Origin of the sequence: Deinococcus indicus (assembly GCF_002198095.1) — a bacterium.
Taxonomy (GTDB): domain Bacteria; phylum Deinococcota; class Deinococci; order Deinococcales; family Deinococcaceae; genus Deinococcus; species Deinococcus caeni.
In genome coordinates this window covers 1-57,671 of sequence record NZ_NHMK01000005.1, presented here as the reverse complement: position 1 = coordinate 57,671, position 57,671 = coordinate 1, and the positions used below count along the sequence as shown (strand labels likewise).

Annotated in this window: 48 protein-coding genes and 1 tRNA gene (1 of these 49 running past the window's edge); 15 read left to right on the top strand and 34 right to left on the bottom strand. The window is 69.2% G+C overall.

The window, feature by feature from the left end; translation table 11 throughout:
• Positions 1-206, top strand: partial view of an IS1 family transposase gene (locus CBQ26_RS01430; RefSeq protein ID WP_143341908.1) — the final stretch only. The gene continues 211 nt to the left of window position 1, outside the view; the window shows 206 of its 417 coding nt (coding positions 212-417); the start codon falls outside the window, past its left edge; the stop codon is at positions 204-206.
• 177 nt (positions 207-383) lie between these two features.
• Here the strand turns inward: CBQ26_RS01430 and CBQ26_RS01425 are convergent, their stop codons facing one another.
• From CBQ26_RS01425 to CBQ26_RS01300, 26 genes are all read right to left on the bottom strand, one after another.
• Positions 384-926, bottom strand: coding sequence for a macro domain-containing protein (locus CBQ26_RS01425; protein ID WP_088246825.1), 543 nt, complete (start codon positions 924-926; stop codon positions 384-386).
• A gap of 10 nt (positions 927-936) precedes the next feature.
• Entirely contained in the window at positions 937-1,644 is a 708-nt protein-coding gene (gene gmk, locus CBQ26_RS01420; protein ID WP_088246824.1) for a guanylate kinase, read from the bottom strand.
• A 74-nt stretch (positions 1,645-1,718) separates the two neighbouring features.
• A complete protein-coding gene (locus CBQ26_RS01415) occupies positions 1,719-2,144 on the bottom strand; it encodes a hypothetical protein (protein ID WP_088246823.1) in 426 nt (141 codons plus the stop codon).
• Between the two features lie 446 nt (positions 2,145-2,590).
• A complete protein-coding gene (locus CBQ26_RS01410; RefSeq protein ID WP_229844385.1) occupies positions 2,591-3,088 on the bottom strand; it encodes a DUF427 domain-containing protein in 498 nt (165 codons plus the stop codon).
• 89 nt (positions 3,089-3,177) lie between these two features.
• Entirely contained in the window at positions 3,178-5,310 is a 2,133-nt protein-coding gene (locus CBQ26_RS01405) for a putative bifunctional diguanylate cyclase/phosphodiesterase (RefSeq protein WP_088246821.1), read from the bottom strand.
• A gap of 83 nt (positions 5,311-5,393) precedes the next feature.
• A complete protein-coding gene (locus CBQ26_RS01400; RefSeq protein WP_088246820.1) occupies positions 5,394-5,825 on the bottom strand; it encodes a DoxX family protein in 432 nt (143 codons plus the stop codon).
• 194 nt (positions 5,826-6,019) lie between these two features.
• Positions 6,020-7,057, bottom strand: coding sequence for a DNA topoisomerase IB (locus CBQ26_RS01395; RefSeq protein ID WP_088246819.1), 1,038 nt, complete (start codon positions 7,055-7,057; stop codon positions 6,020-6,022).
• Positions 7,054-9,330, bottom strand: coding sequence for a uracil-DNA glycosylase (gene ung / locus CBQ26_RS01390; RefSeq protein WP_088246818.1), 2,277 nt, complete (start codon positions 9,328-9,330; stop codon positions 7,054-7,056). Before ung ends, CBQ26_RS01395 begins: the two co-directional genes overlap by 4 nt.
• A gap of 246 nt (positions 9,331-9,576) precedes the next feature.
• The gene (locus CBQ26_RS01385) at positions 9,577-13,155 is read right to left on the bottom strand and encodes a DUF11 domain-containing protein (RefSeq protein ID WP_143341907.1); all 3,579 of its coding nucleotides are present in this window, start codon (positions 13,153-13,155) and stop codon (positions 9,577-9,579) included.
• Between the two features lie 13 nt (positions 13,156-13,168).
• Positions 13,169-18,037 carry a DUF11 domain-containing protein gene (locus tag CBQ26_RS01380; protein WP_088246816.1) on the bottom strand — a complete coding sequence of 1,623 codons (4,869 nt, stop codon included), beginning with the start codon at positions 18,035-18,037 and terminating at the stop codon, positions 13,169-13,171.
• Positions 18,038-20,902: a DUF7507 domain-containing protein gene (locus CBQ26_RS01375; RefSeq protein ID WP_229844384.1), complete on the bottom strand. Its 2,865-nt coding sequence runs from the start codon at positions 20,900-20,902 to the stop codon at positions 18,038-18,040.
• A 150-nt stretch (positions 20,903-21,052) separates the two neighbouring features.
• Positions 21,053-23,086: a DUF11 domain-containing protein gene (locus CBQ26_RS22760; RefSeq protein ID WP_088246815.1), complete on the bottom strand. Its 2,034-nt coding sequence runs from the start codon at positions 23,084-23,086 to the stop codon at positions 21,053-21,055.
• A 40-nt stretch (positions 23,087-23,126) separates the two neighbouring features.
• The gene (locus CBQ26_RS01365; protein ID WP_088246814.1) at positions 23,127-23,666 is read right to left on the bottom strand and encodes a hypothetical protein; all 540 of its coding nucleotides are present in this window, start codon (positions 23,664-23,666) and stop codon (positions 23,127-23,129) included.
• 241 nt (positions 23,667-23,907) lie between these two features.
• Positions 23,908-25,092 (bottom strand): glutamine-hydrolyzing carbamoyl-phosphate synthase small subunit, encoded by a 1,185-nt coding sequence (carA, locus tag CBQ26_RS01360; protein WP_088246813.1) that lies wholly within the window; start codon positions 25,090-25,092, stop codon positions 23,908-23,910.
• Between the two features lie 70 nt (positions 25,093-25,162).
• Complete coding sequence (locus CBQ26_RS01355) at positions 25,163-26,848, bottom strand: hypothetical protein (RefSeq protein ID WP_229844383.1); 1,686 nt, start codon at positions 26,846-26,848, stop codon at positions 25,163-25,165.
• An 86-nt stretch (positions 26,849-26,934) separates the two neighbouring features.
• Positions 26,935-27,462 (bottom strand): N-acetyltransferase, encoded by a 528-nt coding sequence (locus CBQ26_RS01350; protein WP_088246812.1) that lies wholly within the window; start codon positions 27,460-27,462, stop codon positions 26,935-26,937.
• A gap of 73 nt (positions 27,463-27,535) precedes the next feature.
• On the bottom strand, positions 27,536-27,988 hold the full coding sequence (locus CBQ26_RS01345) for a GNAT family N-acetyltransferase (protein WP_088246811.1): 453 nt from the start codon (positions 27,986-27,988) through the stop codon (positions 27,536-27,538).
• Positions 27,989-28,141: 153 nt separating this feature from the next.
• Positions 28,142-28,627, bottom strand: a complete 486-nt coding sequence (locus CBQ26_RS01340; RefSeq protein WP_088246810.1) for a GNAT family N-acetyltransferase — start codon at positions 28,625-28,627, stop codon at positions 28,142-28,144.
• A gap of 55 nt (positions 28,628-28,682) precedes the next feature.
• Positions 28,683-30,080 (bottom strand): argininosuccinate lyase, encoded by a 1,398-nt coding sequence (gene argH, locus CBQ26_RS01335; protein ID WP_088246809.1) that lies wholly within the window; start codon positions 30,078-30,080, stop codon positions 28,683-28,685.
• 24 nt (positions 30,081-30,104) lie between these two features.
• Positions 30,105-30,509, bottom strand: a complete 405-nt coding sequence (locus CBQ26_RS01330; RefSeq protein ID WP_088246808.1) for a hypothetical protein — start codon at positions 30,507-30,509, stop codon at positions 30,105-30,107.
• A 149-nt stretch (positions 30,510-30,658) separates the two neighbouring features.
• Positions 30,659-31,060 carry a hypothetical protein gene (locus CBQ26_RS01325; protein WP_088246807.1) on the bottom strand — a complete coding sequence of 134 codons (402 nt, stop codon included), beginning with the start codon at positions 31,058-31,060 and terminating at the stop codon, positions 30,659-30,661.
• Entirely contained in the window at positions 31,057-31,587 is a 531-nt protein-coding gene (locus CBQ26_RS01320; RefSeq protein WP_229844382.1) for a GNAT family N-acetyltransferase, read from the bottom strand. Before CBQ26_RS01320 ends, CBQ26_RS01325 begins: the two co-directional genes overlap by 4 nt.
• Before the next feature lie 5 nt (positions 31,588-31,592).
• The gene (locus CBQ26_RS01315; protein WP_088246806.1) at positions 31,593-32,819 is read right to left on the bottom strand and encodes an argininosuccinate synthase; all 1,227 of its coding nucleotides are present in this window, start codon (positions 32,817-32,819) and stop codon (positions 31,593-31,595) included.
• Positions 32,820-33,097: 278 nt separating this feature from the next.
• Complete coding sequence (locus CBQ26_RS01310) at positions 33,098-33,649, bottom strand: hypothetical protein (protein WP_088246805.1); 552 nt, start codon at positions 33,647-33,649, stop codon at positions 33,098-33,100.
• A gap of 156 nt (positions 33,650-33,805) precedes the next feature.
• Positions 33,806-34,288 (bottom strand): hypothetical protein, encoded by a 483-nt coding sequence (locus CBQ26_RS01305; protein ID WP_088246804.1) that lies wholly within the window; start codon positions 34,286-34,288, stop codon positions 33,806-33,808.
• A 104-nt stretch (positions 34,289-34,392) separates the two neighbouring features.
• Entirely contained in the window at positions 34,393-35,520 is a 1,128-nt protein-coding gene (locus tag CBQ26_RS01300; protein ID WP_088246803.1) for a pyridoxal phosphate-dependent aminotransferase, read from the bottom strand.
• Between the two features lie 332 nt (positions 35,521-35,852).
• On the opposite strand from CBQ26_RS01300, the gene CBQ26_RS01295 reads away from it, so the two are divergent.
• The 7 genes from CBQ26_RS01295 (at position 35,853) to CBQ26_RS01260 (ending at position 42,605) form a co-directional block, all read left to right on the top strand.
• Entirely contained in the window at positions 35,853-36,428 is a 576-nt protein-coding gene (locus CBQ26_RS01295) for a LysE/ArgO family amino acid transporter (protein WP_229844381.1), read from the top strand.
• A gap of 80 nt (positions 36,429-36,508) precedes the next feature.
• Positions 36,509-39,583: a carbamoyl-phosphate synthase large subunit gene (gene carB / locus CBQ26_RS01290; protein WP_088246801.1), complete on the top strand. Its 3,075-nt coding sequence runs from the start codon at positions 36,509-36,511 to the stop codon at positions 39,581-39,583.
• Between the two features lies 1 nt (position 39,584).
• Positions 39,585-39,974 carry a hypothetical protein gene (locus CBQ26_RS01285; RefSeq protein WP_088246800.1) on the top strand — a complete coding sequence of 130 codons (390 nt, stop codon included), beginning with the start codon at positions 39,585-39,587 and terminating at the stop codon, positions 39,972-39,974.
• 261 nt (positions 39,975-40,235) lie between these two features.
• Positions 40,236-41,081, top strand: coding sequence for a transposase (locus tag CBQ26_RS01280; RefSeq protein WP_088246799.1), 846 nt, complete (start codon positions 40,236-40,238; stop codon positions 41,079-41,081).
• 210 nt (positions 41,082-41,291) lie between these two features.
• The gene (locus tag CBQ26_RS01270; protein WP_216360330.1) at positions 41,292-41,693 is read left to right on the top strand and encodes a helix-turn-helix domain-containing protein; all 402 of its coding nucleotides are present in this window, start codon (positions 41,292-41,294) and stop codon (positions 41,691-41,693) included.
• A gap of 78 nt (positions 41,694-41,771) precedes the next feature.
• Positions 41,772-41,847: transfer RNA gene (locus CBQ26_RS01265), tRNA-Ala, on the top strand.
• A 107-nt stretch (positions 41,848-41,954) separates the two neighbouring features.
• Entirely contained in the window at positions 41,955-42,605 is a 651-nt protein-coding gene (locus CBQ26_RS01260; protein WP_172417866.1) for a helix-turn-helix domain-containing protein, read from the top strand.
• Positions 42,606-42,673: 68 nt separating this feature from the next.
• Here the strand turns inward: CBQ26_RS01260 and CBQ26_RS01255 are convergent, their stop codons facing one another.
• Complete coding sequence (locus CBQ26_RS01255) at positions 42,674-44,509, bottom strand: acyl-CoA dehydrogenase C-terminal domain-containing protein (RefSeq protein WP_088246796.1); 1,836 nt, start codon at positions 44,507-44,509, stop codon at positions 42,674-42,676.
• A gap of 254 nt (positions 44,510-44,763) precedes the next feature.
• Between CBQ26_RS01255 and CBQ26_RS01250 the strand changes: the two genes are divergently transcribed.
• From CBQ26_RS01250 to CBQ26_RS01240, 3 genes are all read left to right on the top strand, one after another.
• Positions 44,764-45,459, top strand: coding sequence for a Crp/Fnr family transcriptional regulator (locus CBQ26_RS01250; protein ID WP_088246795.1), 696 nt, complete (start codon positions 44,764-44,766; stop codon positions 45,457-45,459).
• Positions 45,460-45,521: 62 nt separating this feature from the next.
• Positions 45,522-46,049 carry a GNAT family N-acetyltransferase gene (locus tag CBQ26_RS01245; protein ID WP_088246794.1) on the top strand — a complete coding sequence of 176 codons (528 nt, stop codon included), beginning with the start codon at positions 45,522-45,524 and terminating at the stop codon, positions 46,047-46,049.
• Positions 46,050-46,073: 24 nt separating this feature from the next.
• Positions 46,074-46,433, top strand: a complete 360-nt coding sequence (locus CBQ26_RS01240; RefSeq protein ID WP_088246793.1) for a tRNA-binding protein — start codon at positions 46,074-46,076, stop codon at positions 46,431-46,433.
• A 50-nt stretch (positions 46,434-46,483) separates the two neighbouring features.
• On the opposite strand, the gene CBQ26_RS01235 is transcribed toward CBQ26_RS01240, so the two are convergent.
• The 4 genes from CBQ26_RS01235 to CBQ26_RS01220 form a co-directional block, all read right to left on the bottom strand.
• Positions 46,484-46,837 carry a DUF2089 domain-containing protein gene (locus CBQ26_RS01235; RefSeq protein ID WP_078301387.1) on the bottom strand — a complete coding sequence of 118 codons (354 nt, stop codon included), beginning with the start codon at positions 46,835-46,837 and terminating at the stop codon, positions 46,484-46,486.
• Positions 46,838-47,010: 173 nt separating this feature from the next.
• Entirely contained in the window at positions 47,011-47,679 is a 669-nt protein-coding gene (locus CBQ26_RS01230; protein ID WP_088246792.1) for an SHOCT-like domain-containing protein, read from the bottom strand.
• Positions 47,676-47,891, bottom strand: coding sequence for a hypothetical protein (locus tag CBQ26_RS01225; RefSeq protein ID WP_088246791.1), 216 nt, complete (start codon positions 47,889-47,891; stop codon positions 47,676-47,678). The genes CBQ26_RS01230 and CBQ26_RS01225 overlap by 4 nt, the downstream gene beginning before the upstream one ends.
• Positions 47,888-48,829 carry a DUF4097 family beta strand repeat-containing protein gene (locus tag CBQ26_RS01220; RefSeq protein WP_088246790.1) on the bottom strand — a complete coding sequence of 314 codons (942 nt, stop codon included), beginning with the start codon at positions 48,827-48,829 and terminating at the stop codon, positions 47,888-47,890. Before CBQ26_RS01220 ends, CBQ26_RS01225 begins: the two co-directional genes overlap by 4 nt.
• Positions 48,830-49,053: 224 nt before the next feature.
• On the opposite strand from CBQ26_RS01220, the gene CBQ26_RS01215 reads away from it, so the two are divergent.
• The 3 genes from CBQ26_RS01215 (at position 49,054) to CBQ26_RS01205 (ending at position 51,445) form a co-directional block, all read left to right on the top strand.
• Positions 49,054-50,445, top strand: a complete 1,392-nt coding sequence (locus CBQ26_RS01215; RefSeq protein WP_088246789.1) for an RNB domain-containing ribonuclease — start codon at positions 49,054-49,056, stop codon at positions 50,443-50,445.
• 274 nt (positions 50,446-50,719) lie between these two features.
• Positions 50,720-51,010, top strand: a complete 291-nt coding sequence (locus tag CBQ26_RS01210) for a hypothetical protein (protein ID WP_088246788.1) — start codon at positions 50,720-50,722, stop codon at positions 51,008-51,010.
• A gap of 72 nt (positions 51,011-51,082) precedes the next feature.
• A complete protein-coding gene (locus tag CBQ26_RS01205) occupies positions 51,083-51,445 on the top strand; it encodes a hypothetical protein (RefSeq protein ID WP_191301369.1) in 363 nt (120 codons plus the stop codon).
• Here the strand turns inward: CBQ26_RS01205 and CBQ26_RS01200 are convergent.
• Positions 51,429-52,349 carry a DMT family transporter gene (locus CBQ26_RS01200; protein ID WP_229844380.1) on the bottom strand — a complete coding sequence of 307 codons (921 nt, stop codon included), beginning with the start codon at positions 52,347-52,349 and terminating at the stop codon, positions 51,429-51,431. The two genes, CBQ26_RS01205 and CBQ26_RS01200, sit on opposite strands and share 17 nt — an antisense overlap.
• Before the next feature lie 118 nt (positions 52,350-52,467).
• On the opposite strand from CBQ26_RS01200, the gene priA reads away from it, so the two are divergent.
• Positions 52,468-54,999 carry a replication restart helicase PriA gene (priA, locus tag CBQ26_RS01195; protein ID WP_088246787.1) on the top strand — a complete coding sequence of 844 codons (2,532 nt, stop codon included), beginning with the start codon at positions 52,468-52,470 and terminating at the stop codon, positions 54,997-54,999.
• Between the two features lie 128 nt (positions 55,000-55,127).
• On the opposite strand, the gene CBQ26_RS21160 is transcribed toward priA, so the two are convergent.
• Positions 55,128-55,433: a hypothetical protein gene (locus CBQ26_RS21160; protein ID WP_143341906.1), complete on the bottom strand. Its 306-nt coding sequence runs from the start codon at positions 55,431-55,433 to the stop codon at positions 55,128-55,130.
• A 7-nt stretch (positions 55,434-55,440) separates the two neighbouring features.
• Positions 55,441-57,671 (bottom strand): eCIS core domain-containing protein (locus CBQ26_RS01190; protein WP_143341905.1); only part of this gene is annotated, 2,231 nt, incomplete at its 5' end.

Sequence of the window (57,671 nt, the reverse complement as noted above, 5' to 3'; positions counted from 1 at the left end):
CCGATGGCCTTGCGGCATACAAATCCGTGGTGTTTGGCGGCCTGCACGTCATCGGGGGCACGCAGCACATCGAGCGCTTCAATGCCACGTTGCGGCTGCGGGTGGCTCACTTGGTCAGGCGGAGCCTATCGTTCAGTCGGAAGCAGGCACATCTGGAACTCCTGATCTGGATGTTCATTCACCGCTACAACGCGTCATTACGATGAACCCACGACCCGACCAGTCCGATACTGACTCTGGTGGACTGGGCGGCAAAGCCCGTTCAATCCGAGCGGATGCGACTCGTAGAGCTGCCCCGCAGAGCAGGAGAGAAAAGGGTTCCGGACGTGGAGCTGGCAATCCGGTGAAGTTCCGGATTGTTGGCGAAACAAACGGAACCCGTATCAGCTCATCGGCGGCGCCGAGAAGGGTATCCCGGCCTTCTGAGCGGCGCGGCGGAACACGTTCAGGCTGCCCCCGTCGAACAGCACGAAGCGCACGTGCATCTCCGGGTGGTCGGTCAGGAACGCCTGCGCGGTCGCCAGGGCCACCCCGGCGGCGCGGTCCAGGGGGTAGCCGTACACGCCGGTACTGATGGCCGGGAACGCCACGCTGCGGCACCCGTGCGCGGCGGCCAGTTCCAGACTGGAACGGTACGCGCCGGCCAGCAGTTCAGCCTCGCCCGCCTGCCCGCCACGCCAGACCGGACCGACCGCGTGAATCACGAACCGCGCGCCCCGCGCGGACAGCCCGAACGCCGGGGTGATGACGGCCGTGCCGGTGGGTGTGCCGCCGATGGCGCGGATGGCGCGCAGCAACTCCGGCCCGGCGGCGCGGTGAATCACGCCGTCCACGCCGCCGCCGCCCGCCAGTTCCCTGTTCGCGGCGGTCACGACGGCGTCCGTGTCCTGCGCGGCGATGTCGCCCTGGATCAGTTCGAGCGGCATGCGCCCTCCCTTACCCGTTCCCGATCCGGTCGAGGTCCGTGTCGGTCAGGGTGTAGCTGCGCAGCGCGTCGGCCTGCACGCGCGCCTCGCGGTCCGCCTCGGTCCACTCGTTCTCCGGGAGCTGCCGGGCGCGTTCGGCCCGCTGGATGGCGTGCAGTTCGCCCAGCGCGCGGTCCAGGTCGTCGTTCACGACCACGTACCGGAACTCGTGCGCCTCGCGGATCTCCTCGCGGGCGCGGGCCAGCCGTTTCTCGATGCGTTCCGGCGTCTCGGTCGCGCGGCCCTCCAGGCGGCGGCGCAGTTCGCTGAGGCTGGGCGGCATGATGAAGATCAGGATCGCCTCGTCGCCCATGCGCCCCTTGACCTGCATGGCGCCCTCCACCTCGATCTCCAGGATCACGTCCTGCCCGCGGCTCAGGGCCGCCTCGATGGGTTCGATGGGCGTGCCGTAGCGGTTCCCGACGAACGCTGCGTGTTCCAGGAATCCGTCGGCCTGCGCCTTGGTCTCGAAGGCGTCGGGGGTGACGAACACGTAGTCCACGCCGTCCCGTTCGCCGGGGCGGGCCTCGCGGGTCGTCCAGGAGGTGCTGTAGAACACGTCCTGCCCGGCCAGCCAGCGTTCACGCAGGGTGCCTTTGCCCACGCCGGACGCGCCGGTCATGACCAGGAGAAGGCCCCGGCGGGGCGACACGGAAAGGGGGGTGTCCTGCGACGTCATCCCCTCACGATACGCGACCCGTCCAGAAATGAGAACAGGCGGCCCACCGGGAGCCGCCTGTCCTGAACGCCTGGTTACTTCTTTTTCTTGGTGGCCTTGGCGCGGCCCTTGCCGAGCGCCTGCCCTTTCTCGTAGCTGGCCTGCATCTTGCGGCGCGTCTCGGCGACCATGTCCTCGAAGTTGATCAGGCCGGACTCGATGGCTTCCACGCTGAGTTTCACGGTGCCGCCCTTGCGCGCGGCGGCCAGTTCGCGGTTCACGCCCTCGAACCACTCGGTGAAGTCCGGGGTTTCGTCGAACAGCATTTCGCGGGTGTCACGCTGGTACGTTTCGGTGCTGCCACGACGGTTGAACTGTTTGGGCATCGTGAAACGCTCGGGCATGTACGTGGCGTCGAATTTTCCTTCACGGACCGCTTCCTGGAACATCTTGACGAAGGTGTCGCTGCGCTGGGGGTTGCTGAGTTCCATGACCTGCTCGCTGAGTTTCTTGTAAGCCATACTGGCGGCATTATGCTGGCCCCCAGAGATGAAAGTAAAGAGGGCCGCAGTCCATGACCCCACCGAGAATAAAGAAACGGTGGGCGGCAGCATGCAAGGAGTGCGACAGAGGGAGGCGCGCCATGTTCGACAGCCCGCCAGAATTTCAATCCGCCCTCCTGAGTGATAGACGTGGCCTGTCCGGATAGCCTGGAATGCGACTGCCAGAAGTGAAGCCCTCAGCGCAGCAACAAGTGAAAAGACGTGCCAGGACTGTCTTCTTCCTGCACACTTCATAGACCGGTTCACTGAGTCCGACCGGGCCGCCAAGAGTTCACCGTCAATCGCCTTCCGGATGGCCGGGACTCCATGAACCGCCCTCAGTACGGTCGTTAAACCGCTTCAGATTGAATAGACGGCTCCTGCTGCCATGAGAAGGCCACCTGTTCAGTGAACGGAGCGGGCCGTCACCAGCCTGCGCTGCCGGGCTCTCCCTTGAACGGCCCGACCACGTCGCCCGTGATCCAGCCACCGTAGAAGGCGCCGGGTTGCGGCACGACCCGCTCGCCGTCCACGCGGCAGTCGTCCATGCGGCCCGCGTAGACGGCCACGAAACCCGCCATGTCCCGGAAGGCGGGCGTGGGAGCCTCGTAACTCCAGGCGGCGGCCACCGCCACCGCCGCGCCGCCCCGCACGGTCCAGTAGGTGGCCTCTCCCTTCCACTCGCAGGTGCTTGCGCCCGCCGCCCGTTCCAGCACGCCCGGCGCGAACGCCAGGGGCGGCAGGTAGTACGTGGGGGGATGGCTGGTTTCCAGCACCCGGTACGCGCCGCTCGTCGCGGCGATCCTCTGGCCGCCCAGCCAGATTTCCAGGTGGCGGTGCGTGCGTTCCAGGCGCGGCGGGCGCGGGTACGCCCACACGCTCTCCTGACCGGGGCCGGCGGGAACGGGTGCAGGAAGTTTCACGCCGTCAGTGTGCGCCGGGCGGGACCGGCGGGCCGTCAGGGAACGTACCGTCCGGCCGCCCGCTTCTGCTCGCATTCTGCCCAGCCGCCCTACGGGTCGCCTCGCTCCGATTGAACGGCGCGGATGCGTTCCGTCCAGGCGTCCGGCGCGGCCGGGCGGCCCGTCAGGTACCCCTGCACGGCGCTGCACGGCATGGCCCGCAGGATCTCCAGCTGCCCGGTCGTCTCGACGCCCTCCACGATCACGCTCAGGTTCAGGCCGCGCGCCAGACCGATCAGGGACTCCACGATCCGCCGCGCTTCCGGCGAGTCCTCCAGGTCCGCCAGGAGCGAACGGTCGAGTTTCAGTTCATCCAGCGGCAATTTCAGCAGCGTGGACACCGACGACTGCCCCATCCCGAAATCATCCAGCGACAGCCGCACCCCCAGGTCCCGTAGCTGCGACAGGTGCCGCGCCGCGCGGTGCAGGTCCCGCACGGCCAGCCGTTCCGTGAGTTCCAGTTTCAGCTGCGTGCCGCTCAGGCCGTGCCGTTCGAGCGTGCTCCGGACGCCCGCCACGAAATCGTCCCGCGCCACCTCCAGCACCGAGACGTTCACGGCGACCGGCACGCCCGGCCCCCACTGCGCCAGCTGCCGGCACGCCTCGTTCAGCACCCACTGTCCCAGCGGCACGATCAACCCGGACTCCTCGGCCACCGGAATGAACCGCGCGGGCGGCACGTCGCCCAGCTGCTCGTCCGTCCAGCGGACCAGCGCCTCGAGGCCCAGCAGCGCGCCGGTCCGGGCGTCCACCTGCGGCTGGTAGTGCAGGTGCAGTTCCTGGCGTTGCAGGGCGCGGCGCAAGCGGACCTCCGTGAACATCTGGCTCTGCGCGGCGACGTCCAGCGTGGAGGCGAAGAACCGCACGCCGTTCTTCCCCTCCCGCTTCGCCTGGTACATGGCCATGTCCGCCTGCCGCAGCAGGTTCGCCGGCAGGCTGCTGTGCGGCGGGTGCAGCGCCACCCCCATGCTGCTCTGCACGTTGATCTGCTGCCCGCCGAGCGTCACGGTGGGTTCCAGCGCCGCGTGCAGCCGCTGCGCGACCCGCCCCGCCTCCTCCCGGCCACTCAGGTCCGACACGACCACCACGAACTCGTCCCCGCCGAGGCGCGCCACGGTGTCCGACGGGCGCACGCAGGCCTGCAGGCGCACGGCCACCTCGCGCAGCAGGTCGTCACCGACCGCGTGCCCCAGCATGTCGTTCACGCGCTTGAACCCGTCCAGGTCGATGAAGATCACGGCCACGCAGGACGTCGCGCGCGCCACGCGCCGCAACTCCAGTTGCAGGCGGTCGAGCAGCAACGCCCGGTTCGGCAGGCCGGTCAGCGCGTCGTGCTGCGCGTCGAAGGTCATCTGCGCCGCCAGCTGCCGCAGCTGCTCCTCGGCCCGCTTGCGTTCAGAGATGTCCCGGTCCCGGCCCAGCACCAGTTCCCGCCCGCCCACGGTCACCAGACTGCTGGCACTCTCGATCGGGAAGACCGTGCCGTCCCGGTGGCGGTGCGCGCCCTCCCCGTGGACAGGCTGCTCCTCGCGGATCCAGGCGAGCAGTTCGGGACCCTCCTGCGCCATCATCGGGTACGGATGCAGCAGGTCGATGGACGCCCCGATCAGGTCCTCTGGGTCGTAGCCGTTCATGCGGCAGAACGCCTCGTTGCAGTCCACGATCCGCCACGGCACGTCCGGGTCATGAGGATCGATCAGCACCAGCCCGTCGGCGGACTGCTCGAACAGCGTCCGGAAGCGCGTCTCGCTCTCCTGCTGCGCCGCCTGCGCCTCCCGTTCGGCCGTCACGTCCACGCCCGTCGCGATGATCAGCCGCACCCCGCCCCGCCGGTCCAGCACCGCCGTGTTCGACCACAGGATCACGCGCCGCCGCCCATCCGCCGCGCGCCACGTGTGCTCCTGACGGTTCGGGAACGGACCTTTCATGAACGCCGCCGCCAGCACGTCCCGCTGATGTTCTTCCAGCACCAGCGGCCAGACCTCCTGCCCCAGCACCTGCGCGGCCTCCAGCCCACTGAGGCGCTCGCAGGCCCGGTTGAACTGCACCACGCACCCCCGCGCGTCCAGCACCATCACCAGGGTGTCCGTCACGTCCAGCACCGTCTCGGCCAGACCCGGCCCGACAGCGGCCGGCGACCAGGGCGCGCGCGGCATTCTCAGGAACCGGGAGTTGATGGCCATACCCCACCGTACCCCGCGCACCCTCACAGAAGCCGCACCGCCCCCCTACCTAAATGCCCCGGACCCCGTGACCACCGTCCGTGTCAGCGCCGGGCGCGCTCCCTGGGCCACGCCCCGGTACTCCAGAGGGCCAGCGCAATCAGCACCGGCTGGAAGAACAGCCGCGTCAGGCGCTTCTGGTCGGTGTCCAGCCCGAACGCACTCTGCTGCGTCAGGTACTGCGACACGTTCCCCGGAAAGATCGCCACGAAGAATGCCGCCAGCACCCATCCCACCGTCCGCCGGTGCCGGGGCAGGGCCAGCAGCGCCGCCCCGCATCCCACCTCCACCACCCCGGACGCCAGCACCACGAAATCCTTGTCCAGCGGCAACCACGTCGGCACCTGCGCCTGAAAATCCCGCCGCAGGAACGTCAGGTGCCCCACACCCGCGAACACCATGAACGACCCCAGCAGCACGCGCCCCAGCGTGCGCGGCCACGAAGTCCCGGAATCAGCCACCACAGAAGCAGTCATGCCCACACCCTAAACGCCGCGCCCCACGCCCACATGTGCCGCCCATGCGCCACCCTTGACCAACCGGCGCGCAGACACAGGCAGACTGACCTCGACGGACCGTTCGGTGCAGGCTTCAGCTCGCGTCCGTCGCTTCAGGGCACTCCGGATTCCTCTCTCTGTGCCGGGAGGAGGGCCGGGGTGAGGGGTCTCCCCTACGCCGCTTTCTTGCGCCGTGTCCTGAGGGTCTTCTCGCTTTCCAGCAGGCGTTTCAGGGCGGCTTCGCTGCGGGTCAGGCCGTCGAGGTCGCTCTCGCCTTTCGTAGCGCGGGGTTCGTAGTCGTCGAGGATCTTGCCTTCCAGGTAACGGTCGAAGATGACGGGGCAGATGTAGGAGCTGCGGGTAACGGCGGGCGTGTTGCCCAGATCGGCAGCCACGAATTTGACGCAGTCGACGAGGGTCTGCCGGGCCTGCTTCTCTGTGTCGGCGACGCCCGCCTCGGCGAGGTATTCGGCGGCCAGCAGGGTGCCGCCCCAGGTGCGGAAGTCCTTGGCGGTGAAGGGGCCGATGACTTCCTTCAGGTAGGCGTTCAGTTCGCCGCTGCGGACGCGCCGGCGGGCGCCTCCTTCGTCCACGGTCTGGAACAGCCAGGGGCCGGGCAGGTCGAGCAGTCGGCCGATGTTGGCGGCGAGGGTGCGGTCGGTGGTGGCCTTGTGCTGGGTGATGCCGTGCTTGCCCTTGAAGTGGAAGGTCACGGTGTTCCCGCTGACCTGCACGTGCCGCTGACGCAGGGTGCTGAGGCCATAGGTCTTGTGCTGCTGGGCGTAGATGTCATTGCCGACGCGGAACCGGGCGACGTGCAGCAGTCGGGTCATGAGGGCGGCGACCTTGCGGGGTGGGAGGCCCTGGGCGCGCAGGTCGGCGCCGGTGATTGCCTTGAGCTGCCCGAGCGCCCCGGCGAAGCGGGTGAGGCGCTGCCATTTCTTCAGCGCGCCCGCCTGCACGAAGTCCGGGTGGTAGCGGTACTGAAGGCGTCCGGCGGCGTCGCGGCCGAAGGCCTGGAGTTCGGCGTCCGCGTCGGGGCTGACGTACACGTCCACGTAGGCGGGCGGCACGGCGAGTTTCCCGATGCGTTCGATCCCGGTCTTGTCTTTGTACGGAGTGCCGTCGGGCCAGAAGTATTTGAATTTCTTGGGGTCGCTGCCCTCGCGGCGCAGGTACTCCTCGGCGAGGATCTGGGTACGGGAGGTCATTCCGTGACCTGCATGGGCAGTTGCCAGTCGATGGGCGTCAGGCCCGCCTCCTTAAGCGCGGCGTTCACCTGACTGAAGGGGCGGCTGCCGAAGAATTTCGCCTCGCTCAGGGGGCTGGGGTGCGCGGATTCGATGATGACGTGCTGGGGCGCGGTGATGAGTTTCTTCTTCTTGCGGGCGTACGCGCCCCACAGGACGAACACGACCCGCTGTGGCTTGTCGTTCACGGTGCGGATGACGGCGTCCGTGAAGTGCTCCCAGCCCTTATTGGCGTGGCTGTTGGCCTGCCCCTCGCGGACGGTCAGGACCGCGTTCAGCAGCAGGATGCCCTGTCCGGCCCAGCCTTTCAGGTAGCCGTGGCGGGGCGCGGTGAAGCCGGGCAGGTCGGCGGTCAGTTCCTTGTAGATGTTGCGCAGGCTGGGGGGGATGGTCACGCCGGGGCGGACGCTGAAGCTCAGGCCGTGCGCCTGACCGGGGCGGTGGTACGGGTCCTGGCCCAGGATCAGGACCTTCACGTCCTCCAGCGGCGTGAAGCGCAGCGCGTTGAACACGTCCGGCGCGGGCGGGAACACGTTCCCCGCGCGGCGTTCCTGCACCAGGAAGTCCTTCAGCTCGTGGAAGTACGGGGCGCTGAATTCGCCGTGCAGGGCCTGTTGCCAGTCGTCGGGCAGTCCGGCGGGCAGGACGGCCTTCGGGGCGGCCGGGGCCAGGCCGAACAGATCAGGTTGGTCGCTCATGATGTTCCTTTTTACGGCAGCAAACCGCCGGGGGGGTGGGGGTTTGTCGGGCAGACCCTGAGCTTTCCTTTCGGCACGCAGGTCCGCCTTCTTGCGGCTGCCGTGCTTTGCGTAGATGCGGCGGGCCTCGGCCTCGAATTCGGGGCTGGCGCGGGCGGCACTGATGCGGGCGCGGGCGCGGCGTCCGGCCTCCTGTTCGTGCACGATGGGCGGCGGGTAGCTCAGGCGTCCGGCGCCGCTCCACTCCCAGGGCGCGTAGATGAAGTCGGTCGGCACATCCGCGAGTTCCGGCAGCCAGCGGCGCAGGAACACCCCGTCCGGGTCCTGTTCGCGCGCCTGCCGGGTCGGAGAGTAGATGCGCACGCGGTTGATGCCGACCGTGCTGCTCTGCATCTGCATCTGCGACCAGTGGATGCCGGGTTCGTTGTCCAGCCACTCGCGCGCCAGGAACAGTCCGGGCCGTCGCCAGTGCAGCCAGAGGTGCTGCGTGGCGAAACTGACGAGCAGGGCGCGCATGCGGAAGTTCAGCCAGCCCGTCTCGCGGAGCATCCGCATGCAGGCGTCGATCAGGGGATAGCCGGTCTGACCGTGCTGCCAGCGGTCGAAGAAGTCCTGATTCCATTCGTGTTCGCGCAGGCCGTCCAGGGCGCGGTTCAGGGTGCGGAATTCCATGTCCGGCTGGCTTTCCAGGCGCTGCATGAAGTGGCAGTGCCAGTGCAACCGCGACTCGTACGAGCGCAGGGACCGCACCCAGCGCGGGTCGGCGTCGGGATCGCCCCGCACCTGCGCGAGGCGCACGCGGGTCGCCTGGAGCACCTCCCGCAGCGAGATCGTCCCGAAGGCCAGTGGCGCACTCAGGCGCGAGCAGCTGGCCTCGGCGCTCAGGGGGCTGCTCATCTCGCGCATGTAGTTCACGCCGCGCGCCGTCAGGAACGAGTCCAGCGTCTCCAGCGCGGCGGCGCGCCCCCCCGGCGGGATGGTCTTGGCGCTGGCAGGCACGCCCAGTTCGGCGTGGGTGCGCAGGCCGCCGGGGTCGGCGTCCACGCCGCCCAGCTGCGCGGGGGCGGCGACCTGCGGGGCGCCCAGGCGTTCCTCCCAGGTGGCAGCCCAGCCGTCGCGGTTCCTCATACGGCGGATCACGCCGTTCTGCGGCAGTTCGGTCATGGGCAGGCCGCGCGCCCGCGCCCAGGCCCGCACGCGGCGGTCGCGCTGGAAACTCACGCCGTTGCCGGTTTCCTCGTGCGCCCACACGGCCGTCACGCCATGCGCCTCGCGCAGCCCGTCGAGGACGGTCACCGCCTCGCCCACCCGCACGACCAGCGGGGTGCCCAGCGCGCGCAGGGTGGCGTCCAGTTCCCGCAGGGATTCGTTCAAGTACGTCAGGTGGTGTCCGGCGAACTCCTCGTGGGTCAGCTGTTCGGGCTCGTAGATGAACACCGGCAGGACCGGGCCGCGCCGGGCCGCCTCGACCAGCGGCGCGTGATCATGGACGCGCAGGTCCTTCTTGAACCACACCAGTTGCGTTCCGCCCAGCATGCCCCGACTGTCTCCCGGCGCGGCGGCCGGGACGGTAGGCGCGCCCCCCAAGTTCAGAGGACATGAACGCGGGCCACCCCGTGGATCGGGTGGCCCGCGCGTCCGGCGTATTATACGGATTCCGTTTGTTTCGCCGACAATCCGGAAATTCACCGGACTGCCGGCTCCACGTCCGGAACCCGTTTTTCTCCCACTCGCTTCGCTCGGATTGAACGGGCTTTGCAGCCCATTCAATCGGAGTCTGTACTACTGGATGGTCGCCCGGAAGCAGATGGTGACGCTCTGCGTGGGTGCCAGGACGAAGCTGCCGCCCTGCACGATCACCTTGCCGTCCCGCAGCTGGCCGGCGTCGGTGTCGGCGGCGGCGGTGTAGAACAGCTCGCCGGCAGCGGCGGTCAGGCGGATGTCACGCCCGGCCCCGAAGCCGTTCGCGGCGAAGACGGTGTTGGTGGGCACCACGTCGCTGAAGCTGATGTTCGTGGCGTTCAGTCCGCCGACGTTCGTGGTGGTGATGCAGTACTCCAGTACGTCGCCGGGGTTGCCCTCGCCGGTCGTGCCGACCGCGCCGTCCCGCGTGACGTTCCGGACCGTCTTGGCGACCGTCAGCCTGGCGGGCTGGAAGACGGGCGTGACGACCTCGTTGCTGGGCACGCCGCCGCCGGGGCCGCCCGTGAAGTCCACGCGCGCCACGTTCCGCACCTGCGCGGGCTCGAGGGTGAAGGGGCTGACCACGGTGACGCGGAAGGTCACGATGGCCTCGTTGTCGAGGGTGGCGGGCGTGGAGTCGATCTTCAGGACCTGCGTGGTGCAGGCCGCGCCGTCGGCACTGCAGATCCCGACCGGCTGCGCGAAGGGGTAGGCGGCGCCGCCGAGGCTGGTGGCGTTCTGGCCGGTGACGGTGGTGGTGAATCCGTTCACGCGGGCGCTGCCGGGCACGTACGCGGTGCCGGCGGGCAGGGCGTCCTGGAAGGTCACGCCGCCGGCGGGCAGGGTGCCGCTGTTGCGGACGATCACCTGGTATTCCAGCGTGTCGCCGGGCTGTACCCGGTCACCGGTGGTCCCGGCGACCTTCCGGACGCTCTTGACGGCGCTCAGGACCGGCGCGATGACCGGGAAGGTGCAGCTGGCCAGGTCGGTGGAGCCCAGGGTAGCGCCGCCCACCGGGGTGTAACTGACGTCCGCGAGGTTGATCTTCACGAGGCGGCCCTGGTTGTCGCGGGCGTAGATGCCGCTGGGGCTGGCGGCGATGCCGTTGAACTGCGAGCCGCTTGAGGGGTTGCTCAGGCGGCCCAGGTACTCGGCGCGCAGGGTGGTGGGGATGACCAGCCACAGGTCGATGGTGGCCGAGCCGGTGGCGCTGCTGATCATGTACAGCTTGCCGCTGCTGTCGGCGAAGAAGTCGCCGTTGATGTTGAAGCTGGGGGCGCCGGCGGTCGTGGCGCTCAGCTGCCCGAGGGCCGTGACGGTGTAGGGGCTGGCCGTCTCGAAGCTCCACAGGTTCCGTCCGGAGTCCATGGCGTACCCGACGCCGGTGCTGGTGACGGTCATGCGGACGAGTCGGTCGCTGACGCCGCTGAAGATCCCGCCGGAACTCCAGGTGCCCAGGACCGTGTCGAAGATCCGCAGGCGGTTGTTCTGGTCGGCGACGAAGAAGCGGCGGGCGTTGGTGGACACGGCCAGCGTGGCCGAGTTGGTGCCGTCGGGCAGCGTGGCGATGGTGGCGCCCACGGTGTTCGTCTGCTCGTCCAGTTCGCGGATGGCGACGCCGTTCACGTCGCTGGCGCCGCTGCCGCTGGCGAGGGTCAGGGCGTAGATGCGCGAGCAGGTGGGGGGCGTGACGGGCACCGTGACGCTGGTCGTGTACACGGCGCACTGACCGCCGGTGGCCGCGCAGCTGGCCGGGTCGGGGATGGGGTCGGGGTCGCCGCCCCCGCCGACGCTGGCGCGGTTGGTGATGGTGGGGGTGGCGGCGGCGGCGCTGCCGACCGTGACGGGAATGGTCAGGTCGGAGCTGCTGCCGGCGCCCAGGTTCGGCGTGCCGGTGCAGGTGACCGTCTGGTCGCTGGTCGTGCAGGTCCAGCCGCCGGCCGTGAAGCTGGCGGGCGCGGTGATCCCGCTGGGCAGCAGGTCACGGACCGTCACGGCGCCGCTGCTGGCACCGGGGCCTTCGTTCTTGACGCTCAGGGTGTAGGTGGCGCCGCTCTGCCCGACCTTCCAGGGGCCGTTGCCGGTCTTGGTGAGGGTCAGGCTGGGCCTGGCGGGCACCGGGCAGCTGAGTTTCAGGTCGTCGAGTTTCAGGACGTTCGCGTCCACGCTCGTGCCGTCTTTCAGGGTCAGGATCTGCAGCGTGACCTGCGGGCCGGGGCTGATGAAGGTCGGGACGGTCTGCTGGGTGTAGCTGGTCGTGGCGACCGCGCCGTCGAACTGGCGCAGGACGGCGCCGCCCGCGTCACGGAACACGTACCTCAGCTGGGTGGCGGTGTTCGAGTGGCTGCGCACCCAGTTCGAGTAGCTGACCTCGGCGCCGGCGGGCACGTTGATCTTCTGTTCGTACAGCAGGCCCGGCGTGGTCAGGGTGCCGCCGTTCCTGCCTTCGAAGTTCCGGATGTTCATGAACAGGGCGAAGCCGCCGTTGCCGGTCCGGTCGATGTCCTTCCAGAGGGTGTAGGTGCCGCCCGTGGCCTGCACGACGCCCGCGTCGCTGCGGTAGTCGTGGTTGCGGACCTCGCCGCTGGCGCCGCCGACGTTGAAGCTCTGAACGAAGGGAGTCGCGGCGCTGCACACGCCGGTGACGGGTGCGGGGGGCGGGGTGGTGACGGTCGTGGTGTACACGGCGCACTGACCGCCGGTGGTCGTGCAGCTGGCCGGGTCGGGGATGGGGTCGGGGTCGCCGCCGCCACCGACACTGGCGCGGTTGGTGACGCTGGCGGGCGCGCCGCTCTGCACCTGCACGGGCAGCGTGAGCGAGCTACTGCTGCCGGCCCCCAGGTTGGGCGTGCCGGTGCAGGTGACGGTCTGGCCGCTGGTCGTGCAGCTCCAGCCCCCGGCCGTGAAGCTGGCGGGCGCGGTGATGCCGGTGGGCAGCAGGTCCCGGACCGTGACCGCGCCGCTGGTCGCGCTGGTGCCGACGTTCTTGACAGTCAGGGTGTAGGTGGCGCCGCTCTGCCCGGCCGTCCAGGGGCCGTTGCCGGTCTTGGTCAGGGTCAGGCTGGGTCTGGCAGGCACCGGGCAACTGAGTTTCAGGTCGTCGAGTTTCAGGACGTTCGCGTCGCCGCTGACACCCCTGTTCAGGCTGTAGATGCGCAGCGTGACCTGGGTGACGTTCGAGCGGACGGTCGGCAGGGTCTCCTGCGTGTAGCTGGTGGTCAGGGTGTTGCCGTCACGGGTGGCGAGCGTCGCGCCGCTGGCGGTCTCGGTGAGGGTGTAGCGCAGGCGCGACGGCGAGGCCGAGTGCGTGCGGGCGTAGTGCCGGTAGGACAGGTCCGAACCGGCCGGCACGTTGACGGTCTGCTCGTACAGCAGGATCGGGGCGGCGCTGGCGGTGGTGACGTTCAGGTACAGCGCGTGCCCGCCGTTACCGGTGCGGTCGATGCCGTTCCAGAAGGTGTACTTGCCGGCGGTGGCCGTGACCGTGTTCACCGAGGTGGTGTACGCGTGGTTCCTGATGACGCTGCGGGCGGTGTTCGTGTCGAAGGTGTCGGTCCACGGGGTCGTGGCCGTGCAGGTGCCGGCGGTGGTTCCGGTCGCGCCGGCCACGCTCCCGGCGACGATCAGGAGGAAAGCGGCGGTGGCGGCGCGTTTCAGCAGTGTCAGCAGGGCAGGCATGCGGTATCCCATATCAGTCCCCTCCCCCGGTCGCGGGCTTCTCGGGTGGCGGGGGCGAGGTCGGTGTGGTCAGGTTCGTGCCGTTCGGCTGGCCGTCGTCGAGCGTCAGGTCCAGGCGCAGGTACAGGCCCTGGCGGGTGTAGATGTTCGTGCCGATGCCCTGGAAACCCACCGGGTTGTAGCCCAGCGTGACCCAGGTGCCGGGCAGGGCGCGGTAGCTGCCTTCCAGGCCCAGGCTCAGCAGGCTCGAACCGGTGGCGGGCTGGATCAGGCCGCGCGCGGCGAGGCCCAGACCAAACTGGTCGCTCAGGTAGTACGTGCCGCTGACCGAGCCCTGGTACGTGGCGCTGCCCGGCTGGTCGAGCAGGCTGCGGCCGGCGATTCCGGCGCGCACGGCGTAGCGCGGGACGTGGTATTCCACGTTCGCCTCGCCGATGAGTTCCGGGGTGTTGCCGGCCAGCGCGCCGTCGCGGTAGCGCAGGTACGCCAGCCCCTGCCACTGCCCGGCGCGCAGCGCGGCCGACGCGGCGTAGTTGCTGCCGCTGTCGGCGCCGAACACCTGGGTGCCGTCGGCGCTGAGGGTCAGCTGTTCGTTCAGGCGGTAGCTGGCGCCCCCCTTGAGGGCCACGCTGAAGTTCCCACCGGTAGTGGTCCCGCCGGTGGAGGTGGCGTCGGCAGCGAGCGTCCCGCTCAGGCGGTCGGTCTTGTAGCGCAGGGCCACGCCGGCGTTCCAGCCGCCCGTGTCCTCGGCGTTCCCGTCGAGGTCCAGCACGTAACTGCCGTTCACGCCGACGCTGGTGGTGTCGTTCAGGGGCAGGGTGGTGTCCGCGCCGAAGCGGGCGCGGTTGCCCCAGCCGTCCGCGCCGGGCAGGTCGTAGTGGACGTTCAGGTTGGTCATGCCCAGGCGGGACTGCAGGCCCAGGCTGGCGCGGTGGCCCTCGGCCCAGTTGATGTCGTCGCGGGCGGTCAGGGTGACGTTCTCGGCGACGGGCACGCTGGCCTTGAGGACCGTGGTGGTGTCGAGCGTGCCGCTCAGCGCCTGGGCGTGCTCGGCGCTGACGCTCAGGCCGCCCTGGCTGTAGGCGGCGCTCAGCAGGCCCGCCACGCCCTGCTCGTTCCCGAATCCGGCGCGGATGCCCGCCCCGAGCGTGAACGGCGAGAAGCTGTACAGGCCTTTCAGGTCGGCGCGCCCGCCGCTGGTGCCGGCCGCGCCATCCGTGCCGGGCGCGCTGCTGTAGGCGGCGGCCGCCGCGACGGACAGGCGGTCCGTGAGCTTGTAGCTGGCGTCGGCCGTGACGCCCAGCCCGGCGGCCGAGGCGTTCAGGCCGCGGTAGTCCTCGCCCTGGTAGTGCAGGCTGGCGTTCACGCCCAGACGCTCGCCGGTCAGGCTGGCGCTGGCGTCCACCAGGGCGCCGCCGCCGGCGTACGCGGCGAGCAGGTCCGCGCGGCTCCGGTCGGCGCCGTAGCGGGCGCGGACGCCCAGGCTGGTCACGCCGTCGAGCTGCACGGCGGCCGCCGAGGCGCTCAGGGTGTCGCTGACGCGGTAGGTGGCCTGCGCGCCCCAGGCCAGGGTGCGCGCCCCCAGCGGGTTGTTCAGGCGGTAGCTGAGACGCACCTGCTGGTCGCGGCCCTCGCTGTCCACGAGGTCCACCGGCCGCTGGAAGTACAGCACGCCGGCGCTGGCGTCCAGGGTGTAGTCGCTCAGGCGGACCAGGGTGCGGACCTGCTGCTCGCCGGTGCGCGGGTCGGTGGTCACGAGTTCCACCGTCTCGCTGTCGGGTTGCAGGCCGCTGTCGGGCAGGGTCAGGACGCGGGTGCCGGGGGCGTCCAGGGTGCGGCGCACCAGATCGCCGGGCAGCGCCGCCACGAAGCCCGACACCTGCGGGTTGCTGCGCGTGAATCCGCTCAGGGCGGTGGGCGTGATGCCCAGGTTGAACACGTCGACCGGCAGGGGCGCCTGACGGTACTGCACGTTGAAGGCCGGGTGCTCGTAGCGCACGGCGACCGGGTCGATGCCCTGTAGCGGGAAGCTCTCGCTGCTGCTGTCGCCCATGTTCGGGTAACGGTCGAGCGGGCTGCTGGTCGGCAGGCCCTGCGTGCGGTCCTGCGTGACGATGGTCACGCCGGCGGCGGTGCGGTCGGCGTTCACGGCGCCGCTGGCCGCGACGTACAGCTTGCCGTCCCCGACCGGCGTTTCCAGGTACGCCTGCCCGCGCGCCTCGCCGGCGGCCACGCCGCTGCCCTGGAGGATCGCGCCCACGCTGACCATGCCGATGCCCACGCGGGTCTTGCTGGGCAGCGCCTCGAAGGAGCGGGTCACGACCCGGTCACCCAGCAGCAGGCGCACGTCGAAGCGGGTGGGGGCGGACAGCGGTTCGAGTTCCAGCACGCCCTCGCCGTCCACCAGTTTCACCTGGTAGCTGCCGACGCGCGGGCGGGCGTCGCCCTGGGTGGGTTCCAGGCTGGTCTGCACGGTCACGTTGCTGCTGGCGGTGGTCAGGCCGGCCGCGTCGGTCAGGCGCACGCCGATGCGGATGGGCGTGACGCCGTCCGCGACGAGCTGCTGGGCTTTCAGGTCCGCGCGGACCGGGGTACCGGCCAGGAACACCCGCACCGTCTGGTCGCCGAAGGTGACGGTGTTCTCGCCGGTGCGCAGCGGCAGGCCGTAGAACTCCTGGCGCTGGGTGCCGGTGGCGGCGTCCACGCTCTTGCGGCCCAGGGTGGCGGGGTCCACGGGCACGCCGTTCACGCTGGGCAGCGCGGCGCTGTCGGCCGGGCTTTCCACCGCGACGGTGATGCGGTCGCGTTCGCGGTACACCGTGCCGTCCAGCGGGAGTTTCAGGGCGCCGGCGTTCTCGGGTGCGGCGGGGGCGGCCGTGACGCCGCTCAGGTTGTTCAGGTCGTCCAGGTTCCCGTCGCCGACGAGGACGTTCAGGACGCCGCCCGCGTAACGGCCGACCAGGGTGGGGCTGCTCAGGGCCGGGAGGTTGCCCTCGTGCGTGACGCGGTAGGTCAGGACGCCGCGCGCCGCGCCGGGCGTGGTCCAGTAGTAGCGGCCGCTGGGTCCGACCTGCGGGTCGGCGATGGGCCGGCCGCTCAGCTGGCTGCTGCCCGGCACGTAGGTGCCCCCGGCGGGCGGCTGGTGCGCCACGATCACCTGATTGGCGTTCTTGGTGCTGGGCACGTCGAAGGGAATGCGGACGTTGCTCTCGCGCGTGACCGACACGACCGGGGTCGGGGCGGGCGGCGGCGGGGTCTGCACGGTCTGCACGCCGGTCACGACCTGCTGGCTGGCGCAGTTGCTGCTCAGGGTGGCGCTCAGCTGGCCCTGCGCGCCGCCGTCACCCTTGACGCGGGCGCGGTAGCTGAGGGTCTTTGCCTCGCCGGGTTGCAGTTCGCCGCTGAAGCTGGTGGGGTCCAGCGCTTCGAGCGTCTCGCCGGGCGCGTCGGTCAGGGTGTACGGGGCGGGCGCGCCGCTGGTGTTCTTCAGGGTCAGGCTGACCGTGACCGTCTCGCCGGCCAGCGTGTCGGGCAGCGGCGCGCGGCGCAGTTCGATCTGCGTGGCGGTCGGCAGGACACGCACGTTCAGGTCCTGCGTGCGGTTCCAGGGGGCCAGGGTGGCGGTGAAGGTGCCGCTGCCGGCCGCCTCGGCCTTCGCCTCGAAGGTCAGCACGCCGGGGTTGGCAGCGTCCACGCGGGCCGTGACGGTGGTGTCACCGGCGGCCGTGAAGCCTTCAGGCAGTTTCACGCGCAGGTTGGCGGGCAGGGTCTGCCGCTCGAACTCAGTGGTGGCGCGGGCCGTGAAGGTGACCACGTCGCCCACGCACACCTCGGGCTTGTCGGCCACGAAGTTCAGGTTCACGCTGGGCTTGACCTGCACGTCCACGCGGGCGGTCTGCTGCTTGACGACCGTGACGGCCGGGGCGTTCAGCGTGACCTCGGCGCCCTTGACCGGCTCGGCCGTCACCGGGTACTCCTTGACGGGCACCGTGAACGGACCGGCCGCGCCGCGCACGTCGTAGGTCTGCTCGCCGACCGTGACGGTCGCCTGGGTGGGCAGCGTCTCGTCGGGCAGCACCAGTTCGGCGCGGATTTCCAGGCGGCCGGTGGTGTCGGCCGTGACGATCTTGATCGGCCCGGTCGTGAGTTCGAACCCGACCGAGTTGGAGTACTGGTACGTGTCTTTCGGCTGGCGCAGGTACAGGGTGTAGTTCCCGGCCGCTTCCGGCACCCGGATGTCGTCCCACTGCAGCTGACCGCTCACCTTGACCGGGTAGGCGTTGCCCTGCGCGTCGCGCAGTTCGGCTTCCAGTTCGCCCGGCCCGTCGCCGTCGTACATGCGGATGCCCATGGGGCCGCCGGGGTTGGCGACGTTCAGGGCCGGCACCCAGTCGTTGCTGCGGATGGTGACGTTCAGGTGGTCGGCCTCGACAGCGGCGCTGATCGAGTTCAGGCGGAACGCGAAGGTGTTCTTGCCGTTGCCGTCGGTGCGGACCTTCAGGGTGTAGGTGCCGGCCGGCAGGTCGTCGTTCAGGAAGGTCTGCCAGTCCTGGGCGCCCACGCCGAAGTTCTGTTCACGCACGACCTGCCCGTCGGCGTTCACCAGCGTGAAGGTCGAGCTGACCGGGGCCTTGGGGCGTTCGGTGGAGTAGTTCTCGTCTCCGTAGTAGTCGTCGCTGCGGTAGTCCTGCGGGTCGAACTGAGCGCCGTACACGTCGAGCTGCACGCGGGAGCTGAGGCCCACGATCAGTCTCAGGTCCTGGTCGCCGACCGTCCACATCAGCTTGTTGCCGACGGAGGTCAGGGGGAGGGACGTGGCGATTTCCTGCGCTGCTGCCGAGCCGAGGAGTGCCGCCGTCAGGGTGGTGATGGCGCGTTTCACTCAGTACCTCCAGCTGGCCGTCGGGTCGGTGACGGCGCCTTTAGGGTCGCCTGCCCAGCGGAAGCGGTAGGTCACCGCGCGTTCCCCGCTGGCAAGCGTGTCGTAGGTCAGGACGTTCTGGCCGTCGGTCAGGACCGCGCCCTGCGGCAGGGGGTCCGTGACGGTCACGCCGTTCAGGTCGGCGCCCGCGCCGAGGATCAGCTGCACGCGGTACTCGCCGGGTTCGTCGGTCGCGAACAGCGACTTGCGGATCACCAGGCTGCGTTCGGGCTGGCCGGGCAGGGTGCTGGTCACGCGCAGGGTGGTGTCGCGGATCACGGCGATGTCACCGGCCTCGGGGGCCAGCGGGAAGTCCACGCTGGTCAGGTTCCGCACGAACACCACGCGGCTGCCGGGACGGCCGGCGTCCTGCGGGACGCTGATGTTCTGCGCGGCGACCGAGTTCGGGTCCAGGCGCAGCGCGGCCGTGCCTTCGGTCAGGTTGCGGAAGTGGTAGCGGCCCTCGGCGTCGGTCAGGGCGGTGCGGCCGCCGGCCAGGATCACGCGGGCGTTCTGGCAGGGAATGTCGGTGCCGCGGTCGTACACGCCGTTGCGGTTCACGTCCAGGAACACGTACCCGACGAGGTCGGCGGTGTTGCGGCCGAAGATCAGCGGGTCGATGGCGTTCAGGGCGCTGCTGGGCGGCGTCTGGGTCTGCCCGTCGTTGCTGATGGCGGTGGCGACGGCGCTGTTGCGGATCTGCGTGCCGGCGTCGGGCGTGACGACGGCGTCGAAGGTGATCACGGCGGTCGCGCCGGGGGCGAGGCCCGGAATCAGCCACACGTACTCGCGGCCCGTGACGGTCGGGAGGATCTCGGCGCCGTTCAGGCGGCTGCTGCCGCTGACGTAGTTCAGGCCGGCCGGCAGGTTGTCCGTGACCTTGATTTCCTGCAGGGCGGCGGTGGCGCTGCGGTTGGTGACGGTGAAGGTGTAGGTGATGGTCTGACCGTAGGCGACGGTGGCGGGGCTGCTGCTCTTGACGAGCGTCAGGTTGGCGGCGTCGAACACGCCGTTCACGACCTCGTTCGAGGGGGTGGGTTCCGGCACCTCGCTGCTGCTGACGGTGAAGGTGTTCACCATGCGCGCGCCGTCGGGCGTGGCGGCAGGCACGCGCCCGCGCAGGGTCAGGCTGATGCTGTCGCCGGGGTTCAGGCGCGCGAAGCGCCACACGACCTCGTCACCCTCGGGCAGGCCGCCCTGGTCGGCCGAGACGAACTCCAGGAGGTCGGTGCGGGTGACCTGTCCGGCGGTGTCCAGGATCTGCAGGCGGCGCAGGTTGTCGCGCACGACCACGTTCGTCAGCGGGAAGTTCTGGAGGTTCTGGAAGCGCAGGGTGTACGTGATGACCTGTCCCGGCGCGACGAGGCCCTCGCCGGCGTCGCCGGTTTTGACCGGGGCGAGCAGGTTGGGCGAGACGCTCAGGATGCAGTCGACCGTCAGGTTGTCGGCCGCGCCCCGGCTGCTGCGGGCGGTCAGTTCGGCGCGCAGGTCCTCGGCGGCGCTGCTGCTGCCGCTGCGGGTGGTGACGTAGCAGGCGTTGAAGTCACGGGTGCCCTGCGGCGCGAGGTCCGGCACGATGAACGGTTCGCTGATGGGCGTGCCGTCACGCTCCGTGAAGCGGATGGTGCCCTGCCCGATGGCGATGCGTCCCGTGATCGTGATGGTGTCCGGGCGGTCGCCGAGGTTCTTGACGGTGTGCGGGAAGCAGACTTCCTGGCCGATCAGGGCGTTCTGGCGCACCTGTTTGTCGTCGGCGCTGAGTTCACCGCCGGGCAGCGCCTCGGGGTTGCTGATCGGCCCGAGGGCGATGCTGGGCGTGAAGCGCACGGTCACGTCGGCCGGGGCGTCCACGCTCACGTCGCTGCTGCGCAGCTGCGCGACGTTGCGGCGGGTGCCGAGGTCGGTGTCGGGCGCGGTCAGGCGGAAGGTCAGGGTCAGGGTCTCGCCGGGGGCGAGGCTGTCGGCGCGGGCGCGGACGGCGCGGACCGGGGCGGTCTCGCTGGCGGACCAGCTGCTGCCATCGGCGCTGTACTCGATGACGCCGCCCCCCGTCAGGGCGGCGCTGGCGCTGCGGAACACGAAGTCACGCATGTCCGGGGTGTTCAGAAAGTCCGTGACGGTCACGGGCCGCGAGGCGCCCTGGCCGGCGTTGCGGGCCGTGAGGGTCACCAGGGTGTCCTGGCCGGGGCGGATCACGGCGGGCGTGAAGGTCTTGCCGAGCGTCAGGGCCGGCGGTTCGCCCACGCGCACGCGCGCGACGTTGTCGTCGTCGGTCTCGCCGGGGCGGCCACTGGCGTTCGTGGCGCAGTCGGCGATCAGGTTCAGGTACGCGCTGCCACGGTTGGCAGCGGCGGTCGTGACGCGCACCAGGACCGGGCGGGTCTCGTCGGCGGCCAGGGTGAGGGCCGTGACGGCCGGCTCGTTCGGGTCGATCTGGCCGTTGCCGTTCAGGTCCTCGTGAATGGTGAGGGTGCCGGGCGTGAACTGCGATCCGGCGTCACTGACGCGCAGGTTCAGGGTGTTGCGGGCGTTCCCGCTGTTGCCCACCACGTAGCGCAGGACCGCACTCTCGCCGGGCAGCAGGTCGAAACTCTGCCCCGGCGCGGCGACCGTGCCGTTGGGCAGGACGCTCGCGGCACACACGGCCGTGACGGTCGTCTGGACGGGCGGGGTGGGAATGGATGTGGGCGGGCCGCCTTCCGGCGTGAATTCCAGAACGGCGGAGTTCTGGATCACGGTGCCGGCTGGCGTGCCCGCCGCGGACGCCGGTCCGACCAGGGTCAGGATCAGCGCTGTCAGCGTGTGGAGCACAGAGGGTTTTCGCACGTTGCCTCCCGGAGGGTGTTTCTGTTCTCGAAAAACGGCTTCTCGTGTTGTGAGGGAAGGGGGCGGGGGAGTCGGGGAAAAAGTGGAACTCCCCCGTGGGAGCCGGGCGCGCCCGCCGCCGCACTGCGGGGCCGGGCGCGCCTGCGGGCCTTACTTCACCGTGACGGTGAAGGTGCCGGTGATGGTCTGGCCGGGGGCCAGGATGTCGCCAGTGTCGATGGTGCCGTTGCCGTTGGTGTCCACGCCGGCGTACACAGTGCCGCCGTCAGGCAGAACAGCGATCTCGGTAGGACTCCAGTCGGTGCCGTTGGTCGAGTACAGGATGGTGCCGGTGGCATTACTCTTGGCGAAGAAACGGTCCTGGGGAGCCGGGGCAGTGCGCGTCGTGCTGAAGGACGTGTTAGCGGGGAGCGTGTCCCGGATGAAGGCCTTGGTCACGTTGGCGTTGCTGGTGTTCGTGCCGATGATGGTGTAGGTCAGCTGCTGACCGGGTTTGACCTCGGCCTTGTCAACGGTCTTGACGGGTTTGGCCACAGGGGTGGTGCCGACCGTAATGGTGTCGTTCTTGTCGGTGACGGTCGCGCCGGTCGTGGGGGACTTGGCGGTCTGGTTCAGGGTGATGGTCTGCGCGGCGGCGGCGCAGGGCACGTCGACCACGGCGATCAGCTTCAGTTCGGCGCCGGGGGCGAGCAGGCCGGTGTCGGGGGTACCGTTGGCGTTGGTGTCGGTCAGGGCGACCTCGCCGGTGTCCAGGGCCTTGTTGCCGTTGGCGTCCACGAAGTACTTCACGGCGACGTTCTGGGTGGTGCCGTCGGTCAGCTTGATGGGCGCGGTGCCGCTGATGTCGAAGGTGTCGGGGGCGCTGCCCAGGTTGGCGATCTCCATGGCGACCGTGGACTGGATGGCCGGGGAGGTCGCGGTGCAGGTGGTGGGCGGGATGATCGGCGTGAGGGGGTTGCCGGGCTGGCCTGCCTCGGGGGTGCCGACCGGGGTCGGGTCACCGCCGATCTGGTTGGGGGTGGGGTTCCCGAAGGACAGGCCGGGCAGGCTCACGATGTCCTTGGTGGTGTCCTTCTTGGTGGTGTCATTGCTGCTGGTCGTGGTGACCGTCACGGTCGGCTGGGTGCCGGGGGTCGTAGGGGCGCTGCCGGCGGGGAAGGTGACGCGCACGAGCAGGTCGGCGGTCTGGCCGGGGGTCAGGCTGCCCACGTCGGGCACGCCGTCGCCGTCGGTGTCGGTCAGGGGGGTGCCGTCGGGCTTGAGCAGCGTGACGATGGTCCCGGTCGGGAAGCCCGCCTGGACGGCGGTGATGTCGAACACGTCGGGGCGGTTGCCGGTGTTCTGCACGGTGTTCGTGAAGGTGACGACGGTGGTGGTGGTCGTGGCCTGCGCGGTCTGGGTGTCAGCGGCGCTGGGCGTGATGGTCACAGGGGTGGTGTCGGTGCTCTGGTAGGGAGGGGTCAGGGGGTTGCCGTTGCCGTCCGGGTCGTTTTTCGGGCCGATGACGGTGGCGTCCTTGCGGTCCACGGTGGTGACGTTGGAGTTGTTAGCGTCACGCGGCACGGCCGGGTCGTTGTTGAAGGCCGGGTTGTCCTGACGGTCGCCGGTGGGGTCACCGCCGAACTTGTCGGTGCTGGTGGCGGTCGCCGGGATGGTGTACACCTGGAAGAACTTGACGGCCTGATCCTGGTTCACGCCGGTGATGGTAGTGATGGGCGTGGCCGCCAAGATCTCGGCGGGGCTCAGGGTGCCGTCGTTGTTGGTGTCGGCGCTGATCGGGAAGAAACGGATGTTCTCGGGGGTCTTGACGGCCGCCGTGGGGTCCGGGGTGTTCGTCAGGGTGTAGCTCTCATTGGGCACGTTGCCGGTGTTGGTCAGCGTGTACGGGAACACCACGGTATCGCCAGGCTTGGCAGTGGTGCTCTGGCCGGGCTGAGTGTAGTCCGGAGCAGTGACGACAGCGCTCTTGTCGTTGACTAAGATCGTGAAGTCGGGGACCGGAAGCACAGTTGTGGTGACCGGGTTGGAGGGCACGGTGGTGGGGGGCGTTCCGGGCGGGGAACCTTCGGGCGTGAAGACGATCTCGGCAATGTTGGTGATAACGGTGCCGGCCGGGGTGGCGGCGGAGGCGGAGCCGGCGGCGAGCGCGGCGAGCAGTGCGGCAAACTTCCAGGAATTCTTCATGTGTTCTCCTCTGAGCGCATGGATCGGTTGTGGGGGGAAATTATTTGACTTTGACGCGGAAGCTGAGCTTCAGCGATTCGTCCGGGTTCATGCCGGTGACGGTCCAGCGCACGTTGGTGTAGGCACTCAGGGGTGCGGCGACCTGCCGGGTCACCGTCCGGCCGTTCTCGGTGACGGTCACGGTGCGGGTGGGGGCCACGCTGTAGGCCTTGCCGCCGTCGATGCTGTACTGCACCTTCCAGCGGTCGGTGTTCGCGGTGGTCAGGGCGGCGAACTCGGTGCCCTTGGGAACCGGGACGTTCACGAGCAGCTGCCCGACGCGGCGGCCCGAGGTGTTCACGAGCGTCACCTGTTCGCGCAGCAGGTCGCCGGGCAGGACGGTCTTGGGGTTCTCGACGATGGTCTCGGTGGTCTTGCCGTCGGTGACCGTCTGACGGACGAGGTCCTGGTTCAGCGTGAACTTCACGTTCTGCTGGACCGTGCTGGTCTGGGCGGCGGCCGTGGCCAGCAGGAGGAGGGGAGCGACGATGCGTTTCAGGATGACCTCCGGGACAACAAAAGACCGACAGCCTGGGGACAAAGTCCTCCGTTCTGTCGGTCGCGCCACTGGCTCCACACCTGGCAAGGCGCCCGTTTGCGCCAGGTGGTTCATAGCTCCGGAACAGCTGGTTGGTCAGGGTGGCCGCCCCGTCTGGGCAGGCCGGTCTGATGAGCGGCGGGGGTGAGGGTGGAACTCTGACAGTCTTCCGACTGACCCAAGCGTCACTATGAAATTTCTCACCTTCCGCTCCTGCCCATCATCGGGTCAGCAAAGGCGGTTGTCAAACCCCCAGACGGCCAGAATTCGCTTTCGCAATGGGGGTACCGCTGCCCCCGTCGAAGGCGTCGATCTCCTCGATGAAGCGGTCGAACAGGTAGCGGCTGTCGTGCGGGCCGGGGCTGGCCTCCGGGTGGTACTGCACGGAAAACACCGGGTAGCGCGAGTGCGCCATGCCTTCCAGGGTGCCGTCGTTCAGGTTCACGTGCGTGGCCACGAAGGCCCCGTTCGGGATCGAATCGATGTCCACCGCGTACCCGTGGTTCTGGGAGGTGATCTCCACATTTCCCGTTAACAGATTCTTCACCGGCTGGTTGCCGCCGCGGTGCCCGAACTTCATCTTGAAGGTCCGGCCGCCCGCCGCCAGCCCCAGAATCTGGTGCCCTAGGCAGATGCCGAAGGTGGGCAGCAGGCCCATCAGTTCCCAGGCGGTCTTGTGCGCGTACTCCAGCGGCGCGGGGTCGCCGGGGCCGTTGCTCAGGAACAGGCCGTGCGGTTGCAGCGCCATGATCTGCGCGGGGGTGGTGTGGGCCGGCACCACGATGGGCTCGATGCCCACCTCGGCCAGCCGCTCGATGATGGTGTGCTTGATCCCGAAGTCCATCAGGACCACGCGCTTGCCGTGCCGCAGCGTCGGGAAGGCGTAGGGCAGCGCGGTCGTGACCTCGCGGGTCATGTCGTGCCCGTCGATGTCCTGGTGGCCCAGCGCGCGGCTCACGTACACCTGCTCCTCGGCGGGCGTGAACTCGCCGTACGGATCTTCCGGGTGCGTGTAGCTGCGGTGCGCGATGACGCCCTTGACCACGCCGCCCGTGCGCAGGCGGCGCACCAGCGCGCGCGTGTCGATGCCCTGGATGCTCACGACGCCGTACTGCTGCATGAACGCCTCGAGCGACTGCTGCGCGCGGTGGTTGCTGTACTCGGCGCTGAATTCACGCGAGATGAAGCCCCGCACGTACGGCTTGTTGCTTTCCATGTCGTAGATCGCCACGCCGTAGTTCCCGACATGCGGGTAGGTGATGGTCACGATCTGCCCGTTGTACGAGGGATCGGTCATGATCTCCTGGTATCCGGTCATGGAGGTGTTGAACACGACCTCGCCGACGGTCTCGCCGCGGTGCCCGAAGGCGTACCCGCGGTACACCGTGCCGTCTTCCAGGGCCAGAATGGCCCGCTCTTTCCTGATCATGTTCGTTCCTCCCCATTCGCGCCTCTCCGGACGCGTTTCATGGCCCGGCGCGCGTGACCTTCCCGCCGTCTTACCAGCGGTACTTCACGTTCGCCTTGCCGATGATGACATTCCCCGCGACGCTGCGCTGTGAGGTCATCCCGTCGTAGCGGTTGAGCACCCCGGCCATGGCGTCCATCACCGGGCCGAGCGTCTCTTCCATCCCCATCTCGCCGAATTCGGCCGGCAGGCTGCCCATCAGGTCGTCGCCGCTGACGTCGGCCCAGTCGGGCTGGTAGCCCCAGCCGGCACTGCCGGTCAGGGTCAGGCCCGCCGCCTGGAACGCCGGGTCCCGCGCGAGCGGCGCGTCCTGACCTGCCAGCGCGGCCTGGAGGGCCTCCTCGCTGAAGGCCGTGATCAGGTAGTCGCCCTCGAAGGCGTACACCATCTTCAGGCCGGCCAGCAGGTCGTCGATCTGCTCGAAGGACCCGGCGGCCATCATGGCGGCCACGCCGTCCTCGTCCATGCCGGCCATGTCGCCCTTCATCAGGTCGCCCAGCGTGCCTTTCAGGGTGACGCGCAGCCCGGCGATGGCCTCGTTCACGCTGCGGGCGTACTCGGGCAGGTGCGCCTCGGCGGCCGCGCGGTCCCGCACGCTCTGGTACGACACGGCGGTCGCCAGGGCCGCCAGCGGGTCCGACTGGTCCAGACCCGCCTTCAGGCCGCCGGCCAGCGTGACCTGCGCGCACTCGCTGCCCAGGTACTGCCCGGAGCGTTCCAGGTGGCTGGCCAGCTGGCTGTCGGTCAGGAACCCGAACGGCTCGAACAGGTCCAGGCGGGTCAGCCAGCGGGCCGCGTAGGCGTTCGATTCGGGCGCGCAGGCGGTCGCCTGCACCGCTTCGGCATCGGCCGGAATGATGTCCTGCACGCCGAAGTCGGTGGTGTGGGTCAGCAGGCGCGCCAGCGGGCGGTCCTTCCCGGCCGTGTTCACGACCTGCGCCGAGACGGTGTTCAGGCCCGCGTCGGTGGTGGTCAGGCCGCCCGCCACCTGCCCCAGGGTGTCCAGGGCGTCCACGACTGGCGACAGCAGGCGCGGCAGCATGAACTGCGAGAACTGCCCGCGGATCACCTTGGCGGTCGCCGAGAAGTTCAGGTACGCGCCCAGCTGCACCGGCCCGGCTGCGCGGGTCGCCTGCGTGTACGGCGCGGAGGCCGCCAGGGTCGGCGCGGCCTTCCCGCTCAGGCGGCCCAGGTACGACATCAGCAGCGCCTTGTCGCTCGACAGGTACACCAGTCCGTTCGCCTGCCCCGCGAACAGGTTCCCGCTGCGCACGAAGGGGTACGCCCCGACCCGCGCGCCCTTCTTCTTCGGAATGAACGACGAGAACAGTTCGGCGGACAGGTCACCCGTGCGCGCCACGGCCAGCAGCGCCGGCGTGAACGTCCCGCCCCGGCCCTGCACCGTGAACACGCCGGCCACGCCCTCGCGGCCCACCGAGTCGGCCAGGATGCCGCTGAAGCCGCGCAGCATCGCGCCGGAGGCTTCCAGGTCCTCGTCGCCCGCGTCGGCCACGCCGTCCAGCACGCTGCCGATCACGCCGGTCAGGCGGTCGAAGGCCGGGGCGGCCCCCCGCGTCTCCAGGGTCAGGAGCGCCCCGGCCGGCAGGTGCGCCGTCAGCGGTCCCTGGGCAGAGGCGCCCTGTGCAGAGGTGCCCTGCGCGGAGGCCGTGGCGGCGAGGGCGAAGGTGAGGGCAGCGGCAGCGTGCATGGGTTTCATGAACTTCATCGTAGGGGTCGCAGGCACGGAGCGCGTCAGCACTTCAGCGGATGACCCGCCGCACAGTCCGGACGCCCGGCGCCCGCTCACCGCAGCTCCCGGTACATGGCGATCTCGTTGCAGTTCTCGAAGAACGCGCAGCGCTGGCACTCGCTCCAGACCTTCGGGTGCAGGTTCGTCTTGTCAATGCGGGTAAAGCCGCACTTCTCGAAGAAGCCCTGCTGGTACGTCCAGGCGAACAGGGCCGGCAGGTCGATCTCGCGGGCCTCGCGTTCGCAGGCGGCCACGAGGTCACGGCCCAGCCCGCGCCCCTGCATGTTCGGGTGGATGGCCAGCCCGCGCACCTCCGCGAGGTCCGGGGCCAGCATGTGCAGGCCGCACACCCCGGCCAGACCGCCGGGCCGCCCGTCGTGCGGTTCGGCCAGCACGAGGTGAAAGTCCCGGATGGTCTCGGCCAGCAGCGCCCGCGACCGGACCAGCATCAGCCCGCGCGCCGCCCAGTACCCGATCAGTTCGTGAATCGCCTCGATGTCCGACAGGCGCGCCTTGCGCGTCACCAGCGGCGCGTCCGGATGGATGTCCGGCACGGCGATGGACTCCAGGGAGAGCGTCATCTCTGCCCCCGACGGACCGGGCGTGAGAAGCGCGGCGTGGGACGTGGGAACAGCCCCACACCCCACGCGGTCCTCAGCTCAGGGAGCGCATCCAGGTGGTGCCGCCGGGACGGTCGCCACGCGCGCGGTACGCCTGCACCTGCGGGGCGTCCGGCACGTCGCCCATCACGACGGCCAGCGGCACCTGCTGGAACCCGAAGGTGCCCCAGTCGCCCCCCTTGCTGAACATGTAGATCGCGCGGTCCCCGCGTCCCTGCGCGTACTCCACGGCGCTCATGACCAGCCGCCGGCCCAGGCCGCCACCCCGCGCCTCGGGCAGCACGGCCGCCCCGCGCAGCAGCGAGGCTCCCTCGCCGTGCTCCAGGCCGATCGCGCCGACCGGCTGCCCACCCCGTTCCATCACCCAGTAGGTCGTGCCGTCCGCCAGCGTGGCGTCGGTATCCAGCCCGGCGTCGTGAAAGACGCGGGTGACGGTGTCCCGGTCGGCGGGGCTGGCCATGCGGATCTGAACGCTGGAATCGGTCATGCGGTGCTCCTTTGATGAAAGTAAGCTCGGCGGTCACGGTGACCGCAGGTCGACACGGGTTTTGCGTGGCGACAGCATAGCGCATGCCCGCGTGGAAGCACTGCCACGGCCGCGCCCGTGAGGACCGGCCCGGAAGGAACGGACGGAAGATCGTCACCCCCGCGTCACCTCGGGCTGCGGCAGGTCCAGCCGCCACACGAGTTCCTCGTCGATCCAGCCCTTGCTCAGGCCGCTTTTCACCTGTGGCACGTCCGGCAGCGCGCCCGCGATCTCGGCGGCACTCGACGGCCCGAAGCCGAAGCGCGTCCAGTAATCCCCCGCTTCCGAGCTGAACAGGAACACCGTGCGGTCCCCGCGCAGGCTGGCGTGCGTGAGTGCCGAACGCACCAGCGCGCGGCCCAGACCCTGGCTGCGGGCCTCCGGCAGCACCGCCGTCGAACGGATCAGGCTGACGCCCTGCCCGTGCTCCAGGCCGATGCAGCCGCCGGGCACGCCGTCCAGATCCGCGATCCAGTAGGTGCCGGCCCCCAGGTCCACGCTGCCCGTGTGCAGCCCGCAGCGGGTCAGGAGGTCCAGGACGGTGGGCAGGTCCGCCGGGGCGGCCTGACGAAGTTTCACGTGCATGTCAGTCAGGGTCATGGGGTTCCTCCAGGGGACCGGGACAGAGGGTGGGGGGACGGATCAGGGGCGGAGTTCAGGAGTTCAGGCGGGCCGTTGCGTGCTCGATGGCCTCACGGACGCGGTGCGGGGCGGTCCCGCCGAAACTGGCGCGCCCACGGACGCTCTCCTCGACGGTCAGGGACTGCGCGACCTCCGCGTTCAGCAGGGGATGCGCGGCGCGCAGTTCCTCGTCGGTGAGGTCCCACAGCTGCCGCCCACTGCGACTGGCCACACCGACCAGTCCGCCCACGACCTCGTGCGCCTCGCGGAACGGGACGCCCTGCCGGGCCAGGAAGTCCGCCACGTCGGTCGCCGTGGAGTAGCCGCGTGCGGCGGCGGCGCGGGTCACGTCGGCGTGCCAGACGGTCTTCGGCATCATCTCGGCGTACAGGCGCAGCACGATGCTCAGGGTGTCGTAGGAGTCGAACACGCCCTCCTTGTCCTCCTGAAGGTCCTTGTTGTACGCCAGCGGCGTGCCCTTCACGACCGTCAGGAGACCCATCAGGTTCCCGAACACGCGGCCCGCCTTGCCGCGCGCCAGTTCGGACACGTCCGGGTTCTTCTTCTGCGGCATGATGCTGCTGCCCGTCGTGTGGGAATCCGGCAGGGTGATGAAGCCGAACTCGAAGGTGGAGTACAGGATCAGTTCCTCCGACAGGCGCGACAGGTGCGCCGACAGGATCGCGCAGGCACTCAGGAACTCCAGCGCGAAGTCCCGGCTGCCCACCCCGTCCAGACTGTTCGCGGTGGGCCGCGCGAAGCCCAGCGCCGAAGCCGTCGCGTGCCGGTCCACCGGCCAGGGCGTCCCCGCCAGCGCCGACGACCCCAGCGGCGACTCGTCCATCCGCTCGGCCGCGTCCCGGAAACGGCCCTCGTCACGCTCCAGCATCGCCACATACGCCATGAACCAGTGACTCAGCAGGATCGGCTGCGCCACCTGAAGGTGCGTGTAACCGGGCAGGATCACCTCGGTTTCCAGGTGCTTCCCAGCCTCCGCGAGCATCACCGCGCGCAGGGCACGGGTCTTGTCCGCCAGGTCCAGCGCGGCTTCCTTCGTGAACAGCCGGAAATCCACCGCCACCTGATCGTTGCGGCTGCGGGCCGTGTGCAACTTCCCCGCCACCGGCCCGATCCGGTCCCGCAGGGCCGCCTCCACGTTCATATGCACGTCCTCGCGGTCCAGGCGCCACTCGAAATTCCCCGCGCGGATATCGGCCAGCACGGCATTCAGGCCGTCACCTATCTGAGCTACCTCCTCGGCACTCAGAATCCCGACCTGCCCCAGCATCGCCACATGCGCCAGCGAGCCGCGAATATCCTGCTCCGCGAGCCGCTGATCGAAGCCCACCGACGCGTTGAACAGCTCGACCAGCCCGTCCGTCGCCTCTGCGAACCGCCCACCCCAGAGTTTCTTGTCCTGCGTATTCGTCATTTCATGTCCTCGTTGAATGGCATGTCAGTTCCCCGTCGACTGGAGAATCTTCACCAGCGGGGCCAGGGCGAACCCGAGCAACACGCTGATCACGACCGCACCCCCGGCAATCAGTCCCACCACGCTGCCGTCCGTCTTCCGGCAGGCGTCCAGCGCCGCCTCTGGACCCAGCTGACGCACGTCCGGCACCGCCACGACGGTGTTCAGACACTGCGGAAAACTCACGTACACGTCTGCGGGCGTCGCGTCGGTCAGTTCGGAGACGGGCACCACCTTCACGAACAGCCGGTACCCGCCAGTCTGCGTCTTCGGACGGTACGCGCCGTTCGGGCCCTGCACGGTCGGCGCACACGAGGCCAGACCAGCAGTCAGGGCCAGGGCGCACATCAGCGTGACGCGGGAGGTCGGGCGGCTGTGGGGTCGGGTCATGGGGTGTCCTTGTCAGTGAGAGGCGGGATCGGGCGGTCACGGGCGGCTTCCTCTACCCGGACCTCTTTCACCAGCACCACCGGGGCGGGGCTGTCCGGATGGGCGTGCCCTCATTCTTCCCGGCCTGGGCGTGACCAGTGCCCACGGGATCACAAGAGGCCGAGGGCGTACAGAAAGAAGATCATTGCCGCCGACAGCATCACGAGCAGCGCGTTTCCGACCGTGCCCGTCTTCTGCCGTTCCCGCGCGTCCGCTTCACGGCAGGCTGTGGCGGCCTGCTCCACGCCCAAGCGTTTCACGTCGGCAGCGGCCACCACACCGTTGCGGCAGTCCAGGAAGATCACGAACTGGTCGTCGGGCGTGGCCTCGGTGAACTGCGTGACGTTCACGCGGGACACGAACAGCATGGCGGCCCCCAGGCGGATGTCCGGTGGCCGCACCGCCGCCGGTCCGGTCTGCACGGATGGCGCACACGACGCGAGCGACACGGTCAGTGCCAAGGTGGTCATGATCGTGACGCGGGAGGTCGGGCGGCTGTGGGGTCGGGTCATGGGGCGTCCTTGTCAGTGAGAGGCGTGATCGGGTGGCCGGGGGCGGATTCCTCTGCCCGGACCTCTTTCACCAGCACCACCGGGGCGGGGCTGTCCGGGTGGGCGTGCGAGTAGGGTTCGTCGGTGACGGTGTACCCGAGCCGGTCGTAGAAGGGCAGCACGTCCAGATTGAACTGGCTGACGGCCAGCAGCACGCGCCCGTACCCGCCCATGCGGGCGACGTGTTCGACCTCGCGCACCAGGGCGCGACCCACGCCGAGGCGGCGGGCCTGCGGGACGGTCGCGAGTTTGTTCAGGGTCAGGGTCCGGTCACCGTCCGGGCGGTAGCCGACGCAGCCCAGTACCTCTCCCCCACCGGCTGCCAGGAACCCGCCCGCGCCGGGAGCCAGCAGGGACCGTTCCAGGTCGGCGAGCGTGATGCGGTTCCAGCTGCTGCGGGGGTCCATGCCGGCCGCCATCATGACCGCGTGGAAGGCGGGAATGTCGTCCGGGTTCACGGGGCGCAGCGTGGTGGGGGCGTGGGTCACGGCCTTCAGTCCTGGGCGGGTTCCTGGGCGTCGGCTTTGGCTTTCACGCGGGCCTGGACGCGCATGCGCAGGGCGTTGAGTTTGATGAACGCGCCGGCGTCGTGCTGGTTGTAGTCGCCGCCCGCCTCGAAGCTCACGAGGTCCTTGTCGTACAGGCTCTGGGGGGCCTTGCGGCCCACGGTGACGCAGTTGCCCTTGAAGAGTTTCAGGCGGGCGGTGCCGGTGACGCTGCTGGCGACGTGGTCGAAGTACACCTGCAGGGCCTCGCGCTCCGGGGCGAACCAGAAGCCGTTGTAGACCAGTTCGGCGTACTTGGGGGCGAGCTGGTCGCGCTGGTGCAGGACCTCGCGGTCCAGGGTGAGGCTCTCGACGGCGCGGCGGGCGTGGTACAGGACGGTGCCGCCGGGCGTCTCGTACACGCCGCGTGATTTCATGCCGACGAAGCGGTTCTCGACGAGGTCGAGGCGGCCCACGCCGTGCTTCCCGCCCAGTTCGTTGGCCTTGGCCAGCAGGGCGGCGGGCGACAGTTTCTCGCCGTTGATGGCGACGGGATCGCCGTTGACGAACTCGATTTCCACGTACTCGGCTTCATCGGGGGCGTCGGCGGGGTCCACGGTCAGTTTGAACATGTGGGCGGGCGGTTCGGCCCAGGGGTCTTCCAGGATGCCGCCCTCGTAGCTGATGTGCAGGAGGTTGGCGTCGGTGCTCCAGGGGTCCTTCTTGGTGGTGGGGACCGGGATGCCGTGCTCGTGGGCGAAGGCTTCGAGGTCGGCGCGGCCCTGGAAGGTCCAGTCGCGCCAGGGGGCGACGGTGACGATGTCGGGTTTCAGGGCGTAGGCGGTCATCTCGAAGCGCACCTGATCGTTGCCCTTGCCGGTCGCGCCGTGCGAGACGGCGACGGCGCCCTCCTTGCCGGCGATCTCGACCATCTTCTTGGCGATCAGCGGGCGGGCGATGGAGGTACCCAGCAGGTAGTAGCCCTCGTACAGCGCCGAGGAGCGGAACATGGGGAACACGTAGTCCCGCACGAATTCCTCGCGCAGGTCCAGCGCGTAGGCGGCGACCGCGCCGGTGTTCAGGGCCTTGACGCGGGCTTCTTCGACCTCGTCACCCTGGCCGAGGTCGGCGGTGAAGCAGACCACGTCGTAGTTCTTTTCCGTCTGGAGCCACTTGAGGATGATGCTGGTGTCCAGGCCGCCGCTGTACGCGAGTACGATCTTTTCTTTTGCCATGACTGATTGTCTCCTGTCTGCGTGAAGGGGATGCAAGGCGCGGCACATGACCCCCCGGCGTGAAGGCGCCGCCTGTGAACCCCGGTGGGGTCAGGCGGTCGGCTTCAGCGTCGGGAGGTCAGGATCTGCATATGCATGTATGGTTATACGCAATCTGCGCATAGCTATGCACAGGAGGCTAGCAGGGCCGGCCCGGAGGGTCAAGGGACGTGTCCAGCCCGCCCGCACCGGAACGCAAAAAGGGCCGCACACGGCGGCCCCGGAAGCGTGCGCGCAGATCAGCGCAGGTTGTAGGTCACGCCGATGCGGGGCTTGACGAACGCGCCCGTCGCCGAGTTGCTGAAGCTGACCCCGCCACTGCTGGCGCTTGCACGCAGGAAGGAGGCGCCGCCCGCCAGTTCCAGGTAGGCCGCGAAGCCGGGCGCGACGGCGTAGTTCACGCCAACCAGCGCGGTGGGGTTGACGCCGGTCAGGCGGGCGGTCACACCATCCATCGTGTCGGAAACGGTGTTCAGGCCCAGGCCGCCGCCCACGTAGACGTTCGCCGTGCCGTCGTTGAACACGGAACGCAGGTACGTGAACTCGCCGCCGAAGCCCAGCTTCTCGGAGCCGTACAGGTTGGGCAGCAGTTCCAGCTCGGCGCGCACGGAGGACACGCTGTCGAGGTCGTAGGTGTAGCTCACGCCGATGGCAGCCGAACCATCAAGCTCCACCGACTCGCCTTCAGCGCGGTAGAAGCCTTTCTGGAAGGCGCCGCTCAGGCCGAGGCTGTCGGCGGCGGCCGTCGAGACGGTGGTGAGGGCAAGGAGGGTCAGCAGGGATTTCTTCATATCCCGGTGAGAGTAACTGCCTGGTCTCATGAGTGCAAGCGAACCTGACCAGCTGTCGCTCCACCGAAACGAATGGAGGCGAACGCCCGCTGCGGTGGTCGTTCGCCTCTCTGTTCGTGGGGGTTCAGGGCGCGCGTGGCTGACGGCGCGCGGGGCTCAGGGCAGGCGGTAGTTCAGGCCGATGCGGGCGCCGGAGCCCAGGCGGGTGTTGCTGGCGTTCGTGCCGCCCACCGTGATGCGGGGACCGACGTTGCCTTCCACGAAGAAGCTCAGGGGGTCCGTGACGTTGTAGCGCAGGCCCAGCGTGCCGTGCGGGTAGACGCTCACGCCGCCGCCCTGACCGAGCACCACGCCGGCGCCCAGGCCCAGGCCGTAGTAGGGGGTCAGGCCGCCCAGCGCCGAGCCGGTGCCCACGAAGTCGCCCAGGTAGTCCACGCTGCCGCCGACCGAGACGTTGTCGCGGTTGAAGTTGAAGTTCGTGGCGTCGAGGTTCAGGCCGTAGCGCATGGCGCTGGAGCCGGTCAGGTCGGTCTGGTAGTGCAGGGTCGCGCCGGAACCGACAGACCCACCCACGTAGCTGGCCGCAGAGGCGGAGGAAACGGCAGTGATCGCCAGGAGGCCGAGGATGGTCTTCTTCATGCCCCGAGGATAGTCAGCGCGGGCGGCGCGGCGTAAGGAGGCCTTCTTTACAAAAACGCGCGGAGGCCTTCACGGGGGCTTTACGTTCCGGCGCTCCCGGAAGGTCAGGACTGGCCGCGCCCGTAGCGCTGCAGCCGCTCCAGCGCGAGGTGAATGTCGTCGGCGGACTTGCAGAAGGCCACGCGCAGCAGCCCGTGGGGCGCGGCGTGCCGGGCGTAGAAGGCCTCGCCGGGAATGACGGCCACGCCCGCCGCCTCGACCAGGGTCTGCGCGGTCCAGTCGGGGTGCAGGGCGGTCAGGAAGTACGTGCCGCGCGGCTCGAACACCGTGGCGCCCAGGTCACGCAGGCCCCCGGCGAGCAGGGCCAGCCGCGCAGCGTACCCGGCGCGCAGGTCGTCGTAGAAACCAGAGTCGCGGGCGACGGGCAGCGCGGCCGCCACCGCCGCCTGGAGGGGCGCGGGCGCGCAGAACGACGTGACCTGCCGCACGCCGCCCAGGCCGGCGCTCAGGCCGGGGGGCGCGGCGATCCAGCCGACGCGCCAGCCGGTCGCTTCCAGGCGTTTGCCGGCACTGCCGACCGTGAAGGTCCGTTCCGGCGCGAGGGTCCGCAGGCTGACGGGCCGCTCGCCGAAGTACAGTTCGTCGTACACCTCGTCACTGACGATCCACAGGTCGTGCCGGCGGGCCAGGGCCACGATGCCCGCCAGTTCGTCCGGCGTGAACACCGTCCCGGTGGGGTTGAAGGGACTGTTCAGCAGCAGCGCCCGCGTGCGCGGCGTGACGGCGGCCGCCAGGGCGTTCAGGTCGAAGGTCCAGCCGGCCTGCGGGTCCAGGCGCATGGGGACGGTCACGGGCGTCGCGCCGGCCAGTCGCGCCTGCGGCATGTACACGTCGAACACGGGTTCGAGCATCAGGACCTCGTCGCCCGGTCCGTACAGCGACAGGGCCAGGACGTTCAGGGCCTCGGTCGCGCCGCAGGTGACGGTGATGTCCGCGCCGTCCACGCCCAGGTCGGCGCCCAGCGCGTCGCGCAGCGCCCCCAGGCCCGCCGGGGGCGTGTACTGGTCGCTGCGGCCCAGGGCGTCCTGCGCGGCGCGCAGCAGGAAGGGCGGCGGCGCGCCCGGCGGGAAGCCCTGCCCTAGGTTCACGGCGCCGTGCTGGGCGGCCAGTCGGCTCATGCGTGAGAAGACGCTCTCCTGCGAGGCGCTGGCCCGGTCGTGCAGCTGTGGCATGCACGCAGTCTGCACGGGCGCGGGCCGGGCCACCCGGAGTCGTCTGACCTGCCTGAACGGCCGGGCAGGGCTGGACCGGCGGGGCGGGGCGGGCAGGTGGGCGGGCGGGGCTACAGTGGGCGGGATGCCTCCTTTCCTGCGTGGGCTGGGCCTGGGCCTGTCGCTGATCGTCGCCATCGGCCCTCATACGGATTCCGTTTGTTTCGTTAACAGATCGGAACACCACCGATCTGCCAACTCCACGTCCGGAACCCGTTTCTCTCCCACTCGCATCCGCTCGGATTGAATGGCTTTGCAAGCCATTCAATCGGAGTCCGTATCAGAACGCGTTCGTGCTGCGCCAGGGGCTCGCGCGGCGCCGGGCGCTGCTGGCGGCGCTGGCGTGCGCGCTGTGCGACACGGCCCTGATCACGCTGGGCGTGCTGGGCGTGGGCGGCCTGCTGGCCCGCCACCCGGCGCTGGTGACGGCAGGCACGCTGCTGGGCGCGGCGTTCCTGACGTGGTACGGCCTGCGGTCCCTGCGCGCCGCCCTGAATCCCGGCCACGCGGCCCTGCACGCCGCGCCGGACGGGGCGGTCACGGCGCCTGCCCGCGTGATCGGCACGGCGGCGGCGTTCAGTCTGCTGAACCCGCACGCGCTGCTGGACACGGTCGTGCTGATCGGCGGGGCCAGCGCGGGCCTGAGCGGCGGCGGGCGCACGGCGTTCCTGCTGGGCACGGTCCTGGCGTCCTGGGCGTGGTTCTTCACGCTGGCACTGTCGGGCCGGGCGCTGGCGCCGGTCATGGCGCGGCCGCAGGCGTGGCGGGTGCTGGACCTGCTGATCGGCGCCACCCTGCTGCTGACAGCGGTGGGGCTCCTGACGGCGACGGGGCTACTGACGGCTGCGGGGCTGGGTCGCGGCCGGTAGGTCCGCCGGGCCTGCCTGCATAAGTTTGCAGATCGCCTCACGCCGCCGGGGCTCCGGGCGTGTTAGGCTCATTCTCTGGAATGCCTAAGCGTACTGATATCCAGACCATCCTGATTCTCGGCAGCGGCCCCATTCAGATCGGGCAGGCCGCCGAGTTCGACTATTCGGGCACGCAGGCGCTGAAGGCGCTGAAGAACGAGGGGTACCGCGTGGTGCTGGTCAACAGCAACCCGGCGACCATCATGACCGACCCGGACCTCGCGGACGCCACCTACTTAGAGCCGCTCACGCCGGCGTTCGTGCGCCGCGTGATCGAGAAGGAACGCCCGGACGCGCTGCTGCCCACCCTGGGCGGCCAGACGGCCCTGAACCTCGCCATGGACCTGAACGCCGACGGGACGCTCGCGGAGTTCGGCGTGGAACTGATTGGCGCGAACGCCGCCGCGATCCGCAAGGGCGAGGACCGCGAGGAATTCCAGGCGGCCATGAAGAAGATCGGCGTGGAGACCGCCAAGGGCCAGATGGTCCACTCGATGGAGGAAGCCGTCGAGTACCAGAAACAGATCGGGCTGCCCATCGTCATCCGCCCCTCCTTCACGCTGGGCGGCACGGGCGGCGGCATCGCGCACACCTACGAGGACTTCCTGGCGATCACCGAGGGCGGCCTGCGCGACTCCCCCGTGACGAGCGTGCTGCTGGAAGAAAGCATCCTGGGCTGGAAGGAATACGAGCTGGAGGTCATGCGCGACACGGCCGACACGGTCGTGATCATCACCTCCATCGAGAACTTCGACCCGATGGGCGTCCACACCGGCGACAGTATTACCGTGGCCCCGGCGCAGACCCTGAGTGACGTGGAGTACCAGCGCCTGCGCGACCAGTCCCTGGCGATCATCCGCGAGATCGGCGTGGACACCGGGGGCAGCAACATCCAGTTCGCCGTGAACCCCAAGGACGGCCGCGTGATCGTCATCGAGATGAACCCCCGCGTCAGCCGCTCCTCGGCGCTGGCGAGCAAGGCCACGGGCTTCCCCATCGCCAAGATCGCCGCGCTGCTGGCCGTCGGCTACCACCTGGACGAGCTGAAGAACGACATCACGCGCATCACGCCCGCCTCCTTCGAACCCAGCATCGACTACGTGGTCACGAAGATCCCGCGTTTCGCCTTCGAGAAGTTCCCCGGCAGCAGCGACGCGCTGGGCACCCAGATGCGCTCGGTGGGCGAGGTCATGGCCATCGGCCGCACCTTCAAGGAGAGCCTCCAGAAGGCCATGCGCTCCATCGAGTCCGACGTGCGCGGCGCGTTCGCCACCATGACCCCGGACGAACTGCGCGCCCTGCTGTACGGCAACCCCCGCCGCCTGGAAGCCGTGCTGGAACTCCTGCGCCGCGGCGAGAGCCCGGAGGCCCTGTTCGACGCCACGAAGATCGACCCGTGGTTCCTGGGCCAGCTCAAGGACATCATCGACGCGGAAAGCGAACTGCTGGACCTGGGACCGATCCGCGAGTGGAAGTACGAGATCTGGCGCGAGGTCAAACGCCTGGGCTTCAGCGACGCCCGCATCGGCGAGATCGTCGGCCTGAGCGAACTGGACGTCCGCGCCATCCGCAAGGAAGCGAAGGCCGTGCCTGTCTACAAGACCGTGGACACCTGCGCCGCCGAGTTCGAGGCGCACACCCCGTACCACTACTCCACCTACGAGTGGGAGGACGAGGTCACGCAGACCGAGAAACCCAAGGTCGTGATCCTGGGCAGCGGCCCCAACCGCATCGGGCAGGGCGTGGAATTCGACTATGCCACCGTGCACGCCGTCTGGGCGCTTCAGGAAGCCGGGTACGAGACCATCATGGTCAACTCGAACCCCGAGACGGTCAGCACCGACTACGACACCGCCGACCGCCTGTACTTCGAACCGCTGACGTTCGAGGACGTCATGAACATCGTCGAACACGAGAAACCCGTCGGCGTGATCGTGCAACTCGGCGGGCAGACGCCGCTGAAACTCGCCCGCCGCCTCGCCGAGGCCGGAGCCCCCATCATCGGGACCAGCGTGGACGCCATCGACGAGGCCGAGGACCGCGCCTCCTTCAACGCGCTGTGCGAACGCCTCGGCCTGCCGCAACCCAAAGGGAAGGTCGCGCAGACGCCCGATCAGGCCGCCGCACTCGCCGAAGAACTCGGCTTCCCGCTCATGGCCCGCCCCTCCTACGTCCTGGGCGGCCGCGCCATGCGCACCGTCCGGAGCATGGACGAACTCACCACCTACCTGTCCGAGGTGTACGCCGCCGTCGAAGGGCAGCCCAGCATCCTCCTCGACCAGTTCCTGGAAGGCGCGCTGGAACTCGACGTAGACACCCTCTGCGACGGGGAGCGTGCGGTCGTCATGGGCATCATGGAACACATCGAGGCCGCCGGCATCCACTCCGGCGACAGCGCCTGCATCCTCCCCCCCGTCCACCTGAGCGCCGACCTGCTGGCCCGCGTGAAAGCCGACACGGAACGCCTCGCCCTGGAACTCGGCGTGCGCGGCCTGATGAACGTCCAGTGGGCCGTCAAGGACAACGTCGCGTACATCCTTGAGGCGAACCCGCGCGCCAGCCGCACCGTCCCGTTCGTGAGCAAGGCCGTGAACCACCCCCTCGCCAAGAGCGCCGCCCGCATCGCCGTCGGCCACACCCTCGACCAGATCGGCCTGTTTGAAACCCCCACCCCCGCCATGTACTCCGTGAAGGAAGTGCACCTGCCGTTCCTGAAATTCGCGGGCGTGATCCCCACCCTCGGCCCCGAAATGAAAAGCACCGGCGAGAGCATGGGCATCGACAGCGACCCCCACCGCGCGTTCTACCGCGCGCAGATCGGCGCGAAAAGCAACGTCCCCACCAGTGGCACCGCCCTGCTGCTCGGCGACGGCCTGGACGACATCGCCACCAGCCTGCAAGGCAGCGGCCTGACCGTCATCCGCGAACAGGACGGCAACAAGTTGCCGGAGTTGCTGATCGACGTGACCGGCAGCCGCCTGCTGCGCACCGCACTGGAACGCGGCGTGCCCATCGTCAGCACCAAAGAAGCCGCCGAATGGACTGCCAAAGCCATCGCCGCCGCCAAGGATGACGCCCTGGGCGTGAAGAGCTTGCAGGAATGGGTGAACGCCTGACATGAGCCTCACCGCCGACCTCCACTGCGAAATCAGGGAGGTCGGCGGCCACTGGTGGCCCATCGCCACCTTCCAGATCGGATCAGCTCGCCGTTTCCGGCAGGCACTCCACGGGGCAGGCCCCGTGCCCCCCGACGTTTCCTATGTCCTGCGCGACCGGTACGACGAACAGGTGACTGCCTACCCGGATGAAGTCTGCGGGGCGACGTTCGTCACCACACAGGAACTCTCGCTCCTGCTGAACGCCGCGCTGTGGCTGACTGCCGAGGAACGCGAGCGCATCCCCCCGCACGCCTACGGGGAATACGGGGGGCGGACTGGGGGAGTCCAGAACCGCCCCTCTCCCCCATCAACGCGAAATGGCCGGGGGTCGCATTTCCAGATTGTTTAGCTTAAACTAAACCCGTGCCGCCACTGGTCTACGTCCGCCTCCCTCACCGCCTGCGGGCGCGGCACGTCCGGATCGTGGAATGCCTGCTCGACATGAATCGAGCTGGACACCGGGACGCGGTCTGGCAATGCATCAAGCTCTGCCAGGACGTCCGTGAGCATGGACACGTCAGCCGGTACGTGGTGGCTCTGAAAGGCTATCCGGGTATCAACCTCGGGTGCTAGGGGTTGGCGACGAGACAGAAAAAGCGGAAGCTCCGGTATGCCTACCAAAGAACTTCCGCTGCACCAGTCTACCGTGACGGACCTTTTTACGATCATCTACGTCTACGTCGACGATTACCTCAAGGCCGCTGCCCGCAGCGGCCTCTTCACGTTACCCGACGAACCCAACCAGAAGGCCAGTTACGCCGAGCTCATGACCATCGCACTCGTCGGTGAACTCCTCCACCAGCCCTCGGCACAACAGTGGTTCGCTCAGGTGCGCGCCACCTACACCTTCCTCTTTCCCTCCTTACCCGATCGCTCCCGCTATCTCCGCATCCAACTGAACCTCGAACGCATCTACGCCGACCTTGCGCTCCGATTGCCTCACTTCGATGACGACACTGTCTATGTCATCGACAGCAAACCGCTCGTGTACTGCGTTGGCGCCCGACACAAACGCCCCAGGAGCATGACCACTGCGACGAGTGGTCGCGGCGGACACGGTGGATACGGCAGAACCGGGTTCTTCTACGGGTTCAAGCTGCATGCCGTGATCGACGATCACGGCATGCTCGTGCGTTTTGCCATTGTTCCTGGGCGAGAGGGAGACCCTCCCGTGGCACGGGCACTCCTGAATCCACAGGAAGCAGCGCTGGTCTTGGGCGACCGAGGGTATCAGGGCTGTGGCGTGTATGCCCAGCCGAAGAAAAACCTCAAGAAGCCACGCCACTGGTGGGGGGCGATGCGCTGGGTGAGAAAAACGATCGAGACTGTGTTTTCACGTCTGGATCGTTCTTTTCACTTGATGTTGCCGCAGTTGAATTCGGAGAGATCCATCCGGGCTCACGTGTGTCGCAAGATCGCTGCCCACAATCTGGCCCTCTACTTTGGAGGCTGCTGAACCCCTAGCACCCGAGGTTATCAGTGAACTGAAGCCCAGTACCCGCACGGGCGAACGCGGCGGGGCGCGCGTATACCTGTTCTGGCTGGCGGATGGCCGGCCCGTGCTGGTCAACGCGGAATTCAAGGCAGACGGGGACGGGCCGAATGAGGCCCTGATCGAGGAAGCGTACGACGCGCTGATCGCCGTGAAAACCGGGAGGTTGAAGGTATGAACGAATCCCTGAAAGCGAAGATGGCACTGGCGGCTGAACTGCTGAATGCGGATGGGTCGGTCACGCCCACCGCTGATCTGCCTGCCGGACTGCTGGTGCCAGAGAGTGCGTCGGGTTTCGCAGCGGACGTGCAGGATGCCCTGACGGCCGAGACGGTAGCGCACGCGCTGAAGCTCGCGCGGCAACAGACGCACCTGAGCGCGGCGGAGCTGGCGCGGCGGCGCGGCGTCAGCAGGGGTCGCCTGTCGCAACTGGAGAATGGCGCGGTCAACCCCACTGTGGGCACCCTGGCAGAACACGCGGGCGCGCTGGGGTACGACGTGACCGTGACGCTCACGCCCCGCCGGGCTGGGAAGACCATTCAGGTGGACTTACCGCAGCCCGTGCAGGCGCAGTAGCAGATTCAGGCGGGTCGCCTGACCCTCTTTACTTCTGTGCGTGGTGGTGCTACATTTTCTGGGCTCAGGCGTTGGCTTGGGGCTGTGGCGCAGCTGGGAGCGCGTCTGAATGGCATTCAGAAGGTCAGCGGTTCGATCCCGCTCAGCTCCACCAGAAACAAAGGAACCCCCTCCGGTGTGGAGGGGGTTTCCTATTGCAGCTAGCTGCCAGGGCTTTCAGCGGGGGCCACTGCGGGCATGACGGACAGACAGACGGAATCAATGCGGGTGACAGACGTGCGGGCGGCGCGGGCCTTGCGGCAGGACACGGGACTGCTGGGGTTGTTCCTGCGGCCCACGTCGCCGTCCGAGGTGGCGGGGCGGGCGGGCATGGCGGCGAACCTCGTGCATCACCATGCGCGGCGACTGGCGGGGCTGGGGTTGCTGCGCGAGCTGGAGCGTGAGGGGAGCCGGGTGCGGTTCGTGCTGGCCGCGCGGGAGTTCCGGGTGCCGTCGGACCTGCTGCCACCAGAGGACGTGCAGGGGAACGGCACGGCGGACCTGCGGGACCTGTCGGAAGGCTTTGGGCGGGCGTATGGGCGGTCGTGGGCGCTGGCTGGAGCAGGCGAGGAGGATGTGTACATTTTTGGTGAGGTGGGCGGGAGTACGCCCCGCCTGCCGCCAGCGGACGCCCCAACGGCCGAGGGGCACCCGGCGCACCTGGACCGCGTGACCGTGAACCTCACACCGGAACGGTACGTGCAGCTGGCACGCGAGCTGAGCGAGGTCCTGGCCCGCGCCTACGCCGAGGGGCACAGCGAGGGCGGGCAGCCCTGCACGCTGGCCGTCCTGGCGTACCGCACCGACGATGACGGCATCCGGAGCCTGTCGCGCAGCCCGAACTCGTTCCTGGGGTCGGCGCTGCCGGGGTAGGCGGGATGAATGCAAGGCAGGAGGCCCGCGCGGTTGCTGCGGGCCTCCTGTGTGGTGCGGGGGTTGGTTCAGGCGGGGACGAGGGCGCCTTCCCAGTTGAAGACGGCGCGGTCGTCCACGGCCAGGGTTTCGTTCCCGGCCTTGATGGTGGTGGCGAGCGTCTTGATTTCGGGGAACAGCTTGGCGAAGTAGAACTTGGCGGTCTGGACTTTGGCGGTGTAGAAGCCGTCCTTGTCGTTGCCGGCTTCGATCTGCTCGTGGGCGATCTTGGCCATGCGGGCCCACAGGTAGCCGTACACGACGTGCCCGAAGAAGCGCAGGTAGTCGACGGCGGCGGCGTTCACTTCGTCGGCGCCGCCTTCGCCCATGGCTTTCTGCCCGATGACCATGGTGAGGCTGCCGAGCTGCTGGGCGGCCTTGCCGAGCTGGGTGGCGTAGTCGCCGATGTGCTCGTCGCTTTCGTTCTCTTCGACGAATTCCTGGAGGGTGCCGGCGAGTTTCTGGAGTTTCTTGCCGCCGTCCATCAGGACCTTGCGGCCCAGCAGGTCGAGGGCCTGGATGCCGTTGGTGCCTTCGTAGATCTGGCCGATGCGGGCGTCGCGGACGAACTGCTCCATGCCCCATTCCTGAATGTAGCCGTGGCCGCCGAAGACCTGCTGGCTCTGCACGGCGATGTTGAAGCCGTTGTCGGTCATGAAGGCCTTGGCGATGGGGGTCAGCAGAGCGACCAGATCGGCGGCTTCCTTGCGGGCTTTCTCGTCGGGGTGGTGGTGTTCCTGGTCGATGCTCAGGGCGAGCCACATGGCCATGGCGCGGCCGGCTTCGGTGTAGGCCTTGCCGGTCAGGAGCATGCGGCGCACGTCGGGGTGGATCAGGATGGGGTCGGCCTGCTCGCCGGGGTTGACGCGGGGCTCGTGGCGCATCTGGGTGCGGTCCTTGGCGTAGGCCAGGGCGTTCTGGTACGCGACTTCACCGAGGCCCAGGCCCTGGAGGCCGGTGCCGAGGCGGGCGGCGTTCATCATGATGAACATGTGGTTCATGCCCTTGTTGATCTCGCCGACCAGCCAGCCCTGCGCCTGATCGAAGTTCAGGACGGCGGTGGCGTTGCCGTGGATGCCCATCTTGTGTTCCAGGCTGCCGCAGACGACGCCGTTGCGTTCGCCGACCTTGCCGTCGGCGGTGGGGAGGAACTTGGGAACCAGGAACAGGCTGATGCCCTTGGTGCCTTCGGGGCTGCCTTCCAGGCGGGCCAGGACGAGGTGGACGATGTTGTCGGCCATGTCGTGCTCGCCGGCGCTGATGAAGATCTTGGTGCCGCTGATGGCGTAGCTGCCGTCGCCGTTGTCGGTGGCCTTGGTGCGGATCATGCCGAGGTCGGTGCCGGCGTGCGGTTCGGTGAGGCACATGGTGCCGGTCCATTCGCCGCTGACGATTTTGGGCAGGTACAGGTCTTTCAGGGCGTCGCTGCCGACGGCGTGCAGGGCGCTGTAGGCGCCGTGGCTCAGGCCGGGGTACATGCTCCAGGCGACGTTCGCGGAGTTCATCATCTCGACGAGGACGTTGCTGATCAGGTGGGGCATGCCCTGGCCGCCGTAGGTGGGGTCGGCGTCGAGGGCGGTCCAGCCGGCGGCGCGGTACTTGTCGTACGCGGCCTTGAAGCCGGTGGGGGTGGTCACGTCGCCGTTGTCGTGGCGCACGCAGCCTTCCTTGTCGCCGATGGCGTTCAGGGGGACCAGTTCGCCTTCCACGAAGCGGGCGGCTTCGTCGAGGACCTGGCTCATCAGGTCGGCGTCGGCGGTTTCGTTGGTGGTGTAGTAGGGGATCTTGGCGAGTTCTGCGGGGGCGTCCAGCAGTTCGTTCATCAGGAACTTGATGTCGCGCAGGGGGGCTTTGTAGGTAGGCATGTGTAGGTCCTCCTTGTGGGGTCTCGCCCCGGAGGGACGCCACCCGTCACTGTTAGTTGAACCGAGTATAAATCTTTGCGGGGCGAATGTCACCCCTGCCCGGCCGGTCGTTCCGGCGCGTCCCTGCTGACCGGCCACTGACAACCGGCTACTGGCAGGGTCGCAACTGACCCGCCACGTACCCGGCGGCGCACAGGGCGCCGCGCGGCGGTGGGGGGTGACGGCGCGTTCTTTCGGGTATTGTGTGAAGAATCATGAACTATCCAAGCCTGGTCTGGCACCTCAAGCGAACGGAGCTCTTCGCCGACCTTGAACTTGCCGAACTGGAGCGAGTGGCCGCCACCACCCCCTACCGGTCCTACCAGCCCGGCGAGGTCATCTACCGCATGGACGACCCCGCCGACGCGCTGTACTTCGTTCGCAGCGGCCTCGTCAAGATCAGCAAACTCTTCCCGAACGGCAAGGAGGCCATCCTGGGCGTCATCGGGCAGCACGACACCTTCGGGGAACTGCTGCTGCAACCCGAGGAACGCCGCCCCACCCAGGCCGAGGCGCTCGAACGCACCACCCTGATCGTCCTGCCGCGCAGCGAACTGCAGAAACTGCTGAACAGCAAACCCGACCTCGCCATGAAACTGATCCGCCTGATGGCCGCCCGGCTGTTCGAGGCGCAGGCCTGGACCGCCACCGTCAGCGCGTACAGCGCCCCGGAGCGCGTGGCGAGCCTGCTGTACCGACTGGCGCGCGAGTTCGGCCGGCCGCACGCGCAGGGCGTGGAACTGAACCTGAAACTGAACCAGGAAGACATTGCCCGCATGGTCGGCGCAACCCGCGAGACGGTCAGCCACAGCCTGGGCAAACTGAAGCAGGACGGCGCCATCGTCCGCGCCCGCACGCCGATCATCGTGCGGATGGACGCCCTGAAACGCTACATCGAACAGGGCAACTGACGCCCGTTGCCGAACGCCGCATCTGCGCCGCCTTCCGGGGCGGCGTTCCCTTACCCTGAATCATGCCCACACCGGTCCGCCCGCCCCTCGTCCGGGCCGCCACGCCCGCCGACGCCCCCGGCATCGCCGCCGTTCACGTGCAGAGCTGGCGTGAGACGTACGCGGGCCTGATCCCCGACGACTTTCTGGAACGCATGACGGGCGCCGAGGCACAGGCGCGGCGCGAGGCGTTCTGGGCGCAGAACATCACGGCCGGGCAGGACGTGGTGCGCGTGGCCGGGGCGGACGGAACCGTGGTCGCCTTCGCTTCGGCGGGGGAAGCGCGTGACCATCCGGGCTTCGATTCGGAACTGTTCACGCTGTACGCCCTGCGGGCCGCGCAGGGACACGGCACCGGCCGGGCACTCCTGCACGCCGTCGCGGCGGCCCTGCGGGAACGCGGCGCCCGCAGCATGGCGCTGTGGGTGCTGGACGTGAACCCCACCCGCGACTGGTACGCCCGGCAGGGCGGCGTGGAAGGCGGCGAGAAACAGGACGGGGACCTGCGCGAACTCCGCCTGGGCTGGTCAGACCTGGGCCGCCTGCGCTGACCCGGCGCGTGCCACGCTGACCGCATGGCCACCCCCCTCAAGGACACCGTCACGCCCGCCGACACCCTGGACCGCCTGGACATCCGCCTGGGCCGCGTCCTGAGCGCCGAACCCGCCCCCGGCACCCCGAAACCCGCCTATCGCCTGAGCGTGGATTTCGGCCGGTACGGCGTGCGCACCAGCGTGGGCCGCTTCACCGGGCACACGCCCGAGGAACTGATCGGCACGCAGGTCCTCGGCGTCCTGAACTTCGAACCTCGCCCTGTGGGGGACGCCGTCTCGGACGTCCTGATCCTGGGCGTGCAGTTCACGGGCGCCCCCAGCGGCGACGCCACCCCCCTGATCCCCGCCCGCGAGGCGAAACTGGGCAGCAAGGTGTTCTGAAGGCAGGTGCCGGGAGTGGGTGAGCGTGCGGCGCTGTTCCCACTCCCCGCCTACCGGCGGAGTTTGCGGGCGGCTTCCTCGGGCGTGATCTCGCCGCGTTCGAGGCTGCTGAGGACCTCGGCGTGCGGGTCGGCCAGTTCCGGTTCGTACCCGATGGCGCGCAGCAGCGTGTCGAAGCGGGCGCGGACGGTGGGGTAACTGACCCCCAGGACCCGCTCGACCTCCTTGAGGTTGCCGCGCACGCGGATATACAGGCGCAGGAATTCCAGGTTGTCGGGCGTCAGGACCGCGAACTCGTTCAGTTCGAAGGTGCCGCGCACCGTCACGCCACTCGTCGGGAACCGCAGTTCCGTGACCAGGGGCGCTTCGGTTTCATCGGGGAACGGCAGGGGCAGGGGGCGCATACATCCTCACTGTAAGGGGCGGGTGACTCTGGCCGTCTCATACGGATTCCGTTTGTTTCGCCGACAATCCGGAACATCGCCGGATTGTCGGCTTCACGTCCGGAACCCGTTTCTCTCCCACTCGCTTCGCTCGGCTTGAACGGGCTTTACCGCCCATTCAATCGGAGTCCGTCTCACTTCAGGCTGATGCGGATCTCGTTGCCGCTGCTGTCCTCGGAGTCGATCAGCGGGCCGGGGGGCGGGTCGGCCTCGATGATCAGTTGCAGCGCCTCGACGCTCAGGCCGGCGGCCTCCAGGGCGCGCACGCCGTGCGGGGGGATCAGGCGGGGCAGGTGCGCGGCCAGACTGACGGGCAGGTTCGCGTTGTACTCGTCGCCGTCGCTGCTCTCGATCTCGATACGCAGGATGCGTGCCGAGACGCGCGGGGCGGCGGGCGCGGCGGCCGGCGGCGTGGTCTGCTGGGTCAGGCGGTCGACCATCTCGTCTATTCCTCCGGTGAAGCGGTCCGTGAAGCGTTCCACGAGGTCCTCCAGGCCGCGCACCCGCTGACTGCCGATCACGACCTGCGGGCGGCGGGGCGGTTCGGGCGGACGGGACGCCTGGGGCGGGCGGGGCGCCTGCGGGGCGTTCGGGGAGTCCGGCACGCCGCGCAGCAGCATCAGCTGCTCGGCGATCTGGTCGGCGGTCAGTTCCTCGCGGTTCAGCAGCGCGGCCAGCAGTTCGCGGTCGGTGACCTGCAGCGCCAGCCGGGTGTGCAGCGCGGCCAGCAGGGGCGCGGCGTCGTCCAGGGTCAGGCGCCCGGCGCGGATCAGGTCCAGAATGCGGCGGATCTTGTCTTTCATGGGCGGCCTCCGGACGGGGTGCCGCCCAGCTGGGCGCGCAGCAGCGCCGCGTGGTGCGCCTCGGCGTGCAGGGCGGCGCGGGCCTGCTGGCGGTCGTGGGTGGCCTGCGCGTCCGGGTGCAGGGCGGCGCGCAGCAGGGCGCGCAGGCGGGCCAGCGGGTCGGGGCGGCGGGTGGGGACGCCCAGGCGGGCGCGGGTGGGCAGGGCGGTCATGCGGTCACGACCTTCAGCCCGCCGGCGGTCACGCGGCAGTGCAGGTGGGCGTCGCCGCGGCCGATCCGGCCGGTGTGGTAGGTGGTCAGGAACGACCCGCTGCGCTGCGTGGGGAAGTCCGCGCGGAAGGAGCCCATGGTCAGTTCGGCGTTCAGGGTGACGCTGCTGCCCGCGCCGAGGTGCAGGGTGGCGTTTCCGGCGTTCACGTCCACGCGGTGCTCGCCGCTGCCCAGCACGCCGGCCCAGCGGAGGTTGCCGCCGTTCACGCCGGCGGTCAGGGCGACCGATCCGGCCAGCGTCAGGTTGCCGCCGTTCACGGTGGCGTACGCGGGGCCGCCCAGGTTGCCGCCGTTCAGATTGCCGCCGTTGACGGTGGCGTGCAGGGCGTGTGCATCCTGAAGTTTCAGGTTGCCGCCGCTGACCTCGGCGCTCAGGTCGCCGCTCAGGTCGGGGAGGGTCAGGTTGCCGCCCTCGACGGTGGCATGCACGAAGTTCGGGGTGAACGGCACGGTCAGGATGGCGCGCAGCGAACCGAAGTTCAGGTTCTTCTCGGGCGACTGGCGGCGGCTGACGTGCCAGCCGTCGGGAGCGTGGCGCAGCGTCAACTGTCCTTCCTCGCTGGCGCTCAGGGTGGGGGCGGCCAGGGCCGGGTCGGTCACGACGGTCAGGCTGTACCCGCTGACCCTGAGGGTCAGGTCACGGGCGGGGTCCGGGCTGGGGCTGGGGCCGAAGTGTCCGGGGGCCTGCGCAGGTCCGGCCTGCGCGGAGCCGGGCTGCGTGGAGCCGGGGGGGGTGTCGGGGGCGGAGTTGTGGAGGTCGGGAGGGGTGGGGGCGTGGTCCTCGAGCAGTCCGTCGGCCTCCTCGGGGGTGAGTTTGCCTTCGGCCACCAGACGCTGCACCTGCGAACGGAAATCTTCGGACCCATGCTGTTCATCCATGTTCGTCTCCTGTGTCCATATAGAAACATGGATTTACTAATCTGTCAATCTTCATTTTTCATTCAGTGACCGGAATAGGCAGTCTCCCCCACCTCCGGCCTACCGGGCGGCCGCATCCCGACTTTTCTCATCGCAGGATGTAAAACCAGACTTACCAATCCGGCAAACCCGCGCACCGGTGGGTGCGGCGCCCGGTTCCGGCACCCTGCCTTATGCTCTGAACCATGAGCCTCTCCACCGCCCCCGACCTCAGCCCCGCGCAACGCACGGAAATCGAACTGCTGGCACGCGGCAAACAGGCCAAGAGCCGCGCCATGCGCGACCTGGGCCTCACGGAAACGCCGGAAGCCGCGCACGCCCTGCTGCTGCGCGCCGGCCTGTGGGACGAGAGCCGCACCCCCTACGCCGACCGGCTGGGCGCCGCCACGCACCCCGTCACCCTGAGCGTCCCGGACTTCACGGACGAACCCCGCCTGGACCTGACCCACCTGGACGCCTACGCCATCGACGACGAGGGCAACCGCGACCCGGACGACGCCGTGGGCATCGAGGTCCTCGGCGGCGGCCTGACCCGCCTGTGGGTCCACGTGGCCGACGTGGCCGCCCTGGTGCCCGCCGACAGCGACCTGGACCTCGAAGCCCGCGCGCGCGGCGCGACCCTGTACCTGCCGGACCAGACCATCGGCATGCTGCCCGACGAACTGGTCGAGAAGACCGGCCTGGGCCTGCACGCCACCACGCCCGCCCTGAGCATCAGCCTGGACCTCGACGAGGACGGCAACGCCGACGCCGTGGACGTGCAGCTCACGACCGTGCGCGTCACCCGCCTGACCTACACGCAGGCGCAGGCCGCGCTGGACGCGTCGCAGGAACCCTTCGTGACCCTGGCCCGACTGGCCCGCGCCAGCCGCGACCTGCGCGTGCAGGAGGGCGCCCTGAGCATCGACCTGCCCGAGGTCCGCGTGAAGGCCGGACCTGACGGCGCCCTCGTGACCCCGCTGCCGAAACCCGAGATGCGCGCCGTGGTGCAGGAATGCATGACCCTGGCCGGCTGGGGCGCCGCCATCTACGCCGACGACCACGCCATCCCCCTGCCGTTCGCCACGCAGGACCCACCCCAGCGCGAGGTGCGCGGCACCGGCCTGAGCGCCGAGTGGGCGCGGCGACGCACGCTGTCCCGCACCCGCTTCCAGCCGGCGCCCGGCCCGCACTCCGGGATGGGCCTGGACCTGTACACCCAGGCGACCAGCCCCATGCGCCGCTACCTGGACCTCGTGGTGCACCAGCAGTTGCGCGCCCACCTGGCCGGGCGCGACCCGCTGGGCGGGAAGGAGGTCGCCGCGCGCGTGGCGCAGGCGGGCCTGAACGCCGACGGCACCCGGCAGGCCGAACGCCTGAGCCGCCGCCACCACACCCTGCGCTTCATCGCCGCGCAGCCCGACCGGGTGTGGGACGCCGTGGTCGTGGACCGGCGCGGCCCGCAGGCGACCCTGCTGATCCCTGACCTGGCCTTCGACCTGCCCAGCAGCACGCCCGCGCCCCTCAACACCACGTTGCAGGTGCGGCTGCTGGACGTGAACCTCAGCGCCCTGACCGTGCGGGCCAGTCTCGTCTGATACGGACTCCGGTTGAATGGGCTGCAAAGCCCGCTGGGTCCGAGCGGATGCGACTCGGAGAGCTGCCCCGCAGAGCAGGAGAGAAACAGGTTCCGTCTGTTTCGTCGGGCGTCCACCCCACTGACCAGCCCGTCCACCCGGTTGCGCAGTGCATAAAATCACGGCGCCCCATTCCGCTGTCGGCGAAAAACAACGTTATAGACGCACGTTTCGTACCGTCAAACCTGATTCATCTTTCATTCATTCACGGCGGGTCATGGCTACACTGCCAGCTATGACCGCCGTGATCAGCGCCCAGAGCGACATCGTGTCCCTCCGCATGAGCCACTGCCGTGCCGAGCACGCTGCCCGGAGCGCCCAGTACCACCTCGCCGTGCTGCACTACCGCACCTGCCTGGAAGTCGCCGAGCGCCGCGAGGACTGCCGCGCCGTGGAGTTCTTCGCGCTGAAACTCGCCGGGTGCTACGACCAGATGGGCCTGGGCAGCAAGGCCGCCAGCTTCCGCGCCCTGGCCGACTGCGGCCAGCACGGCGACAGCAGCGGCGACGCGCCCCTGATCGGCTGACGCGCCGCGCCTGCGAGAACAATGAGGCGTCCGGTCAGCCGGCGCTCAGCTTCGCGGGGCACAGTGGGCGGCATGACCCGGTTGCTGACCCGCCTCCTGTTCGTCCTGACTGCCAGCAGCGCCTCTGCCCTGGGGGCCGCGCAGGCCGCCACCGTCACGCTGACGCCCGGCCAGACCGCCGCGCTCGGCAGCGGCACCGTCACGCTGCTGCGCGTGCAGGACAGCCGCTGCCCCATGAACGCCCGCTGCGTGCGCGCCGGGGAACTGAAGGTCAGTGTCCTGAGCGTGCAGGGGGGCCGCACGCGCCTGCTGCACCTGCAACTGCCGGCCACCAGCGGCGACACGCCGGGCCTGAGGGTCGTGGGGGCCAGCGGACCGCTGGCCGGGCAGCCCACCCGCGACCCGCTGACCGTGACCCTCAGCGACGGCCGCTGAGGCCCCGGCGCTCCCGGGCGGGGACGGGACGCGCCGGCCACTGCGCCAGCAGCGCGCCCGCCAGGATCAGTGCGCCGCCCAGCACCACACCCGGCCCAGGCTGCTCGCCCAGTACCGCGCCCGCCAGTATCACCGTGAACAGCGGTTCCAGCGTGCCCAGCAGACTGGTGCGCGCCGCGCCCAGGTGCCGCACCGCGCCGTACAGGGCGGGCACGGCGATCAGGGTGGGCAGCAGCGCCATGGCCGCGATCACGCCCCACTGCGCCGCCGTGTCCGGCACGCCCAGGGTGCCGCCGCCCGCCGCGAGTCCCGTGAACACCAGCGCCGCCACGAGCGCCATGTGCGCCGTGGACGCCAGCGCCGGGACGCCCGCCAGCAGCCGCTCGCTGGCCAGCAGGTAGGTCGCGTACAGCACGCCTGCCCCCGCGCCCAGCAGCAGGCCGGCCGGGTCGCGGTCGGCGGGGCCGGGCAGCCCGATCACCAGGGCCAGCCCGGCGCCCGCCAGGGTCACGGCACCCAGCTGCGTGCGGCGCGGCGCGCGGCCCGACAGCCACGCCAGCAGGATCACGAAGGCCGGCGCGAGGTACAGCAGCAGCGCGGTCGCGCCGGCCGTGACGCGTTCCAGCGCCCCGAAGTAACAGATGGTCGCCGCCGCGTACAGCACGCCCACGCCCAGCATCCGCCGCCGGTCGGGGCCGCTCAGGCCGCGTGACAGCGGCAGCAGCAGCAACGCCACCGCCGCGAACCGCCACGCCAGCGCGTTGAAGGCCTCCAGGCCCACCTGCCCCGCCAGTTTTCCCCACACGCCCAGCGTGCTGAACGCCAGCGCGGACACGACGCCCAGCAGCAGGCCGGTGCGGACATTCGCCGGAGCGGGAGCGGGGCGGTCGGGCGGCAGCGTCACCCCCGGAGGGTAGCGTGCCCGGCACGGTCGTCCCGCCGGGCTGCCCAGCCGTCCGGCGCCTCCCGCCACGGGCGCAGGTCACGGAAGGGGCCGGGCGCGGCGCGCTAGCCTGCGGTACGTGACGCCGCCCGCCTCCGCTTCCCCGAACCCGTGGCAGGTGGCCGTGAACCTGCCGGTGCCGCCGTACGATTTCGGCGCGCCGCACGGCTTTACCGGGCCGGTTCCACTGGGGTGCCGGGTGCTGGTGCCGTGGCGCGGCGAGCTGGTCGTGGGCCTCGTGGTGGGCGAGGGGGACCCGCGCGCCGCCCACCGCCTGCGCGAGGCCGCGCACCTGCTCGACGATCCGGCCGCGCCGTGGGTGCCGCCCGCGACCGTGACCGGCGTGCAGGGCTGGGCGCACGACGCCCGCATTCCCGCCGGGCTGATCTGGGGCGACCTGCTGGGCGTCGGCTGGACGGCCGCGTACACCCACATGGTCCGGGCCGTGCCGGGCAGCGACCTGAGCGCCTTCGCGCGCCGCGCACCCACCGACCGCTGGACGGACGCCGGGGCCTTCGCGCCCGCCCTGCTGGACGCCATCCGCGAGCAGGGACTGCTGGAGGAACGCTTCACGCCGCAGCCCCGCCTGATCAGCGTGGTCGAGGCCCGCGCGCCGGAACACGTCCCACCCGGCAGCCGCACCGTGACCGTGCTGCGCGCCGTCACGCCCGCCCAGCCACCGACCCAGATACCAACCCTGACACCCCGGCAGGCGCAGGCCGCCGCGTGGCTCGCGGAACACGGTCCCTGCGACACCCTGAGCGCCTGGGCCAGGGGCGCCGGGGTCAGCGCCGGGGTCGTGACCGCCGCCCTGAACGCCGGGGCCGCCGAGTACGCCAGCACCGACCGGCCCCCGCCGCCCGCGTGGGAGTGGCTGCGCGCCCACGGCCCGGCCGACAGTTACGCCGCCTGGGCCGCCGGGGCCAGCGCCGCCGGCATTCCCCTGAGCGGCACGCAGGCCGGCACGCTCGCCCTGCGCGGCTGGGCCGACACCGTGCAGGTGCCCGCCCCACCCCCTGCCCTGCCGGAACCCGCCGCCGCCGCCCCCGACCCCGACCGGCCCGACCGGCTGCCCGAAGCGCCCGTCTGGCGACTGCACGGGGGCCGCCCCGCCAGCCGCGCCGCCGCCCTGGCCCCCCGCATCGGGCGGCTGCTGCGGCAGGGACGCGGCGTGCTGATCCTCGCCCCCGACGCCGCCACGCTGCGCCGCAGCTGGGAGCACCTGAGCGGCCTGGCCCGCACCTGCGGCACGCACGCTGCGCAGATCAGCGGGCAGCTCAGCGAGGCGCAACGTGAGCACAGCTGGCAGCTCGTGCGGGACGGGCACGCGCGGCTGGTCATCGGCAGCGGCCACGCTCTGACCGCCCCGCTGCACGACCCCGCGCTGATCGTCGTGCTGGAGGAAGCCAGCGACGCCCACAAACTCCTGAGCGGCAGCCGCGCCTTCCTGCCCGACGTGGCCGCCCGCCTCGCCGCCGCGCACGACGCCGCCCTCGCATACGTCGGGGCCGCGCCCGCCGCCGAGAGCGTCCCGCACCCCGGCGCGGTCCTCTCACCCCCCCGCGCCCGCCTGCACGTCGTGGACTACGCCAACCCGCCCGAACAGGCCCAGATCGGACCGCTGTCCGGCGCGCACCTCGCACCCGCCGACATGGGCTACCCCATCAGCCACGACCTCGCCCGCGTGCTGCGGCAGGTGCAGGAACGCGGACGGCAGGCCGCGCTGCTCGCCCCCCGACGCGGGTACAGCGCCCTGCTGCGCTGCCCCACCTGCGAACACACCCCCCAGTGCCGCCACTGCGACGTGCCGCTGCGCTTCCATCAGGACACCCGGCAACTCACCTGCCACCAGTGCGGCTACCACCAGCCCGTCCCGGACCGCTGCGACGAATGCGGCGACCGCATGTGGAAGGCGCGCGGCCCCGGCACCGAATGGATCACCCAGGAAGTCCGCAAACTCCTGCCCGGCCTTCCCGTCTACCGCCTCGACCGCGACCACCAGGACGACCTGAGCCCCCTGATGCGCGGCGAGAGCGGCGTGATCGTCGGCACACAACTGCTGCTGTCGCATGAGGCCCCACCCGACCTCGCCCTGATCGGCGTGACCCTGGCCGACACGTGGCTGAACGTCAGCGACTTCCGCGCCAGCGAACGCTACCACCGCCTGCTGCGGCAGCTCGCCGAATGGCACCCCACCCGCGCCCCCATGACCGTCGTGCAGACCTTCCAGGCGGACCACCCCGCCCTGAAAGTCATGGTCGAAGGCCGCGACACCCTCGCCTACCCCGCCGCCGAGGAACGCGCCCGCGCCGCCCTGAACTACCCCCCCCACGCCCGCCTCGCCCAGATCGAGATCAGCGCCCGCGACCAGCACAGAGCCCAGGCCGCCGCGCAGGACCTCGCCGACGCCCTCCACGGCGCCGGGGCCACCACGCACGAAGTCCTCGGCCCCGCGCCCAGCCCCGTCGCCCGCGTGCGCGGCGTGTACCCCTACCACCTGTTCCTGCGCGCCCGGAACGACACCCGCCTCGGCGAACTCCTGCGCATCCTCGACACCCGCACCTGGAAAGCCAGGGTCAGAGTGGACGTCAATCCGAGGGGGGGGCTATAGGTTTCAGATCATTCTACCTGCATAGATTTCATTTAAAATTCTTCATTTACACAGACTAACAATGATTGAGAATCTCCTTGTAAAAAATTTACCACGAACATTGGCTCTTTCAGACGAATTAATTATCATTATCGCAGATTTTCTGGACTATTCTCCGCCTCCGCCCCAGCAGGAGCTCTGACTAGTATTAATTTCAATATATCCTCCACTTCATGCTTTCCAGGCATAAACATAAAATCCATTTCCGTTGCAGCGTCTTTACCCGACAATATCAGCTCCACAATATCACGATAAATAGATGCATTCAGGCCATCACTGATGGCCTTGCGCCACATATAATCTATCATCTCATTATATCCCACTAACTCATCAGGCTGATCTTCATATTCAAAATCAAAAAATCTTCTAACAAATTCTAGCGGAGATTCATTCATAAAAACCTCAGGGCAAAGGGAAGAACTGCCCAACCACCCAGCGACTCAATCGGTCATCCCACTTCAGGCCTATCTGCACTTTTGTTATTTTACTACTTATAGGGGAGATATTAGAGGATGCCCATGTCCTTTGCGCATCGGGCCTGCCACTGGCTGTAAATCCACGCCCTATGCCCCGTCCGCCAAACAAGGGTGAGAGCTCAACAACTTGTGACTCCAGCATAATGCTGCCGTTCCTCATGGCTGGCAGAATCAAAGCAGACGATTGTCGATTTGGCGGCTTACTTATATCTATGCCAAGACGTGAAGCTGCCTCCTTAAGCGCATACTCCCGTGCAGCCAGCATCTCGGAATAGCTGTTAAATCGGCTCGACGTTCTGGTGGGTGAACGAACGCCATCTGGCGCTATACCAGTCGTGATCCGAGCCTTTAACTGGGCGTCTGTCAAATCTGGTCCGTGTCTATCCAAGGCGTGTCCCATATCTCTCGCCTCCGAATATGCAATTTTAAGCGCAGCGGCCACTTCCTGTTCAGATCGAAGAACCAATTTGGTCAATACGGGCTGCAAGACGCGTAACGAAATCTCAACCTGGGCAGCTGGCAACTTGCTGGTCTGGGCCACGTTGATGATCTTGAGGAGACCGCTGGGCGAGCCGACGTTCGCCAGCATCTGCTTTAACTTCAATGGGTCGCCAACATAGTGCAGGGCTCGCGTGAGCTGGACGACATTGCCGTTGAAGGTGCGCAGAAGAGCTTGAACGCTGGCTGCACCATATTTGCTCTGCAACTGAGCGGTCAACTGCGCTGCGTTCGCTGGACGCGGCTGCTCAGCTACAACTGCGTTTCGGGGCGACGCCGATGTCGGTGTCGGTTCATCAGCCGACAAGACCGGTCGGCTAGAGGAAGGATTTCCCACAGTCGGCGCGGCTCGTCCAGAGCCCGCCATGGTCAGATTGGGCCGGTTGCCGGTTGCTGATGCAAGCACCTGTCGGCCAAGGGCGTTCGTGCTCGTCATGCGCTGGCGGGCGTCCAACCATTTGATGGTGGGGCTGCCTGCAGCCTGAGCACCGACGCGCTGGCCGAGTTTGGTGCTCGCGAAGGCTTTCACGCCCTGTTTGAGAACCAGTGCGCCGATGGCGATGATGACGCCGTTGGTGAAGATCACGAGTCCGTTGGTGAGGGCGTCGCTGGCGGCCTTGATGGTTTTGGCGTTGCCTTTTGCGTCGCGGCTGAGCCTTGCGAACTGTTGCACGCTGCCGGTCAGGACGTTCAGCTGACTGGCAACAGCGTGAACGAGTGCGCCCAGTCCCCAAGCGGTCAGGCCCACTTGACCGAGTTCGAAGCCGATGGTGGCTCCGGGAATGGCACCCACTCCACCGAAGAAAGCCCCGATCGCAGCCCCGAGGGCCGTGGAAGCTCCGAGAATCAGCACGGTATCGCGCAACATGGTCAGGATGCCGCCGAGCAGCTGGCTGGGCATGTCCCTGAACTGCTGTTTCAGTCGTGCGGGGAGGGCCTGCACGGCCATTTTCGCGGCGGTTCCGGCGTCGGCCCAGGCTTGTCCCTGGCCACCCAGGAATAGATTCTGGTTGGTGGGGGCCGTCACAACGATAGGCCCCCCGTATTGTCTCTGAATGCGCAACCTTTGCGTGACTGCACTCGTCGAGACGGCCCGCAGAGGTTGTGCTGGAGCGAGTTTTACCCGTGGAAGCAGGGGCTTCTGCGCGAGTCGCGCGCCCATACTGCGCGCTTCCTGCTCCAGTCCGGCGTCCGGGTCGATGCCCGTCCCCACGCGCCCCTGGCTCTGCTGCACGGTGTGCGTCACCTCATGCGCCAGCAGTTCCAGCCCACTCTGCGTGTTCGGATTGAACTGCCCCGCCTGGAAGAAGATGTCCGTCCCTGTCGTGAACGCCACGGCATTCACGCCCTTGGTCAGTTTGTCTGCCTCCGCATCGTCGTGAATCCGCACGCGGCTCAGGTCGTGGTTCAGGCCCCCCTCCAGATGCCGCTGGATCGCCTCCGGCAGGGGGTTTCCCGCCCCTCGTCTGGCCTGAATTCGTTGCAGGACCGGCTGGGTCGCCTCGGCGTCCAGTTCCGCCAGTCGCCGTTGCAGCGTCTGGAGGCTCCCGAAGTTCAGCGCCGCCTGTTCCTGCGCCTGTTGGCGTTGCAGCGCCTCGTCTGCTGCGCGTTGCAGCGGCAGGCGTTCGGCTGGGGGCACCATGCCCAGCACCACACGGG

Coding starts and splice junctions, on each gene's coding strand:
- CBQ26_RS01425 (WP_088246825.1), bottom strand. CDS start 926: ATGCCGCTCGAACTGATCCAGGGCGACATCGCCGCGCAGGACACGGAC.
- gmk (WP_088246824.1), bottom strand. CDS start 1,644: ATGACGTCGCAGGACACCCCCCTTTCCGTGTCGCCCCGCCGGGGCCTT.
- CBQ26_RS01415 (WP_088246823.1), bottom strand. CDS start 2,144: ATGGCTTACAAGAAACTCAGCGAGCAGGTCATGGAACTCAGCAACCCC.
- CBQ26_RS01405 (WP_088246821.1), bottom strand. CDS start 5,310: ATGGCCATCAACTCCCGGTTCCTGAGAATGCCGCGCGCGCCCTGGTCG.
- CBQ26_RS01400 (WP_088246820.1), bottom strand. CDS start 5,825: ATGACTGCTTCTGTGGTGGCTGATTCCGGGACTTCGTGGCCGCGCACG.
- CBQ26_RS01395 (WP_088246819.1), bottom strand. CDS start 7,057: ATGACCTCCCGTACCCAGATCCTCGCCGAGGAGTACCTGCGCCGCGAG.
- ung (WP_088246818.1), bottom strand. CDS start 9,330: ATGCTGGGCGGAACGCAACTGGTGTGGTTCAAGAAGGACCTGCGCGTC.
- CBQ26_RS01385 (WP_143341907.1), bottom strand. CDS start 13,155: ATGCCTGCCCTGCTGACACTGCTGAAACGCGCCGCCACCGCCGCTTTC.
- CBQ26_RS22760 (WP_088246815.1), bottom strand. CDS start 23,086: ATGAAGAATTCCTGGAAGTTTGCCGCACTGCTCGCCGCGCTCGCCGCC.
- carA (WP_088246813.1), bottom strand. CDS start 25,092: ATGATCAGGAAAGAGCGGGCCATTCTGGCCCTGGAAGACGGCACGGTG.
- CBQ26_RS01355 (WP_229844383.1), bottom strand. CDS start 26,848: ATGAAACCCATGCACGCTGCCGCTGCCCTCACCTTCGCCCTCGCCGCC.
- CBQ26_RS01350 (WP_088246812.1), bottom strand. CDS start 27,462: ATGACGCTCTCCCTGGAGTCCATCGCCGTGCCGGACATCCATCCGGAC.
- CBQ26_RS01345 (WP_088246811.1), bottom strand. CDS start 27,988: ATGACCGATTCCAGCGTTCAGATCCGCATGGCCAGCCCCGCCGACCGG.
- CBQ26_RS01340 (WP_088246810.1), bottom strand. CDS start 28,627: ATGACCCTGACTGACATGCACGTGAAACTTCGTCAGGCCGCCCCGGCG.
- argH (WP_088246809.1), bottom strand. CDS start 30,080: ATGACGAATACGCAGGACAAGAAACTCTGGGGTGGGCGGTTCGCAGAG.
- CBQ26_RS01330 (WP_088246808.1), bottom strand. CDS start 30,509: ATGACCCGACCCCACAGCCGCCCGACCTCCCGCGTCACGCTGATGTGC.
- CBQ26_RS01325 (WP_088246807.1), bottom strand. CDS start 31,060: ATGACCCGACCCCACAGCCGCCCGACCTCCCGCGTCACGATCATGACC.
- CBQ26_RS01315 (WP_088246806.1), bottom strand. CDS start 32,819: ATGGCAAAAGAAAAGATCGTACTCGCGTACAGCGGCGGCCTGGACACC.
- CBQ26_RS01310 (WP_088246805.1), bottom strand. CDS start 33,649: ATGAAGAAATCCCTGCTGACCCTCCTTGCCCTCACCACCGTCTCGACG.
- CBQ26_RS01305 (WP_088246804.1), bottom strand. CDS start 34,288: ATGAAGAAGACCATCCTCGGCCTCCTGGCGATCACTGCCGTTTCCTCC.
- CBQ26_RS01300 (WP_088246803.1), bottom strand. CDS start 35,520: ATGCCACAGCTGCACGACCGGGCCAGCGCCTCGCAGGAGAGCGTCTTC.
- carB (WP_088246801.1), top strand. CDS start 36,509: ATGCCTAAGCGTACTGATATCCAGACCATCCTGATTCTCGGCAGCGGC.
- CBQ26_RS01285 (WP_088246800.1), top strand. CDS start 39,585: ATGAGCCTCACCGCCGACCTCCACTGCGAAATCAGGGAGGTCGGCGGC.
- CBQ26_RS01280 (WP_088246799.1), top strand. CDS start 40,236: ATGCCTACCAAAGAACTTCCGCTGCACCAGTCTACCGTGACGGACCTT.
- CBQ26_RS01270 (WP_216360330.1), top strand. CDS start 41,292: ATGAACGAATCCCTGAAAGCGAAGATGGCACTGGCGGCTGAACTGCTG.
- CBQ26_RS01260 (WP_172417866.1), top strand. CDS start 41,955: ATGCGGGTGACAGACGTGCGGGCGGCGCGGGCCTTGCGGCAGGACACG.
- CBQ26_RS01255 (WP_088246796.1), bottom strand. CDS start 44,509: ATGCCTACCTACAAAGCCCCCCTGCGCGACATCAAGTTCCTGATGAAC.
- CBQ26_RS01250 (WP_088246795.1), top strand. CDS start 44,764: ATGAACTATCCAAGCCTGGTCTGGCACCTCAAGCGAACGGAGCTCTTC.
- CBQ26_RS01245 (WP_088246794.1), top strand. CDS start 45,522: ATGCCCACACCGGTCCGCCCGCCCCTCGTCCGGGCCGCCACGCCCGCC.
- CBQ26_RS01240 (WP_088246793.1), top strand. CDS start 46,074: ATGGCCACCCCCCTCAAGGACACCGTCACGCCCGCCGACACCCTGGAC.
- CBQ26_RS01235 (WP_078301387.1), bottom strand. CDS start 46,837: ATGCGCCCCCTGCCCCTGCCGTTCCCCGATGAAACCGAAGCGCCCCTG.
- CBQ26_RS01230 (WP_088246792.1), bottom strand. CDS start 47,679: ATGAAAGACAAGATCCGCCGCATTCTGGACCTGATCCGCGCCGGGCGC.
- CBQ26_RS01225 (WP_088246791.1), bottom strand. CDS start 47,891: ATGACCGCCCTGCCCACCCGCGCCCGCCTGGGCGTCCCCACCCGCCGC.
- CBQ26_RS01220 (WP_088246790.1), bottom strand. CDS start 48,829: ATGGATGAACAGCATGGGTCCGAAGATTTCCGTTCGCAGGTGCAGCGT.
- CBQ26_RS01215 (WP_088246789.1), top strand. CDS start 49,054: ATGAGCCTCTCCACCGCCCCCGACCTCAGCCCCGCGCAACGCACGGAA.
- CBQ26_RS01210 (WP_088246788.1), top strand. CDS start 50,720: ATGACCGCCGTGATCAGCGCCCAGAGCGACATCGTGTCCCTCCGCATG.
- CBQ26_RS01205 (WP_191301369.1), top strand. CDS start 51,083: ATGACCCGGTTGCTGACCCGCCTCCTGTTCGTCCTGACTGCCAGCAGC.
- CBQ26_RS21160 (WP_143341906.1), bottom strand. CDS start 55,433: ATGAATGAATCTCCGCTAGAATTTGTTAGAAGATTTTTTGATTTTGAA.